This window comes from Rhodoferax saidenbachensis (assembly GCF_031457975.1).
GTDB classification, from domain to species: Bacteria; Pseudomonadota; Gammaproteobacteria; order Burkholderiales; family Burkholderiaceae_C; genus Allorhodoferax; species Allorhodoferax saidenbachensis_A.
Map to the genome: position 1 here is coordinate 1 of NZ_JAVDXO010000001.1, position 55,042 is coordinate 55,042.

A 55,042-nucleotide genomic window follows, 5' to 3' on the forward strand; every position below is an offset into this window, starting at 1 on the left:
CCGTCAACACGGTATTCGTCAAACAAACCTACTGGGTTGCCGCCAAGCTGCCGCTGGATGGAAACGGATGAGCGTTTCCACACAGCCTCGGCCCATAGCCGCCTTGTAGATATGCGTTCTGAATGTCTCCTACTCAATTTGCCATGAAAACAGAAGCTGCTCGCGCATATTCCTAATGGACTAGCGGCTATTAGGGGCCTACATTTCGATGGGTTGCCGGTTGCGACACAGTATGCCCAGCGACCAAGCAAGCAGCTCAAACCATCGAAGCCCGATGCGCCCCAAACCCCGCCATCGCCCCATCCGCCACAGCCAACGTCACATTCCCCGCCGCCCGCGCAGCATCCCCACACGCAAACACATTGGGCACGCTGGTCGCCTTGCCTTCGTCCACTTGGATGAACCTGCCCATCGGGCCGTCTTCCAGTGCGCAGCCCAGTTGTTCGGCCACGGGGCTGGCCAGCAGCGTGCGTGGCTGGGTGAACAGGCCGTTCAAGCTCACAGTGCGGCCGTCTTGCAGCACCACGTCGGCATGGCCTTCTATGCGCGCAACCGGCGTTGCCTCGATCTGCGTGCCGCGGCGGGCGATGGCGGCCAGGTCGTCGTCACTGGGCGTGTAGGCGCCGTTCAAAAATAGCGTGGGGCTGCCCCAGTCCGGCAACATCAGCGCGTGGTGCAGCGCCAAGGGCGATGCGGCAATGATGCCGAGGGGGCCTGCATTCATCTCGTAGCCATGGCAATACGGGCAGTGGAAGATGCTGCGGCCCCAGCGCTCGGTCAGGCCTTGCACAGGCGGCAGCTCGTCGCGCACGCCGGTGGCCAGGATGAGGCGGTGGGCGCTGATGGCCTCGCTGCCCACGCGGAACTCCAGCCGCCCGTCGCTGGCCACGCGGGCATCGTCCGCGGTGCCGTGCATCCATTCCACATTGGGGTAGTTCATGAGTTGCTCGCGGGCGTCGGCGGCTATCTCGGCCGGGGCGCGGCCGTCTTGCGTCAAAAAGCCGTGCGATGTTTCGCCTGCTGCGTCCACAAAGCGGTTGCGGCGCTGGCCAGCGTCCACCACCAGCACTTGGCGGCGCGCGCGGGCCAGTTGCAGGGCGGCAGACAAGCCGGCGTAGCTGCCGCCGATGACGGCAAAGTCGATGTGCTTCATGCGGTGTGTTCCTGCAGATGGTGGTGGCCTGCATGGCCCGCAGCGTGGTGCTGCGCCATGCGGCGGTGAAAGTCGGCGGACAGCGTGGTCAGAGTGACGGCGCCAAAGCGTTTGAGCAGCAGGGCCTGGGCTTCTTGCGCGGCGCCGGCCAGGGCGTCGTTCACCGCCTGGGCCACCAGGCAGGTGGGCCGGTCTTCCCTAAAGCCCAGCGACACCAGCGGCGGTGCGCCCAGCGCCTGGTACACGTCACCCAAGGTGATGCGGTCCATGTCGCACGACAGCACCCAGCCGCCGCCATGGCCCTTGGCCGACACCACAAACCCGGCATCGCGCAGGCCGCCCATGAGGCGGCGCAGCACCACGGGGTTGGTCTGCATGGCGGCGGCCAGTGCCTCGGAGGTGGCGGGGCCGTCGCCCTCGGCCATGTGCAGCAGCACGTGGAGGACGTCAGAGAGCTGGCTGTTTTGTTTCATGCAACAAATATAGTTGCATGATGTAAACCTTGTCCAAAAAAGGGTTTTGGCGGGGGCTGGCGCCATTCGATAATAGGCAGACGCCCAACAGCCCAACTCACTCCGGAGCCCGCCATGTCCCTAGCGATGCTGAAAACCCTGTTTGCCCAAAAAACCTGGGCCAATGCCGAGCTGTATGACTGCATGGCCACGGTGAACCCGGCCCAGCATGCCGAGCCGCTGCACACTGCCATTCGCACGCTGAACCACATCTACGTGGTGGACCGCATCTTCCGCGCCCACCTGTTGGGCGAACCGCACGGCTACACCCAAAGCAACACGGTGGAGACGCCTGCGCTGGGCGAGCTGCACTTTGCTGCGGCCGAGACGGACCTGTGGTTTGAGTCCTACCTGGCGGGGCTGGACGCTAGCACGCTGGCTGAAAGCCTGGCCTTTCAGTTCACCGATGGCGACGCGGGCCGCATGACGCGCGAGGAAATGCTGTTCCATGTGCTTACCCATGGCGCCTACCACCGTGGCAATGTGGGCCAGGTGCTCAAGGGCATTGCCGTCACGCCGCCGCGCGACCTGCTCACCAAATTTCTGCACCAACGTGAGCCTGCCAGGCGGCAGGGCTAGCGCGGTGCCAACCCCACTGAACCATCACATGCAAATCATCGTCGTCGGAACTGGCAAGCTGGCCACCGAACTGCTCCGTTCCCTCCAAGTAGACAGCGGGGACCAAGTCATTCCGTGGGAAGACCGAGCCCATGGTGCAGACAAGTCCGTGGTCATCCACGCGGGTTCCGGCCGGGAGCTCAGCGTCGTCACCACCTACTGCGCGGATACGCAGTCGCCCCTGATCGAACTGTCCACGGGGTCAGCGCTGGAGTCTGCGCAGCACAGTTTTCCGGTGGTGGTGTGTCCCAATACCAACATCCTGATGCTCAAGTTCATGGGCATGCTGGCCAAGAGCGGGCATCTCTTTCAGAACCACCACATCCAGCTCACCGAGTCGCACCAGGCCACCAAGACCTCGGTGCCTGGCACGGCCGTCAACATGGCACATTCGCTGGGGTTGGAGGACAGCGATATCCATTCGGTGCGGCAGGTAGCGGTGCAGCGGGATGAACTGCAGATTCCAGAAGCGCACCTGGCCCGCCACGCGTACCACCGCATCCTCATCCAGGACGGCGAGTGCAGCCTGCAGTTCGAAACACGGGTCTACGGTGACTCGGCCTACGCAGACGGCGTTGGCCGCATTGTTGCGGCGGTGCGGGCGCACGCGCTGGAAAACCGTAGCTACTCCGTCATGGAGTTTGTCGACAACGGCTGGCTCTAGGGGCTGGGCTCACACAGCAGCGGCTGTTTGCAAACTCTGCACCTGAGCTGCCAGCATCGCCATGCGGTGCAGCTTGCTGGCCGTGTGCGGCAACTGTGTGGGGTGTCGAACAGACCGGGTTCAATCCAAACCGCAAAGTTGCGCCATGACATACCAAGGCGCACGGGCTCGCCCCCTTGACGGCGAAGAGAAACGGTACTTTTCTGTCTCTAAGGTTCGCCTGAGTTCGGCTGGCTCGGTGACGCATGTTTTGTGGAGCGAGATCAACCCGGCATCAAACGGGGACGTGGGGCCGCCTGTGGTCGTGCCGGTTGCCGAGGTGGTGGAAGCCATCCATGGCGGAGCGCACGTTGCCGCCATCTTTCTCCCGCCCCATGCCCATTTGCCGGAATGCGCATTTGAAGTCATTGAGCGATGGGACGGTAGCCAGACGATTGACTTGGTCAAGCGCGCCGGAATAACCCCCAACGGCGTCGCAAACATCCAAAACCTGGCCACCTTGGCCCAGGATCCACCGCCAAGAGAGGTGCGGGCATACACCCCGCGTGCCCGTGTGAAGAAGACATATGCCGTATCGCAGGTGGCGCTGGATGAAGATGGGCGCGTGACAGACGTGCGCTGGGGCAGCGTGAACACGGTCAAGAACGTGTGGGCTGGGCCTGAAGTCATCGCACCCGTGGCAGACGTGGTGGCGGCATTGCAGGCGGGGGATCGAGTCTTTGCCTTGTTCCCCTCTGTTCACGGGCATTTGCCAGACCGCCAGTTTGCGCAGGCGGACTATGACGGTGGTCGGCAAACCATTGTCCTGGTGGGCCCCGCCGCCTATGAGCGGGAGATCCATGACATGGACCGCATCGGCTAGCCCTGTACCAGTCCAAAGATGGCGCCCCGCACCAGCCGGTGCGAAAAGTCGCTGGGTATCACCACCATGAACTGGACTTGGCCGGTCTCTACCAATGCTTCGGCTTCGTGCGCGCCGGTCAGTCCACCCCGTTTAGACTTGCGCAATCGCAAATTCATCAAGCATTTAACTATGTCTACTCCCTACGTTTCCACGCGTGAAGCCTCTGAAGCCCAAGCCTGGGAGGCGCTCAAGGCATTGGGCGACACCGCGCTGGCGCAGGGCGGCTTGCAGGCAGTGCTGCAGATGTTTGTGGGCACCCTGACCGGGGCCGAGGAAGTGGCGCGCGTCAGCGAGGAAGCGGGCCACCCCGAGAGCATGACGCCCGAGGTGATTGCGCAGTGGATTTCCGTCGAGTACGTGCCCAGCATGCAGAACCTAAAATTCACGGCATGACAGCTCCAGACATCCAGCGCATTGCCCCCCAACCCTCCTGGTCCGATGCCGTGGTGCACAACGGCACCGTGTACTTTGTGGAAGTGCCCGAAAGCGGCACCGACATCACCACCCAAGCCCAGGCCGTGTTTGCCCAAGCCGAGCGCACGCTGGCACTTGCGGGCAGCCACTCGGGCCGCTTGCTGATCGCCACGATTTACCTCAAGCACATGGCAGACCGCGCGGCATTCAACGCCGCGTGGCAGGCCTGGCTGCCCGCGGGCTGCGCACCGGCGCGTGTTTGCGTGAGCGCCGAAATGGCCAGCCCTGACTACCTGCTGGAGATCGCGTTCACGGCGGCTGTGGCCTGACGCGATGGCACAGCCCGCGACCACGCCTTTCCAGGCGGCGGCAGACAGCCTGGACCCTACCGATTGGAACGCGGTGCGCCAAATGGGCCACCGCATGCTCGACGACATGGTGGACATGCTGGCCGGACTGCGCGAAGCCCCGGTGTGGCAGCCCATGCCCGCAGACAAACGGCAAGCACTGCGCAGCGGCGATGTACCCACGGCGCCCGGCGATCTGGGCGCTGTGTACCAGGACTTTCAAACCCTGGTGCAGCCCTATGGCAGCGGCAACATCCACCCACGCTTTGTGGGCTGGGTGCAGGGCGGGGGCAACCCCGTGGGCATGCTGGCCGAGCTGCTGACCGCCGCAACCAACCCCAACCTGGGCGGCCGCGACCACGCGCCCATCGAGGTGGAGCGCCAGGTGATCCGCTGGGCCGCGCAGATGCTGGGTTTTCCGCAGGATGCCAGCGGCGTGCTGGTCACCGGTACCTCCATGGCCAACCTGATTGCGGTGCTGGTGGCGCGTACGCGGGCGCTGGGCACGGCCGTGCGCCAGGAGGGCCTGCAGGGCCAGCCGCTGGTGGCGTACACCTCTGTCGAGGCACACAACTGCGTGGCACGCGCCATGGACATGGCGGGCCTGGGCAGCCAGGCGCTGCGCCTGATTGGGCTGGACGCGCAGCACCGCATGGACATGGACGTGCTGCAAGCCACCATCGCGCGGGACCGCGCGGCGGGCCTGCAGCCGTTCATGGTCATTGGCAGCGCGGGCACGGTGGACACGGGCGCGGTGGATGACCTGGTGGCCATTTCTGCACTCACGCGGGCGCAGGGCCTGTGGTTCCATGTGGATGCCGCCTTTGGCGCGCTGGCCATGCTGTCGCCCGCGCAGCGGCATCTGGTCGCGGGGCTCAGCGAAGCGGATTCGGTAGCGTTTGATTTTCACAAATGGGCCCAGGTGCCGTACGACGCGGGTTGCATTCTGGTGCGCGACGCGGCGCTGCATGCGTCCACCTTTGCCACGCAGCCGGCCTACCTGCAGCGCAGTGCGCGTGGCCTGGCGGGCAACCACCCCTGGCCTACGGATTTCGGCCCCGACCTGTCGCGCGGCTTTCGCGCGCTCAAGGTGTGGATGACGCTCAAGACCTATGGCACCGACAAGCTGGGCCAGGTGGTGGCCGGCAACTGTGCGCTGGCACAGCAGCTGGCCCAGCGGGTGCGGGCGGATGCATCGCTGGAGCTGCTGGCGCCGGTGACGCTGAACGTGGTGTGCTTCCGCGTGTTGGCTGATGTGCCGGACCTGGACGCGTTCAACGCCGATGTGGTGGCCGACGTGCAGGAGTCTGGTGTAGCGGTGCCTTCCACCACGCGCGTGGACGGCAAGATGGCCATTCGGGTCGCCTTTGTGAATCACCGCACCCGGGAAGAAGACTTGGACCTGCTGCTGGGTGCGATCCGCCAGGCGGCAGACCATCGCACCTGAATGCCGAGCATGCGTGGCGCCTACACCCTGCCGCCTGCCACCGTGCAGGACTACGCGCATCAAGGCGCCGTGGTGTTGCGCGGTGTGCTCACATCCGCTGAAGTGGCCACGCTGGCGCGAGGTATCGAGCATAACCTGGCCCACCTGAGCCCACTGGCGCTGGTGGCCAGCCAGGCCGATGACCCGGGCAAGTTTGTCGAAGACTTTTGCACCTGGCAACACAACGCCAACTATGCCGACGTGATGCAGCACAGTGCCTTGCCCAGCGTGGCCGCGCAACTGATGCAGAGCGACACGGTGCGCATCTACCATGACCACCTGCTGGTGAAAGAGCCCGGCACGCGCCAACCCACGCCCTGGCACCAGGACCAGCCCTACTACAACGTGGCCGGCCGGCAAAACGTGAGCTTCTGGATACCCGTGGACCCGGTGCCGCTGGAGAGCACGCTGCGCTTTGTGGCCGGCTCACACGCCGGCACCTGGTACATGCCGCGCACCTTCCGCGACCAGCAAGCCAAATGGTTCCCCGAAGGCGCCCTGGCCGAGCTGCCGCAGATCGACGCGCACCCCGAGCAGTTTGAACAACTGGGCTGGGCTTTGGAGCCGGGCGATGCCGTGGCCTTCCACATGCTGACCCTGCACGCCAGCAACGGCGTGGGGCCGGGCACGCGGCGGCGCGTCTTCTCCGCCCGCTACCTGGGCGACGATGCGCGCCACGCGGTACGCAGCTGGCGCACCTCGCCTCCGTTCCCCGGCCTGGCGGACCGCCTGCCCAATGGCGCGGTGATGGATGACGTGCTGTTTCCCTTGCTGAACTGGCGCTAAACCGCATGGAGCTGCTGCCGCATTTGCGCTTGCTGCGCGCCCTGGCGGCCGTGGCGCAGGCGGGCAGCAGCCAGCGGGCGGCCACGCTGCTGCATGTGGCGCAGTCCTCCGTCGTCCGCGCGGTGCAGCAGTTCGAATCTCAACTCGCCAGCCCGCTGTTTGAGCGCGTGGGGCGCGGCATGCAGCCCACCACGCGTGGTCGCCAGCTGGCGCTGCGGGCCGCGCGGGCCTTGCAGTTGCTGGCCGATGCGGACCGGCACCGCACGCGCAGTGCAGGCACGGTGTGGACCGGAAGCCCGCTGGCGCTGGGTGTGGCCGCACGCCACCTGCAGGTGCTGCAGGCGCTGGTGGACACCGGCAGCGAAGGCCGCGCCGCCCAGCAGCTGGGCGTGAGCCAGCCCGCAGTGCACCAGAGCTTGCAGCAGCTGGAGCACATGGCGGCGGCGCCGCTGTTCATCCGTTCGCGCGGTGGCTTGCGGCTGGACGAAGCGGGCGAGGGCCTGCTGCTGGCCAGCCGCCTGGCCCAGGCCGAGCTGCGTCAGGCGGTGGACGAATGGCCGGAGCCCGGTGCGGCCCTGCAGGGGCGGCTTGTAATTGGCACGCTGCCGTTTTCCACCACCATGCTGCTGGCCCCGGCGGTGGAGCAACTGCTGGCGCAGCAACCCCATGTGCAGTTGGTGCTGATTGACGGCACCTTTGATGCGCTGGTGGCGCAGCTGCGCCATGCGGAGCTGGACTGCATCGTGGGTGCGCTGCGCAGTGCTCCGCCCGCTGCCGACCTGAGCCAGGAGGTGCTGTTTGAAGACCGCCTGGCGGTGGTGGCGCGCGCAGGCCACCCGCTGGCGCAGCGCCGCCGCTTGGGTTGGGCCGCCCTGCGCACGGCACAGTGGGTCATGCCCATGCCCAACACCCCGGCCGAAAAGGCATTTGCACAGATGCTGCAGGCTGCGGGCCTGCCCGCACCGGCCGGGCAGGTGCGGGCCAACAGCGCGCTGATGATGCAGGCCATGCTGCAAGACAGCGACCGCCTGGCCTTGATGTCGCCCCGCCAGGTAGCCCGCGAAATTGCGGCCGGCCTGCTGGTGGAGCTGCCTTTGCCAGTGCAGCACGCGCAGCGGCAGATTGGCGCCATGTGGCGCACTGGCTACCTGCCAACACCGGCGGCGGCACAGTGGCAGGGCATCTTGCGACAGGTGGGTGCGGCACTTGGGGCTGGTATCTAGGCATAAGCAGATTGCATAGGTCAACAGGTCTTTGCATTGGACGCTGCGGGCCTGCAATTGCACACTGGCGCCGGACACTAAAAAACCGGAGACAACCTTGTGCAAAAACGCAATTTCATTCGCACCGCCGCGGTCACCGCGCTGGCTGCCAGCTTAGGGCTGGCCTGGGCGCAAGACGCCACCTTCAAGATTGGCCTGCTGCTGCCACTGACCGGGCCGTTTGCCTCCACCGGCAAGCAGCTGGAGAGTGCGGCGCGCCTCTACATCGCCCAGAACGGCGACACCGTGGGCGGCAAAAAAGTGCAGCTGATTGTGAAAGACGACACCGGCGTGGCCGATGTGAGCAAGCGCCTGGCGCAGGAGCTGGTGGTGAACGACAAGGTGAATGTGCTGGCCGGTTTTGGCCTCACACCGCTGGCCATGGCCAGCGCCACGATTGCCACCCAGTCCAAAACGCCCATGGTGGTGATGGCGGCGGCTACCTCCAGCATTACCGAGGCCTCGCCCTACATCGTGCGCAGCAGCTTCACGGTGCCGCAGGTGGTGACCATCTTGGCGGACTGGGCCATCAAGAACGACATCCGCAAGGTGGTGACGCTGGTGACCGACTACGCGCCGGGCGTGGACTCCGAGACCTGGTTCAACCAGCGCTTTGTGGCGCAGGGCGGGGTGGTGATCGAATCGCTGCGGGTGCCGCTGCGCAGCCCGGACTTCGCGCCGTTTTTGCAGAAGGTGCGTGACGCCAAGCCCGATGCGCTGTTTACCTTTGTGCCGGCCGGTGTGGGCACGGCACTGATGAAGCAGTTTGCCGAGCGCGGCATGGACAAGGCCGGCATCCGCGTGATTGCCGAGGGCAGCGTGACGGACGATGACATTCTGGACGGCATGGGTGACGTAGCGCTGGGCGTGGTGACGGCGCACCACTACTCGGCCGCGCACAACTCGGCGCTCAACAAACGGTTTGTCGAAGCTTTTGGCAAGGCCAACAGCGGCTTGCGCCCCAACTTCATGGCGGTGGGCGCTTATGACGGCATGCGCGTGATCTACGAGGCGGCCAAGGCCACGCAGGGTGGCACGGGCGATGCGCTGCTGCAGGCCATGAAAGGCCAGAGCTTTGAGAGCCCGCGCGGCCCGGTCAGCATCGACCCGCAAACACGCGACGTGGTGCACAACATCTATGTGCGCAAAGTCGAGAAAGTGGGCGGCCAGTTGTGGAACACCGAGGTGCAGACCTTCACCGCCGTGAAAGACCCGGCCAAGGCGGGCAAATAAGCATGGGCGTGCAAACCCTGGTGTTGCTGCCCGGCCTGATGTGTGATGCCGGGGTGTGGGAGCCGCTCTACTCACACCTACCCGCAGGCGCTACGCCGTGGGTAGCCGACTACGGCATGGCCAACAGTCTGAGTGCCATGGCAGCGCGGGTGCTGCAGCAGGCACCGGCTGATCGCTTCGCGCTGGCCGGCCATTCCATGGGGGGGCGTGTGGCCATGGAGTTGCTGCGCCAGGCGCCGCAGCGCGTGACGCAGGTGGCGCTGCTAGACACGGGCTACCTGCCGTGCGCGACGGGCGAAGCCGGTAGCCAGGAGGCCGCCAAACGCCAAGCCCTGCTGGAGGTGGCGCGCACCCAGGGCGTGCGCGCCATGGCCCAGACCTGGGTGCAGGGCATGGTGCACCCGGACCGGCTGCAGGACGCAGCGCTGATGGAAGCCGTGGTAGCCATGTTTGCGCGCAAGAGCACTGAAGTGTTTGCCGCGCAGATTGAGGCCCTGCTGGCGCGGCCTGATGCGTCGGACGTGCTGCGTGCGCTGACGGTGCCCACGCTGCTGCAGTGTGGCGCGCAAGACAGCTGGTCGCCGCCGGCGCAGCATGCGGAGATGCAGGTGCTGGCACCACGGGCGGTGCTGGATGTGATTAGCCAAGCAGGCCATATGGCGCCCATGGAGCGGCCGCATGCCGTGGCTGCCAGCTTGGCCCGCTGGCTTGCGGATATGGCGGCATGAGCACGTTGGAGACTTTGGCCGCCGAGGCGGCGTGCCGCGCCCTGGTGTTGCAAGGTGCAGATGCCGTGGACGGTGGGGACGCGCAAGGCTTTGCCGCATTGTTTGCGCCCGATGGCACGCTGGTACGGCCGGACGGCCGCGTGCTGCAGGGGCGGGCGGCCATCGCCCACGCCTATGCCAGCCGTGACTCCGACCGCCTGACCCATCACCTAGTGTGCAACCAGCAGGTGACCGTGGACCTGCAGACCGGCACGGCGCAAGCCCGCAGCAAAGTGCTGCTATGGACTGGCCGACACAGCAGCCCGTCCACCCCGCAGGGCCGCCAGGCCGATGCGATCAGCCAGGTTGGCGAGTTTGTTGATGTGATGGAGCGCGGCTCCGAAGGCTGGCGCATCCGCAGCCGCCACGCGCAGTTCATTCTGTACCGCGATAGGGCATCGTAATTGCTATTAATTCAATAGCTGCCTGCGCATATTCCACGGTGGCTAGAGGCCAATTTGGCCTTAAAAATCCTACAACGCCGTGCGCAGCGACCAGATCTCGGGGAACAGCACCACGTCCAGCATCTTGCGCAGGTAGCTCACGCCGCCGGTGCCACCGGTGCCGCGCTTGAAGCCGATCACGCGCTCCACCGTGGTCACATGGCGGAAGCGCCAGAGGCGGAAGGCGTCCTCCAGGTCGGTCAACTCTTCGGCCAGTTGGTAGAGGTCCCAGTGCTCGCGCGGTGCGCGGTAGACCTGCAGCCAGGCGGCTTCTACACCCGCGTCGGCCACATAGGGCTGGGTCCAGTCGCGCTGCAGGTGGCTGGCGGGTACGGCAATGCCGCGGCGCGCCATGAGCTTCAAGGCCTCGTCGTACAGCGAGGGCGCTTCATACGCAGCCTGCACCAGCGCCAGGCGCTCGGGTGCATGGGCGTGGGGTTTGAGCATGGCGGCGTTCTTGTTGCCCAATGAGAACTCGATGCAGCGGTACTGAAAACTCTGGAAGCCGCTGCTGGCGCCCAGGTAGGGCCGCATGGCGCTGTACTCGGGCGGCGTCATGGTGGCCAGCACGTCCCAGGCGTGCACCAGCTGCTCCATGATTTTGGAGACGCGCGCCAGCATTTTGAAGGCGGGCGGCAGGTCGTCTTGCGCAATGTGCGCAATGGCCGCGGTCAGCTCGTGCAGCATGAGCTTCATCCACAGCTCGCTGGTCTGGTGCTGGATGATGAAGAGCAGCTCGTCGTGCGCGGGAGACAGCGGTTTTTGCGCCGACAGGATGCTGTCGATCTGCAGGTAGTCGCCATAGCTCATGCTTTGGCTGAAGTCGAGCTGGGCCTTTTCTTCGGCCACGATGGACTCGCCGGCGGACGGTGCCGAGCTGGGTGTCGCCCCGTGCATGGGGCAGCCAGAGGTGGGTTCGCTCATCTCAGGTCACCGCGTGTTTCTGGTTGAACTCGGGCTTCTGCCACTCGCCAGTCTCCAACACCTGGCGCAGGTGCTCCACCGCATTCCACACGTCTTCAAAGCCGATGTATAGCGGTGTGAAGCCAAAGCGCAGGATGTCTTTGTGAATGCCGCCGTCACCCGCGCGGTAGTCGCCAATCACGCCGCGCGCAATCAGCGCCTGCACGATGGCAAAGGCGCCGGAGCCGCCTACGGCATGTTCACGCGTCAGGCACACCTGCGAGCCGCGCTGGGCGTGGGCACGCGGGGTGGCCAGGCCCAGGCCGTAGCCCTGGCAGCGTTCTTCCACCAGCTGGATAAACAGGTCCGTCAGCGCCAGCGACTTGGTGCGCAGCGCCGCCATGCCACCCAGCTTGTCGGCCGCCTCAAAGCCTTCCAGACCGCAGCCCAAGAGCGACATGCTGACGATGGGCTGGGTACCGCAGAGGTAGCGCGTGATGCCGGGGGCGGGCTGGTAGTCGGGGGTGAAGGCGAAGGGTGCTGCGTGGCCCCACCAGCCGGACAGCGGCTGCCAGAAGCGGTCTGCATGCTTGGGGTGTACCCACACAAAGGCTGGCGCACCAGGGCCGCCGTTCAGGTATTTGTAGCCACAGCCAATGGAGAAGTCGGCGTTGGACGCCTTGAGCGTGACGGGTACGGCGCCCGCGCTGTGCGCCAGGTCCCACACCATGAGTGCCCCGGCCGCATGGGCGGCAGCGGTCACAGCCGTCATGTCGTGCATGGCGCCGGTGCGGTAGTTCACGTGGGTGAGCATCAGCACGGCGACATCGGCGGTGAGCGCGGCGGCAATCTCTTCAGGCTCCACCAGCTTGAGTGTGTAGCCGCGCTCCTTGCACAGGCCTTCGGCGATGTACAGGTCGGTGGGGAAGTTGCTGCGCTCACTCACGATCAGCTTGCGCTGGGGCGCGTCCTGTGCGGCGATGGACAGCGCGGCGGACAGCACCTTGAACAGGTTGATGGAGGTGGTGTCGGTGGCGACCACTTCGTCGGCACCGGCGCCAATCAGCGGGGCAATGCGGTTGCCCAGACGCTGCGGCAGGCTGAACCAACCGGCCGTGTTCCAAGAGCGGATCAGGCCCTGGCCCCATTCCTGGGTGACAACTTCGGCCGCGCGTGCGGCGGCGGTTTTGGGCATCACGCCCAGGGAGTTGCCGTCCAGGTAAATCACCCCTGCGGGGATGTCGAACAGATCGCGCAGTGGGTGCAGCGCATCAACGGTGTCCAGCGCCTGGCAGTGCTGGAGGGTGGTGGGAAAAGTGCTCATTTCAGTCCTCAAATTCGTGAAGCGGTGCAAAGGTAACACCGCGTTTTGGGGCGTGGTGTCGGTTATTTCCAACACGTGCACAATCGGGCTTCCGTCCCGAATTACAAGGAGCCCTTATGCACCGTCCCTTTCAATCCCTCACCTCTTTGGCTCGCGCTACCACGCTGTTGCTGGCGGGCGTCGTTCTGGCGTCAGCGGCCCAAGCAGGCAAGCCTGATTGGGCCGGCAAGGGCAAGAACAAACACGGTGAAGAAGAGCATCGGCAAGAGCAGGGCACCTCGGTAGAAATTCGCGTGGGTGGCTATTTTGGTGACGACCAGCGCCGCGCCGCGCAGGACTATTACGGCGGGCAAAAGGCCAAGGGCTTTTGCCCGCCCGGTCTCGCCAAAAAGAACAATGGCTGCATGCCCCCGGGCCAGGCCAAGAAGTGGGCCCGGGGCCAGCCGCTGCCGCGCGATGTGGTGTTTTACCCCGTGCCCAACCAGGTCATCGTGAAGATCGGCCTGCCGCCCGCAGGTTACAAGTATGTGCGCGTGGCGAGCGACATCTTGTTGATCGCCGTGGGCACCAACATGGTGGTGGACGCGATTGAAGATCTGATGCGCTAAAGCGCTTCAAGCGCGGGCAGTCCCAGCTTGGCACGTGCCCGCTTGCAGCCATCGCTGCCTTCCACCAGTGCGTGGCAGGGGGCTGGCCGCAGGGGGTAGATGTGGCAGCCCACCTGTTCACCCACCGTGCCGGTCAGTGCCGCGCAGCGGATGGGCACGGTGCCGGTGCCCTGCATGCGCCAGGTGTTGCCGTTGACCTCGTCGGCCAGTTCGGTGGGCACGGTGCCACCTGCGAAGTCCATCTCGTAGACCGAAAACTCCACCCGAAAACAGGCACAGCAAGCGCCGCAACTCGTACAGACCGATTCAGCCATGGGACGGAGCGGCGCGAAGGTCGCCCTGGTAGTTTTTGGGCGTGGTGGCGTGGCGTTGTTTGAACTGGCGTTGAAAGTGCGCCTGGTCGGAAAAGCCCAGTTGGTGGGCCACGTCGGCCAGGGTCGCCCCCTGTTTGAGCAGTTGCTTGGCCAGGTTGAGCCGCAGGTCGATCTGGTAGGCGTGTGGTGTCTGGCCATAGGCCTGCTTGAACTTGCGGATCAACGCGAAGCCGTCGAGCCCGCTGGCGCGTGCCAGTTCGGCCAGTGCCAGTGGCTGCTCCACGCGCGCATGCAGGAGGTCGCGCACGCGGGCCAGCCCCTGGTGGTTTGAAGAACTTTCTGGCTCTAGCCCCCGTGGAATAAGCACATACTGCTCTAGAAAAAGGAGCAATTGTTCATCCACCTGCAATGGATCGGGCGTGCCAATCAGGCTGTCCAGCAGTTCGGTCAGCGTCTGGAAGAGGGTGGCATCGTCGCTGTGGTGGCGCGCCAGCGCCAACTGCCGGGGCACGGCGAGCGCGTCAAACGGCAGAAAGCTCTGGTGCACCCATTGCGCGTCCACGTACAGCATGCGGTACGACCAGGGCTGCAGCGGGCTGGGGTTGCAGGCATGGGCCAGGCCGGGTTCCATCATCACTGTCATGCCCGCGCGCAGCGGGATCGCGTGGGTGCCATGGCTGTAGACCGCCTCGCCCGCATCAATACAGCCCAGTGAGTACTCGGCGTGCGTATGCGTCTGGTAGCTGTCGCTGGCCTGCGTGGTGGTGCGCAGTTCCAGGTGCGGCAGGCTGGCATGGCGCGTGAAGGCGTGGGGGCTGGCAGGCATGCCGGAATGGTAAATCCAAATGCTCAGAGCAGGTCCACCATGTCCAGCACCGTGAGCACCAGCAGCCCGGCCATCACGCGGTTGAACAGACGCTGGTGGCTGGCGGGCTGCAGCCACTGGCGGATCAGCGTGCCCAGCGCGGCCCAGCAGGCTACGGAGCCGAAACAGACGAATCCTGAGATGGCGCAGAACGACCAGAGCCGTAGGCCAGCATCTGCACCCGTGGGTACAAACAGGCTCACGCCCGACAGCGCCACCAGCCAGGCCTTGGGGTTGAGACCTTGGGTGAGCGCGCCATGTAGAGCGTTGTGTGCCCAGTGCGTGTGTTGGGTTGGGGGGGCCGAGGTGTTCAGGGCTTGCACGGGTGCCCGCGCAATTTTGAACGCCAAGTACAGCAGGTACAACGCGCCAGCGTACTGCGTGACCGTAGTCAATGCGGGCCAGGTTTGCAGCAGCCACTGCATGCCACCGCCCATGAGCAGGACCACGGCGCAGTAACTCAGGCTGGCGCCAGCCACATGGGGCAGGGCGCGCCAGAAGCCATGGCGTGCGCCCTGGCTGGACGCAATCACATTCACCGGCCCCGGTGAAATCGCCCCGGCCAGGGCAAACAGGGCCATCGATATCCACACTGCAGGCATTGCGCCCTCCGTCCTTGTTGGTCAAGGTTCGGAGTGTTCAGGCGCAGTGGGTTTTTGTATTGAACGAAATTGCGTCCGTGGCCTGCGTTAGCCGCCGACAACCACGAGGGCAGAGGTGTCTACGCTTTGAACACCCTTGACATTCACGGCGAGCGACTTGACCGTGTCCACGGCTTCTTGGGTAGGCAGCTTGCCTTTCAGTGCCACGACGCCACCCTTGGTGGTCACCTGGACTTTCAGGCCCTTGGTGGCGCTGTTGGCCACGATTTCGGACTTCACCTTCGTGGTGATCCAGCTGTCAGTGACGGGTTTTTCGCTGTTGCTGGCGCTCATGTCATTTTTTGCGTCGGCTGCTGCGTTGGCATTGGCGTTGCCATCGACATTGGCATCTGTAGCCACGTTGGCTTGGCCGTCAGCAGCCACCTTGCCACTGGCGATCGTTTTGGCGCCGGCCACGGCGTTAGTGGCAGGGGCCACCACGGCGGGGGCAAGTGGATCAGCAGCTTGCGCAGCCAAGGAGCAAGCCAGGAGCGCGGCAGCGGCCATTGCGGGACGCAGCAGGCCAAAGGAGGATGTAGAACCTGTAGATGTAGGCATAAATACTCTCTTTCGAAGGAAAGGTTGAAACCACACGCCAAGAGCTGAATAAACAGCCTTTGCGTGCAATGGACCTTCAGAATGCCGCGTTCGAAGAGATGCGTCCGTGCGACTGCATACAAACGGCGATTAAATTGGCCGTAGCAGCGCTGCAAGGGTCATTTTTTCGGCGTGAGAGCCGTTTTTGGGGCGGTTGTGGCCGGATTCTTTTGCAGGAACCTGGCGGCGGCTTCCTTCTTTGCGCGCTCGCGCTCGCCCATGACCCGGTCCAGCTCTTTGCGGCCGCCGGCCTTTTGCATATTGGGATCTTTGCCAAAAACGCCTGCCATAGTGATAGCTCCTCAATAATCGTTATGTGGCAAGGCCCATGTGGGCCTGCCGTGTGCTCAGGCCTGCTGACCCAGCAGCAGGTATTCCATGAGGGCTTTTTGCACGTGCATGCGGTTCTCGGCTTCGTCCCAGACCACGCTTTGCGGGCCGTCGATCACTTCGGCCTCCACCTCTTCGCCGCGGTGCGCGGGCAGGCAGTGCATGAAGAGGGCGTTGGGCGCGGCCACCGCCATCATCTTGCGGTCCACGCACCAGGCGGCAAAGGCCTTGCGGCGCACCTCGTTCTCGGCTTCAAAGCCCATGCTGGTCCACACATCGGTGGTGACCAGGTCGGCACCGGCGCAGGCCTCCATCGGATTGCTATAGGTTTTGTAGCTGCCTGCGCCCATTTGACGGGGGGCAGCGGCCGTTTTTTCATTCACTTCATAGCCGCTGGGGGTGCTCACGCGCAGGTGAAAGCCCAGTAGCGCCGCCGCCTGCAGCCAGGTGTTGGCCATGTTGTTGCCGTCGCCCACCCAGGCCACGGTCTTGCCTTCAATGGGGCCGCGGTGTTCGATGTAGGTGAAGATGTCCGCCAGGATCTGGCAGGGGTGAAATTCATTGGTTAGGCCGTTGATGACGGGCACGCGTGAGTTGGCGGCAAAGCTTTCCAGCTTGGCCTGCTCGTAGGTGCGGATCATCACGATGTCGGTCATGCGGCTGATGACCTTGGCGCTGTCTTCGATCGGCTCGGAGCGGCCCAGCTGGCTGTCGCCCGTCGTCAAGTGCACCACGCTGCCGCCCAGCTGGTACATACCGGCTTCAAAGCTCACGCGGGTGCGCGTGGATGCCTTCTCAAAGATCATCGCTAGCGTGCGGTCCACCAGCGAGTGGTGCTTCTCGAAGTTCTTGAACTTCTTCTTGATCAGCGCGGCGCGGGCCAGCAGGTAGTGGTATTCCTCGGTCTTGAAATCGGCAAACTGCAGGTAGTGCCGCACGGGCGGCGCGCCCTGCGGCAGGGTGCTGGGGACTACGGGGTTCATGCGGACTCCTTCAGCAGCGCAGAAATCAGCGGTGCCAGAATGGCCACGATCTGGTCGGCCTCGGCCGTGGTCAAGATCAGCGGGGGCACCAGGCGCACCACGGTGTCGGCCGTCACGCTGATCAGCAGGCCCGCATCCACCGCACGTTGGGTCAAGGCACCGCAGGGTTTGGCCAGATCGATGCCCAGCATCAGGCCCTGGCCGCGAATTTCTTTGACGCCGCCGTTGGCAATGTCGGCAGCCAGCGCGGTCTTCAGCGCGGCCTTCAGGTGTTCGCCCACCTTCTCGGCATTGGCCAGCAGGCCTTGCGCTTCCATGATGCGGATGGTTTCCACCCCGGCGCGCATGGACAGCGGGTTGCCGCCAAAGGTGGAGCCATGGTTGCCCGGTTGGAAGATGGCGGCGGCCTTAGGGCCCACCACCACCGCACCCACAGGTACGCCAGAGCCCAGGCCCTTGGCCAAAGGCATGACGTCGGGCTTGATGCCGGCCCACTGGTGGGCAAACCACTTGCCGGTGCGACCCATGCCGCATTGCACTTCGTCAATCATCAGCAGCCAGTCGCGCTGATCGCACAGCGCGCGCACCTCACGCAGGTAGTCCATGTGCATGGAATTGATGCCGCCTTCGCCCTGGATGGCTTCAAAGAACACGGCCACCACATTGGGGTTGCCTTCTGTGGCCGCCTTCAGTTGCTCGATGTTGTTGATACCCACGCGGATGAATCCTTCCACCAGGGGGCCAAAACCGGCTTGTACCTTGGGGTTAGCCGTGGCGCTCAGGGTGGCAATGCTGCGGCCGTGGAAGGCTTTTTCGTAAACCACGATCTCGGGACGTTCAATGCCCTTGTCGTGGCCAAACTTACGCGCCAGCTTCAGCGCGGCCTCGTTGGCCTCCAGCCCGGTGGAGCAGAAGAACACGTTGGTCATGCCCGAGCGCTCGACCAGCAGCTTGGCCAGTTCTTCCTGTAGCGGCACGTGGTAGTAGTTGGAGGTGTGGATCAGTTTGGTCAACTGGTCTTGCAGCGCGGGCACCAACTGGGGGTGGTTGTGCCCCAGGGTGTTGACGGCGATGCCGCCCAGCGCATCCAGGTACTCGCGGCCATTCGTGTCCCACACGCGGCAGCCTTGGCCATGGCTCAGGGCGATGGGCAGTCGGCCATAGGTGTTCATCACGTGGGGTGAGGACGGCGTGGTGGCTGGCGTGGCGGCGGTCATGCGATAACTCCGGGGTTGGCTACAAAACAAGGCGGCCCAACATGAACAAAGGCAGGTTGGGCCGTTGAAGCCTGATTTTAGGCGCAGGTCCACAGGCGATTTGGTGACAAATGCACATCACAGTGATGCGCAGTTTGGTAACCCGGATGTCATCTTCATGACAGGAGAGCGGGTAGAATTCTTGTGCGGCGCAGCACCGTCTATAGACACCGTGCGCACTCTGCCGCCATAACCCTGTACCCGATGGCTTCCACTCCTTCCAAAGAACTCTACATCCTGGGATTGACCTTGCAAGGCAAGACGTTTCGCCCCAGCGACTGGGCAGAGCGACTGGCCGGGGTGATGAGCCAGTTCCGCCCCGGTGGCCCGCAGCCGGGCAGCCATCTGGGCTATTCCCCGTGGTGCGTGCCCACCTCGTTTGGGCAGACCAAGTGCGTCATCGTGCACCGCGATCTGCGCGACTACGACGTGATGGCCTGGGACTTTTGCCTGAACTTTGCGCGTGACAACGAGCTGCAGGTCAGCGAAACCCGCCCCGAAATTCCCGCTCGCTGAGCGAACAACACCCAGAAACAAAAAAGCCGTTCTATTGAACGGCTTTTCTGCTTTGCTGACAGCGCACCCACTACAAACGGCGAATCCTGACCAGCAGGATTCGTGCGATTGCCTAACGAGTTAGGCTGCGAGGGCCAAGGCTTTCACCTTGGTAGCCAAACGGCTCTTGTCGCGGGCTGCTTTGTTTTTGTGGAAGATGCCCTTGTCGGCGACGGTGTCGACAACAGCTTGCATCTTGGCAAACAGTTCAGCGGCTTTGGTCTTGTCACCAGCCACGACTGCTTTTTCCACGTTCTTCACCGCAGTGCGGTATTTGGAACGCAGGGACGTGTTCGCTGCGTTGATTTTGACGTCCTGGCGGACGCGTTTACGGCCCGACGCCAGGCGCGGGTTCTTTTTCTTGGGTTTTCCAGATGCCATAGTAAATATTCCTTGTGTCTGAGGATGTTGTCAGCAAAGCCCACGATTGTACCAGCAAGGCCTTTCCCAGCCAAACCAGTCCCCGGGCGGCGGTTTTCGTAGCGGCTTGGGTGGGTACACTCCCCCCGTGAGCTTGATCAAATCTGTATCTACCGTGTCATTGTGGACACTGGCCTCCCGCATTACCGGATTGGTGCGCGAGTTGCTGGTAGCCGCCATGTTTGGCGCCAGCGCCATGACGGACGCCTTCAACGTGGCCTTCCGCATTCCCAATCTTTTCCGCCGCATCCTCGGGGAGGGTGCATTCAGCCAGGCCTTTGTCCCCGTGCTGGCGACCACCAAAGCCCAGCAGGGCGACGAAGCCACACATCTGCTGGTGGACCGGGTCGCCACCTTGCTGGCATGGGCGTTGGTGCTGCTGTGCACCGCCGGGGTCATTCTGGCGCCACTGCTGGTCTGGGGCATGGCCAGCGGCCTGCAAAAGGACCCCGAGGGCTACCACGCTACCGTGGTGATGACGCGCTTCATGTTCCCCTACATTGGCTTCATGTCCCTGGTGGCCATGGCCTCGGGCGTGCTCAACACCTGGAAGCGCTTTGCTGTGTCGGCTGCCACGCCCGTGCTACTCAATGTGGCCATGATCGCTGCTGCCTGGCTGCTGGCGCCCTGGTTGCAAACCCAAGGCTGGCCGCCAATTTATGCCATGGCCATGGGCGTGATGCTGGGCGGGGTGCTGCAGCTGGCGGTGCAAATTCCGGCACTCAAGTCCTTGGGCATGCTGCCGCGCATCGGGCTGACCTGGCAGGCCGTGCGCCTGGCGGCAGCCGACCCGGAAACCCGCCGCATCGGCAGCCTGATGCTGCCGGCCTTGCTGGGCGTGGGCGTGGCGCAAATTTCGTTGGTGATCAACACCCAGATCGCCTCGCACCTGCCCACGGGCAGCGTGAGCTGGCTCACCTATGCCGACCGGCTCATGGAATTTCCCACCGCCATGCTGGGCGTGGCCCTGGGTGTGGTGCTCATGCCGCAGCTGTCCGGGGCCAAGGCTGCCGGTGATGCGGACCAGTATTCATCGCTGCTGGACTGGGGCCTGCGCATCGTGGTGTTGCTGGCCGTGCCATGTTCGCTGGGCCTCTTGACCTTTGCCAAGCCCATCGTGGCGGTGTTGTACCACTATGGCGCGTTCTCCGAGCTGGATGTGCAGCAGACGACCAATGCCCTGATGGGCTGGGGTGCCGGGCTGGTGGGGATTGTGGCCATCAAGGTGCTGGCGCCCGGCTATTACGCCCGGCAGGACATCAAGACCCCGGTGCGCATTGCCGTGGTCGTGCTCATCATCACCCAGCTGTTGAACCTAGTGCTGGTGCCCGTGTTCAAACAAGCCGGTCTGTCCCTCTCCATCAGCCTGGGCGCCATGGTGAACGCCGGGTGGTTGCTGATCGGGCTGCTGCGAAGCAAGAGCTACCGTCCCGAGCCAGGCTGGGGCCGGTTTATGCTGCAGGTACTGGCCGGTGCCGCACTGCTGGTGATTTACCTGTTGTGGGCTGCGGGGCTGGTGGACTGGGTAGCGCTGCGCAGCCATACTTGGCTGCGCATGGGCTGGCTGGCGATGCTGCTGCTGGGCGCCATGGGGGTCTACCTGGGGGCCGTGTGGGCGGCGGGGCTGAACGTGCGGCAGTTTTTGCGCCGATAGGGAGCAACGGAGGGCAACCATGCAACTGGATTTGTCGGTACCTACGCCATTGGATTACTTCTCCGCGCTGGTGCACAGCGACGGCAACTTCGCGCTGTTTGAGGCTGCGGTAAGCCTGGCGCAGGACGAATACCCTGAGACCGATGTGCAAACCGTGCTGGGCGAAGTGGACCAGTTGCTGGCCCGCGTGCGCCGGCGCCTGGCGCCCGACGCCTCCGCTTTGCAGCGCCTGCGCATCCTCAACCATTTTTTCTACCAGGACATGGGGTTTGGCGGCAACGTCAACAACTTCTACGACCCCGACAACAGCTTTGCCAGCGTGATGCTGCGTACACGCCGCGGCATTCCCATATCGCTGGCCGTGGTGTGGATGGAGCTGGCGCAGGGGCTGGGCCTGTCAACCAATGGTGTGAGCTTTCCTGGGCACTTCATGGTGAAGGTCAGCCTGCCCATGGGCCAGGCGGTCATCGACCCGCTGAGTGGCAAGTCGCTGAGCCGTGAAGAGCTCTCCGAGATGCTGGAGCCGTATCGCCGACGCAGCGGCTTGGTGGACGACTTTGAGGCGCCGCTGGGCCTGTACCTGCAGGCCGCTACGCCACGCGAAATCGTGGCCCGCATGCTGCGCAACCTCAAGGAAATCTACAAGTCGCAGGAAGACTGGCAGCGCTTGCTGGCGGTGCAGGAGCGCCTGGTGGTGCTATTGCCCGAGTCGTGGTCTGAGTACCGCGATCGCGGCATGGCCCACGCCCAACTGGGCCACCAGGAAGAGGCGCTGGCCGATCTGGAGTGCTACCTGGTGCACGCCGAAGATGTGGTCGATGTGGATGCGATAGCCGAGCAGGTGGAGCTGCTGCGCCGGCAGATCCGGCACTGACCGCGCAGGCGCGCCAGACTAGTGGCGGCGCAAAAACTGCGGCACCGCGCTGGCGTACTGCGGCAGCGGGCTGACCAATTCCAAACCATCATCGCGCCCCGCTGTTTTCTGCGATGACGTGAACACCGACAGGCGGTTGCCATGCACCAGCGCTTCCTGCGCAGGCATCAGGCTGGCGGCGCGGGATGCCTGGATGTTCTTGTTGGCCGCGGGTTTTGGGGTTTGGGCCAGCTCCGGCGCGGGGGCTGGTGGCTGCAAGCGCATCACGGGTTGCAGCCATTCCAGAATCGGTGCCCACTGGGCCAGATCGGTTGCTTGGCCGGAGGCGGGCAGGTCGAACAGCGTCTGACCGTTTTCCAGGCTGCGCACATAGCCCTGGGTTTCCCGCAACACCCCCAAAAACGGTACCGACTGTGCCTCTGCCCAGGTGCGCAGCGTCTCGGCACCTTTGGTGCGGGCGTCCAGCCGCATGCCCACCACGCCCAGGGCGCAGCGGCCTGAGGCGACACGGGGCAGGGTGGCCAGCTCGGCCAAACAGGCAGCAGCTGATTCACGGTCAAACATGGAGTTGCACACGGGCATGACGATGGCATCGGCCGACATGACGATGCGTGCGAGCTCAAAGCCGTGCATGCCGCCGGGTGTGTCCAGCACCACATGGGTGACGCCCGGGGGCACCTTCAAGACATTTTTTTGGTCCAAGGCCCAGGGCGCGATGGCGGGCAGGGAGGGTGAGCGGCGTTTGAGCCAGGCCCGGGTGCTTTGCTGGCGGTCTACATCACCGAGCATGACCGCCACGCCCTGGTGCGCCAACCAGGCGGCCAAGTGCGTAGACAGGGTGCTTTTTCCACTTCCGCCCTTGCGGTTGACGACTGCAATGACCGGCATGCTGCTCCGTGTGGTAACCAACGAAGCACAAAGTTTGGGGCAAAAAGTGCCAAAAGTCCAGATGTAGCTTGCGCGGACAGCTATAAATTTACTAGCACGGGGTGGCGCCGGGGCAACAGGCCCCGGGCAAACGGTCAGGCGACGACGACTTGTGCGCCGCTGCCTTGGGGCGCGATCACGCCAATCGTGTACACCGCTTCGCCGCTGGCGCGCAGGGTGGCGGCCGTGGCTTCGGCGTTCGCCGCGTCCACCACCACGACCATGCCAATGCCGTTGTTGAAGGTGCGGTTCATCTCGATGTCATCAATGCCGGCCGTGGCCTGCAGCCAGGCAAACAGCTCGGTTTGCGGCCAGCTGCCCTTTTTCAGGTGGGCGGCCGTGCCTTCGGGCAGCACGCGGGGAATGTTCTCCAGCAGGCCACCGCCAGTGATATGGGCCAGGGCCTTGATGGGGTGGGCAGCCAACGCCGCGAGCACGTTCAGGACGTATAGGCGGGTGGGTTCCATCAGCGCTTGCTTGAAGGGCTTGCCGTCCAGGCTGGCGGGCACCGTGCCAGCTGCTTCGGAGCGTTCGATGCACTTGCGCACCAGGCTGAAGCCGTTGGAGTGCACACCGCTGGAGGCCAGGCCCAACACCACGTCGCCGGGCTTCACATCGGCGCCCGTCAAAATTTTCGATTTTTCGACCGCGCCGACGGCAAAGCCGGCCAGGTCGTATTCGCCGGCGGGGTACATGCCGGGCATTTCTGCGGTTTCGCCACCGATCAGCGCGCAGCCCGACAGCTCGCAGCCCTTGGCAATGCCGCCTACGACGGCCGCGGCAGTGTCAATGTCCAGCTTGCCGCAGGCAAAGTAGTCCAGAAAGAACAGGGGTTCTGCACCTTGCACAAGCACGTCGTTCACGCTCATGGCCACCAGGTCGATGCCCACGGTGTCGTGCATATTCCATTCAAAGGCCAGTTTGAGCTTGGTGCCCACACCGTCGGTGCCGCTCACCAGCACAGGTTCCTTGTAGCGCTTGGGCACCTCAAACAGGGCGCCAAAACCGCCGATTCCGGCCAACACACCCTCGCGCATGGTCTTCTTGGCCAGGGGCTTGATGCGCTCAACCAGCGCGTCGCCGGCAACGATATCGACACCGGCGTCTTTGTAGGAAAGGGGGGTAGGGGAGGCAGATTGGGTCATGGGAAGTGGCTTTGGGGCAGAACAGAGGCAGACCCCGATAGAATTTGCCCAGATTTTAGCTTCGACTGGACAACCCCTTCCGGGAATCGTCAGTGTTCGCTGAAACTGCGTTTTAAGGGTTCACCTCACTCCATGCAATTCACCCCCGCCCAAAAAAGATTCGTCGCCTGGTCCCTGATTGCGGGCCTGGCGGTGCTCGCACTGTGGTTGCTGGCCCCGGTGCTGGCGCCCTTTGTGGTGGCGGCGGTGTTGGCCTATGCGTTGACCCCGTTGGTGGATTGGCTGGACGATGTCGGGCGAGGCCGCGTCCCGCGGCTGGCCGCCGTGGTGGTGGTGGAACTGCTGTTTGTGGTGGTTTTGTTCAGTGTGTTGCTGCTCATCGTGCCGATCTTCGCCAAAGAACTGCCGCTGATGCGCGAGCAATTCCCCGTGCTGCTGGACAGCGTGAACACCACCGTCAAGCCCTGGCTGGCGCAGTGGGGCATCCGTGTCTCGCTGGACGTGGCCAGCATCAAGGGCTTTGTCATGAAGTACCTCAATGCCAATGTGGAGGACGCACTGGGGTCGGTATTAGCCTCCCTCAAACTGGGTGGTAGCGTGGCCTTTGCCATCATCGGCAATGCCATCTTGATTCCCGTGGCGCTGTTTTATCTGCTGATGGATTGGGACCGCTTTGTGAATCAGGTGCGCGATCTGGTGCCCCCACGCATGCGTGCCGGGGTGGACGGTTTCCTGGCCGAGGCGGATGCGGTCCTGGGCCAGTACCTGCGTGGCCAATTGCTGGTGATGGTGATTCTGGCCGTGGCCTACAGCGTGGGCCTGGCCCTGTTTGGGTTGGACCTGGCCTTGCCGATTGGCATCTTCACGGGGCTGGCGATTTCCGTCCCCTACCTCGGCTTTGGCGTGGGGCTGGTGCTGGCCACATTTGCCGGGTTGCTGGAGTTCTCCAGCGGCGGGCTGGTCTACCCCTTGGTCATGGTGGCCGTGGTCTACGGTGTGGGCCAACTGGTGGAGAGTCTGTATCTGACCCCACGCCTGGTGGGCGAGCGCATTGGGCTGCACCCGCTGGCTGTCATTTTTGCGCTGTTGGCGTTTGGGCAGTTGTTTGGCTTTGTGGGCGTGCTGATTGCACTGCCGGCCAGCGCCGTGCTGTTGGTGGCTGTGCGGCGCATGCGCACGGGCTACCTGGCCAGCCGCCTGTATCTGGGATAAAGCCTTGGTAATGCAACAGATTGCGTTGGATATTGGCTTGTCCGCCGGACCGACGGTCACGAATTTCTTCGCTGGCCCTAATGAGGCCGCGCTCAAGCACCTGGAACTGTGGATTGGCGCCAAGGGCAGTGCGCACAACCGCTCGCCCGTTCCCACCTATTTCTGGGGCCCCGAGGGCAGTGGCAAAAGCCATTTGCTCAAGGCTGCGCGCGAGGCGCTGCGCGAGCAGGGCGCCCGCGTGGGCTGGATGGACGCCACGGTGCTGGAGCCCGTCGAATTTGACGAGGGCTGGGCCGCGGTGCTGATGGACGATGTGCATCTGTACACCGCCGAACAGCAGCACATGGCCTTCAACTGGTTTGTGAACGCCCAGACCCACCAGCGCCCGGTGCTGGCAGCGGGTGAGTTGGCCCCGGTGGAACTGAAGCTGCGCGACGACCTGCGCACCCGCCTGGGTTGGGGCCACATCTTTGGCCTGCAATTACTGAGCGAACCCGAGCGCCGCTCGGTGCTGCGCCAGGCGGCGGACGCGCGCGGCGTGTTTTTGAGCGATGAGGTGATGGACTTCATGCTCAATCGCTTCAGCCGCGACCTGGGCAGCCTGATGGAACTGCTGGAACTGATGGACGGCTACGCGCTGCAAACCCAGCGCGCCATCACCATTCCCATGATCAAAGCCATGCTGGACAACCAATGACCCTGAAAAACATTGCCCTTTTTGATTTGGACCACACCCTGATCCCGCTGGATTCGGACTTCGCCTGGGGCGAATTCACGACCGCACTGGGGTGGACGGACGCTGCCAGCTTCCAGCAGCAAAACCACGCGTTCTACGAGCACTACAAGGCCGGTACGCTGGATATCCATGCCTACTGCCGCTTTGCCACAGCGGCCTTGGTGAAGCAGGGCGCTGCAAAATCGATAGCGGCTCACGCAGATTTCATGAGGGCTGTGATCCAAAAGGCCATCCAACCCCAGGCCCTGAAGCTGGTGCAGGACCACCAGGCGGCGGGCGACACGGTAATCATCGTGACCGCCACCAACGCCTTTGTGACCCGCCCCATTGCGACGGCGTTTGGTGTGGAAGACCTGATTGCGGTGGATCTGGTGAAGGACGATGCCCCTGGCGGCACTGGCTGGTACACCGGCGAGATTGCCGGCGTGCCGTCCTTCCGCGAAGGCAAGGTGGCGCGCGTGGACCAGTGGCTCAGCGACCGGGGTCTGGGCTGGGATGCCGTGCACACCACCTTTTATTCCGACTCCATCAACGACGTACCCTTGATGGACAAAGCCAATGTGGCGGTGGCCACCAACCCCGACGCGCGGCTGCGCGCCCTGGCCCAAGAGCGCGGATGGCGCATACTTGACCTCTTTCCCTGACCCGCGGCTCCGACCGCTTGGAACCTTCTCTTGATCAAGAAATTCATCGACAAATTGCTGGGCAAGAGCCCGTCTGCTGCCAGTAAAAAGCCCCAGTTCGGCAAACGCGTGGAAGTCCCCGCCACTGTCCACGGTATCGACCCCCATCTGGTGGACGAACGCGCCATCAACGTCGTGCGCACCCTGCAGCAAGCCGGTTTTGAAGCCTATGTGGTGGGTGGCGCGGTGCGCGACCTGCTGGTCGGCCTGCGCCCCAAGGACTTTGATGTGGCCACCAACGCCACGCCCGAGCAGGTCAAGGGCCTGTTTCGTCGCGCCTTCATCATTGGCCGGCGCTTTCGCATCGTGCACGTGGTCTATGGCCGCGGGCGCGAGCACGAAGTGATCGAAGTCTCCACCTTCCGCGCCTACCTGGACAACGCCGCCGCCGAGCAAGTGGCAGGCAACGAGCGCACCAGCAAGAGCGAGTTGGCCGGCATGAAGCACGCCGTGGACAGCACCGGCCGCGTGCTGCGCGACAACGTCTGGGGGCCGCAAGAAGAAGACGCAGTGCGCCGCGACTTCACCATCAACGCCATGTACTACGACCCCGAGACACAGATCGTGGTCGACTACCACAATGGCCTGAAAGACGCGAAAAGTCGCACGTTGCGCATGATTGGCGACGCCGCCACGCGCTACCGCGAAGACCCGGTGCGCATCATCCGCGCCGTGCGCTTTGCCGCCAAATTGAGCCCGCTGGGCTTCAAGCTGGAGGCCAAAACCTCCGGCCCGCTGATCAAGAGCCAAAGCCTGCTGAACGACGTGCCGCAAAGCCGCCTGTTCGACGAGATGCTCAAGCTGCTGCAAACCGGCCACGCGCTGGCCTCGGTAGAGCAGCTAAAGGCTTTGGGCATGGCCCGTGGCATTTACCCGCTGCTGGATGTGGTGGTGGAGCGTGCCGAGCAGCCCTTTGTGGCTGCCGCCTTGAAGGACACTGACCGCCGCGTGGGCGAGGGCAAGCCTGTGGCGCCCAGCTTCCTGCTGGCCTGCGTGCTCTGGGCCGACGTGCGCGACGGCTGGGCCCAGCGCATCCGCACCGGCCAGCACAGCCACCCTGCGCTGCAGGACGCCATTGAGGATGTGTTCAACGCCCGCATTGGTGATGTGTCGGGCCGCGGCAAGCTGGCTGGTGACATGCGCGAGATCTGGCTCATGCAGCCCCGTTTCGAGAAGCGCGTGGGCAGCACGCCCTTTGGCATGGTGGAACAGCCGCGCTTCCGCGCTGCGTTTGACTTCATGCGCCTGCGCGCCGATGCGGGTGAGATTGACGAGCTGCTGGCCGACTGGTGGCAAGAGTTCAGCATGGCCGACGACGACCTGCGCCAGGACATGGTGGACCAGGTACGCACCGAGCAACAGCAGCGCAAGCAAGCGCCCAAAGTGCACCGTGCACCGGCCAAAGACGCCACCGCGACGATCGCCAAACCCGCCGCTGAGCGGGATGACGCCCCCGAGGCTGAATTTGCGGCTGACACCAGCGATGCCCCCCGCAAACGCCGTCGCCGTCGCCGCTCTGGCGCAGCCAAGGGTGCGGGCGAAGGTTCTGGCGGCGCCGAGTAAACAGGCGACGGCCATGCGCGCTCCGGTGCTGGCTTACATCGGCCTGGGGGCCAACCTTGGGGACCCGGTGCTGGCCTTGCAACTGGCGCTGCGCGCCCTGGCGGCCGTGCCCCAGCTCATGCTGACCCAGCACTCCCGGCTCTACGGCAGCGCACCCATAGATTCCAGCGGCCCCAACTATGTGAACGCGGTGGCAGAGGTGTCCACCACCCTGACGGCTCCCGAGTTGCTGCATGCACTGCAGCAGTTGGAGTTGCAGGCCGGGCGCGAGCGCCCCTACCGCAACGCCCCCCGTACGCTGGACCTGGACCTGCTGCTGTACGGCAGCGCCTCCATCAGTAGCCCTGCGCTCACCGTGCCGCACCCGCGCATGCAGGAGCGGGCCTTTGTGCTGCGCCCGCTGGCCGACATTGCTCCGGCGCGGGTCGAAGCGACAGCCTTGGCCCGCGTCCAAGACCAAGCCCTGTGGCACCTGACCTAGGTGGCGTCAGGGTAAATCCCGTTGTTTCTCCTGTCTGTGGTCACGGTTGCCGTGATTTAATTACAGAATAATTAAAGGAGATTGGAATGCGTTTTGACCGACTGCGTTTGGCCACCAAGCTGTGGTCGGCCATGGGGGTGATGGTGCTGCTGTTGGCCGCCATCATCGCGTTCACCGCCCTGCAGTCCCGCAAATCCCGCGAAGCCTATGGCATGGTGAATGCCGCCATGGTCGCCCAGATCAAGGCGGCCAACCAATGGGCGGCGCTGGTGGACGTGAACGCCACGCGAGCCTATGCCGTGGTGGTGTCGGTGGACCCCGGTGTGGCGAAAGCCTTCCGCGAGGAAATCGCCCAAGGCAATACCAAAATTGACGAGCTGCAGAAGGCTATTGAGGCGGCCGACCCGACCGAGGCCGACAAGGCCCAACTCGCCAAGATTGTGGAGCTGCGCAAGCAACTGGCCGACCTGACCAACCAGACCGCGCTGCTGAAGGTGACCAAGCCCGCCGAAATGGGCGCCTTTGTGGAGACCCAATACCGCCCAGCGGTGCTGGCGCTGCAAAAGGCGCACCAGGACTTTGTGGCCATGCAGGACCGTGCCAACGATGCCCTGCGCGACAATTTTGAGTCCGAAGGGCGCAAGCTCATCGCGATGTCCAGCCTGGGGCTGGTAGTTCTGATCAGCGGCATATTGGTGGGCGCCGGGTTCCTGATCCGCTCGATCAAGAAGCCCCTGCTGCAGGCCAACGACCTGGCCGCCCGTATTGCCGAGGGCGACCTCAGCGGTCATGTGGACGAAACCCGGGCTGACGAGTTTGGTGATCTGATGCGTTCGCTGGCCGCCATGAACCGCTCGCTGGGACTGATGGTCTCGCAGGTCCGCCACAGCACCGACAGCATTGCCACCGCCAGCACCGAGATTGCCTCTGGCAACAACGACCTGGCCCAGCGCACCGAGCAAACCTCGAGCAACCTGGCGTCTACCGCATCGAGTATGGACAGCCTGACCCACGCCGTGCGAATGAGCTCAGACAACGCCCACCAGGCCGCCACGCTGGCTGCCAATGCCTCCAACGTAGCCCAGCGCGGGGGGGAGGTGGTGTCGCAGGTGGTCAGCACCATGCAGCAGATTGACGCTAGCAGCAAGAAGATCGCCGACATCATCAGCGTGATTGACGGAATCGCCTTTCAGACCAACATCCTGGCGCTGAATGCCGCTGTGGAAGCCGCGCGGGCCGGTGAGCAAGGCCGCGGTTTTGCGGTGGTCGCCTCGGAGGTGCGCTCATTAGCGGGCCGCAGTGCGGAAGCCGCCAAAGAGATTAAGGGCCTGATTGGTACATCGGTTGAGAAGGTTGAATCCGGCACCAAGCTGGTGACCGATGCGGGTGCCACCATGCAGGAAATTGTGCAAAGCGTGCGCCGCGTGGTGGATGTGATTGGCGAAATCACCGCGGCCTCCAGCGAGCAGAGCGCGGGCATTGCCGAGGTGAACCAGTCGATTGGGAATCTGGACCAGATGACGCAGCAGAACGCTGCGCTGGTGGAGGAGAGTGCTGCCGCGGCCGAAAGCCTGCGCGACCAAGCCGCCCAACTGGCCCAGGCGGTGGCCGTGTTCAAGGTGGCACCCAGCCTGGGCACTACCCACGGCTCGGCGCTACTGTTGAACTAATTCGCGGGTTGGCGGGCTGTTACGCCACTTCGGCGATCAGCTCGATTTCCACACACGCGCCCATGGGGATCTGCGCCACGCCAAAGGCGCTGCGCGCATGCGCACCCACCTGCGGGCCAAACACTTCGCCCAGCAGCTCGCTGCAGCCGTTGGTCACCAGGTGCTGCTCGGTGAAATCACCCGTGGAGTTGACCAGGGACATGACCTTGACGATGCGCTTGACGCGGTTCAGGTCGCCCACGGCGGCGTGCAGCGTGCCCATCAGGTCGATGGCGATGGCGCGCGCGGCGGCCTTGCCTTCTTCGGTCGTGGTGTTCTTGCCCAGTTGGCCCACCCAGGGCTTGCCGTCTTTTTTGGCGATGTGGCCGCTGATAAACACCAGGTTGCCGGTTTGCACAAAAGGCACATAGGCCGCAGCGGGCACAGCCACGGGTGGCAGGGTGATATTCAGGGCGGTGAGTTTGTCGTAAATGCTCATGGTGTTTCCTGTCGTTAGGTATAAAAAGTGCTTCTAGCCCCCGTGGGCATTGTGCAAGCAGCTACTTAATTAATAGCGCCCTGGCTTTGGTTCTGACCACCACCCTGGGACTGGCTTTGCCCCTGGCTTGGTGTCTGCGCAGCCATGGCCGCGGGCTCCGAGCGGCTATTGTCGCTGCGTATTTCTTCCACCGTCACACCCACAGTGAGCGTGTGGCTGGCGCCGCCGTGGATCACGCCGCGCAGCGGCGACACATCGCCAAAGTCCCGCCCGGTGGCCACGGTCACGTAGTCCACGCCCGGCGCATTCCAGCCCCAGCGGTTGTTGGTGGGGTCCAGGTCCACCCAGCGCTGGCCTTCAGGCAGGTCGCCCACATAAACGCTCACCCAGGCGTGCGAGGCATCACTGCCCACCAGCTTCACTTCGCCCGGTGCGGGCTGGGTCAGCAGGTAGCCGCTCACGTAGCGCGCAGGCAGGCCCATGCTGCGCAGGCAGGCCAGCATGATGTGGGCAAAGTCCTGGCACACGCCCTTGCGCTGTTCCAGCGCCTGCAGCGCGGGGGTGTTGATCTGGGTGCTCTCGCTTTCGTAAATGAAGTCGGCGTGGATGCGTTCCATCAGGTCCACCGCCACCGCCAGCACACTGGCGCCTGAGACAAAGCTGGGCCTTGCGTAGCCGGAAAACTCCTGGCGGCGCGGCACAAAGGGCGAGGCGAAGACGAATTCAGAGGCCGCCTCAAACGGTGTGTGGGCCTGGTAGCGCAGCCGGTCGCGCAGCTGCTCCCAGGGCTGCTCGCTTTCGGGCTGGTCGTGGGTGGCCGTGGTCACCAGGCTTTGGGCCTTCACCTCCAGCACGGTGTGCGGCACCTGCAGGGAGAAAAACACGCGTGCGTTGCCATACACGTCCACCGTGCTGCGCTGCTGCGCGGGCAGCGGGCTGATGGTCAGGCTGTGGCTCAGCAGATTCTGGCTGGCGTGGCGCAGCGGTTGCAGGTAGGCCACGTGCTGCGCCGTTTCGACGGCCGGCTGGTAGTCGTAGCGGGTGTTGTGGGTGACTTGCAGCAGCATCAGGTGCCCACGCTGTGTTTGGTTTGGCCCGAGTGGGTGAAGTAGGTGGTGCTGATGTCTTCGGACACGTCAAAAGCACAGTCACTCAAATCTTCCAGCAGCTCGCGCAGTGCCGGTGCGCTGGGCTCGCCCTCGGGCGTCTCGCATAGGTAGGCCAGGTCCCAGGTGTCGGGGTTGGGCACCTGCAGCGACATGGTGCTGAGCTCACCGGCCGGACTCTGGGCCAGCTTGGCCAGGCGCCCGCGCAGCGTGTGGGCCACCCAGGCCAGCGATCGGGGGTTGTCGCGGTCCAGCACCAGCAGGTCGGTCAACGCGGCAATGTCGCGGCTTTGCTGGTACTGGGCGTGGAAGGTGATGGTGCTGTCAAACAGCGTGAGCAGGGCCTCAAAGCCGCCGTCGGTGTCCACTGCGCCGGTCTCAAAACTGCGCGCCAGTGCGCTGGCCAGAAAGTGCAGCCGTTCCACATGGCGGCCAATGCTGAGCAGGCGCCAGCCGTCGTCACGCGTCATGCGGTCGGTCTGCGCGCCCGTGATGGCGGCCAGCTGGTCGCTCACTTCGCCCAGCACGCGCAGGGCCTGTGCGGGCGAGTAGTCGCCCTGGGCGGCCAGGCGCGCGCATTGGGAAAACAGCTCTTCCTCGGTGCGCACGATGGTATGCCAGTGTTCTTGCGAGAGTCGCTCGCGCACCGTGGCGGCGGCCATCTTCAGGGCGCGCACATTGAACCCCACGCTGGTGGCGCCTTCGGCCGAGGCCAGGCTGGCGATCAGCGTGCGCTCGAACACGCGGCGCGCCTGCACAGCCGACGGCGTGCCGGGCAGCACCAGGGTGTTGGCCACCGCCTGTTGCGACAGCCATTGCAGCAAGGGCGCCGAGGTCTGGTTCTCGCCACCCAGGCATTCCAGCGTCAGGCGGGCCAGGCGCAGGGTGTTCTCGGAACGTTCGGTGTAGCGGCCCAGCCAGTACAGGTTTTCGGCCGCGCGACTGGTCACCAGGCGCTTGCGTTGGGCCAGCACGGCGGGGGTCAGCGCCGTGGGCAGCAGGGTGGTGGTGTCTACCTCGCCATTGGTCAGGGCCCAGACATCGGCACTGCTGCCGCCGCGCTGCATGCTGGCAATGTCAGCCGTGGTACCGGCCACGCGGGCCAGGCCTCCGGGCAATACGCGCCAGTGGGGTCGGCCGACAGCGTCCAGCCCGTCGGACACGGCAAACACCCGTAACAACACCGAGCGTGCCACCATGGCGCCGCGCTGGCCAGAGCCTGCGCTGTGCCAGGTGGGCATTTGTGAGAGCGGCATGTAGGCCTGCACCGTGTGGTCCTCGCTCTGGCGCATGATGCGGCCGGCCCAGGCGTCCAGCGCGGTCTGGCCCAGGCTGTGGCCGATGACGGACTCAAAACTGGTGTGGATGGCCGAGCCCGGGTAGGTGGGCTTGATGGTGTGCTCGCGCAGGCGGGCCAGGGCGTCTTCCATGGCGCTGCGCTCGCCGCACCACCAGGTGGACAGGGCGGGCAGGCTCAGCTCTTCGCCCAGTGCGTGGCGGGCCAGCGCCGGCAAAAAGCCCAGCAGCGCGGGGGATTCGAGGAACGCTGAGCCCGGTGCATTGGCCACCAGCACATTGCCTGCGCGTATGGCCTGCAACAGGCCAGGCACGCCCAGCGTGGAGTCGGGGCGCAGCTCCAGCGGGTCCAGGTACTGGTCGTCGACACGCTTGAGCAGGCCGTGCACCGGCACCAGGCCGCGCAGCGTGCGCAGGAACAGGCGTTCGTCGCGCACGATGAGGTCGCTGCCTTCCACCAGGCTCAGGCCCAGGTAGCGGGCCAGGTAGGCGTGCTCGAAATAGGTTTCGTTGTAGGGGCCGGGTGTCAGCAGGGCGATGTGGGCATCGGCGCCGGCCGGGCAGTGGGCCTTGAGGCTGTCCATCAGTGCGCGGTAGGTGCCGGCCAGGCGTTGCACCTTTAGCGCGTGGAAGGCCTGCGGAAACTGGCGCGACACGGCCAGCCGGTTCTCCAGCAGGTAGCCCAGACCGCTGGGGGCCTGGCTGCGCTGGCCCACCACCCACCAGTTGCCGTCGGGGCCATGGGCCAAGTCAAACGCGGCCACATGCAGGTGGCGCCCACCTACCGGGCGCACTCCGGCCATGGGGCGCAGGTAGCCCGGGTGGCCATGCACCAAAGCGGGGGGCAGCAGGCCCCGGGCGAGGTAGGTTTGGGGGCCGTACACATCGGCCATCACGGCCTCCAGCAGGCGCATGCGTTGTTGCACTCCGGCTTCGATGTGCTGCCAGCTGGGGGCGTCCACCACCAGGGGGAAGAGGTCCAGCGACCAGGGGCGTTGTGGGCCTTCGGCATCGGCGTAGACGTTGTAGGTCACGCCGTTGTCGCGGATCTGGCGTTGCAGACTGGCGGCGCGGGCGTCCATGTCGGTGCCACTCTGGGTTTCCAGATTTTCAAAGAATTGGCTCCAAGCCCCCGTGAATTCTGCGCCAGCAGCTATTGAATTCGTAGCGCTTTCAGGCGGGGCAGAGGCCGGGTTGCTGGCTTTGGGCGTGGTGCTGCCGCGCAGTTCGTCGTAGTGCGTGGCCGCAGCCGTGCTACCGCGGGCGCTGGACAGCACGTCGTTGGGGTGGGACACAGGGTCCACAGGGCGGGAATCAGAAGAGGAAATCACTGGCCAGAGTATGCCAGCGCAAGGGGCTTGGCACCGCCCGGGGGAACGCAAGCCCCGTGCCTAGCCGATTCCCCCAAAAGGGCGCTACCATGGTGTCAAAAGCCGGGTATTTAACGTTGGAGACCATATGGCACGTATGTGGCGAACCTTGGTCGCATGGGGGCTTGTGCTGAGCCTGTGGGGCAGTCTGGCACCGCAGGCGCTGGCCGCCGATTACAAAATGTCCACCTTGGAGTGGGCCCCCTACACAGGCGCCGCGCTGCCCGGCCAGGGCTTTGTGTCGGCCACCATTGCCGATGCCTTGAAGGTCACCGGAACCTCGGTGGAAATCCAGTTCTTCCCTTGGTCGCGTGCCGTTCGCTTGGTGGAGACCCATTCACGCTATATCGGCTTTTTTCCGGCCTACTACTCGCGTGAGCGCGCTAGCCAATACCTGTTTTCCGAGCCCATAGGGCGCAGCACCATGGTGTTTCTGGAGCGGGTCGACAACCCGGTGAAATGGACCAGTTACGACGACCTGCAGGGCCGTCACATTGGCGTGGTGCGTGGCTTTGTGAACACTGAAGAGCTGGACTCCCGTATTGCCCAAAAAAAGGTGCTGGCCGAAGAGGTGCCTGATGACCGCAGCAACATCCTGAAGCTGGCGGCGGGCCGGCTGGAGTTGGTGGTGATTGACAGCCACGTGTACCAACATCTGGTGCGCACCGACCCCGAGATTGGCCGTGCAGCCCTGCAGTTGCAAACCAATGCCAAGGTGTTGGACGTCAAGAATCTGTATGTGTGCTTTCAGCGCACCCCGGAGGGCGAGAAGGCCCTGCGCGCGCTGAACACTGGTCTGCGCAAGGTGCGCCCGACTATGTAGGCGTGCCAGCGCCCAGCAGGTCTTGCAGGGGCAGGGGCCGGGCGTAGTGGTAGCCCTGGCCATAATTGCAGCCCATGCTGGCCAGCATGGCGCCAGTCTTGGCGTCTTCAATGCCCTCGGCCACGGTGGCAATGCCTAGCAAGCGCGACAGCTCCAGTGCCGATTTGATGATCTGGAAGCTGCGCTCCGAATCGTGCATTTGTGCCACAAAGGCCCGGTCGATCTTGATGGCGGTGAAGGGCAGGGTCTGCAGGTAGTCCAGCCCGGCGTAACCGGTGCCAAAGTCGTCTAGCGCAATACCCACGCCCATGGTGCGCAGCTGCGCAATAGCGCTGGAGACTAGCTCCACACTGCTGATGATCACAGTCTCGGTCAGCTCGATGCGCAGCTCCGACGCCGCGATGTGCGAGCTGGCAATGCAGTCGCGAATGCTCTCCACGATGCCGGGGTTGCACAGCTCGGGTGCGGACAGGTTGACACTGATGAACGGCGCGCCCTGTGAAGTCGCCGCACAGCGCTGGCGTAGCAGCGGCCAGTCGGTGGTGGCCCGTTTGAGTACCCACTGGCCGATGCGGTGCACCAGACCGGTTTTTTCGGCCAGCGGAATGAATTCGTCGGGCCGCACTACACCCAGCTGCGGGTGGCGCCAGCGCACCAGGGCCTCAAACCCCGCCAGCGACCCATCGACCAGCCGCACGATGGGTTGGTAGTACAGATCCAGCTGGCCGCGGTCTATGGCGTCTGACAGGTCGTGCGCCAGCGAGAGCGTGCGCACTGCTGCGGCATGCAGGTCGGTGGGAGGTGACGGTTCAGCCAGCGCGGGTATTTGCGCGGCGGACGCAGCGGCATCGCCCTGGGTTTTGTTGCGAAAGCGCTCCAGCAGCAGGCGCAGCAGGTACTGGATCACCGGATCGGCCCGGCCCAGCAGCTCTTCCACATGGGTGCGGTCTATGCGAATCAGGGTGGTGGGAATGAGTGCGCGCACCGTGGCGGTACGGGCCTGGCGGTCCAGCAGGGCCACCTCGCCAAACATGGCGCCTTGGGCCAGTACGGCCACGCGCTGCTGGTTCGGCTGGTGGCCGACCAGCACTTCCACACAGCCCGACTCGATCACATAGGCAGATTCACCAGCGTCCCCCACGCTGAACACGGTGACACCGGCATCAAACACTTCCCGGCCGAATTCGCTGATCGAAGTTTCCATGGGGGCGCCTGTTCAGAGAGGGGACTTATTTAGCAAACAACTGGCCAATGTCCTTGAAGGCCTTGAATTCCAGCGCGTTGCCGCAGGGGTCCAATAAAAACATAGTGGCCTGTTCACCCACTTGGCCCTGGAAGCGGATGCCGGGCTCCAGCACAAAGGCCGTGTGGCGGCTTTTCAGCCGTTCGGCCAGGGCGTGCCAGGTGTCCCAGGCCAGCACCACGCCAAAGTGCGGCACCGGCACATGGTGGCTGTCCACCTCGTTGGTGTGGGCGTGGGTTTGCGAGTCGTTCTTGGGCGCCAGGTGGATCACCAACTGGTGGCCGAAGAAATTGAAGTCCACCCACTGGGCGCTGCTGCGGCCTTCTGCACAACCAAACACCTCGCCATAAAACTGGCGGGCGATAGCCAGGTCATACACGGGAATGGCCAGGTGAAAAGGCTGCAACGACATCGGCGGGCTCCCTGAAAACAATGCTTGCCCGAATGCTAACCCAGCGGCAGCGCGTCCAGTGTGGCATAGGTGGTTTTGAGCCAGGTTTTGACACGCTGGCGCTCCAGCATTCCCAGGCCGTCTTCGCCGCCCTTGTGGGTGATGGCGGCCCAGAAGCTGGCGTTCTGCCGGTCGATCTTGCGCATGCTGGCCTCGTGCAGCTGGCCCAGCGAGACCACATGCCCGCCCAGTGCCACGGCCTTCTTGAGGGCGGCGGAGTCTTGCAGCTGCGAGAAATCTGTGCCACGGCCCAGGTTCTTCACCACGATGTAGTTGGGCCCGGGGCCATAGGTGGCGACCAGCCGGTCCAGCAGGTCTACCGAGTCTTTGCCCGCGTCAGCCACGTGCCAGAAATTGACCGTGACGCCCAGGCTGGCCATTAGCGAGACCAGGTCCGAGTCTTTCACCCAGCGTGCCAGCGGCAGCGCGGTTTGCGCGGCTAGGTCCACGATCACGTTGGGGTAGGTGCCTTCGATGGGCTCGTCCTCAAACACGCCGGCTACCAGGTCCAGGCCTTCGTAGGTGTCCACCACCACGGGGGCGGCGTAGTCGGCATAAAAACGGGTGAACGAGTTGTGCGAGCGGTCGGTGTCAAAGCCCGTGAAAGCGCGACCCTGGTCGATGAAGTACTGCGCCAGCACGCGGGCTACCACCGATTTACCCACCCCGCCTTTTTCGCCGCCGATGAAGTTGATTGAGGGCATGTGTGTTTTCCTTGCAAAGCCCTGAGTATGCAAGTTGCGTGCAAAGGCGGCGTGACAGTCCCGTCGACAAGGGGCCCCAGCTATCTGCCTAGGCGCAAACGACGCGGTTGCGACCCAGGTTTTTCGCCTGGTACAGGCAGGCGTCTGCCGCGCCGATCAGCTGCTGCGCGGTCATATCCGCTTGCGGCATCAGCATGGCCACGCCACAGCTGGTGCTTACATGCGACCCGATGGAGGAGCGTTCGTGCGGAATGTGCTGGTGGCTCACCGCCTCGCGCACGGCTTCTGCGATGCGGGCGCCGCCGGCCAGGTCGGTGTCGGGAAGGATGAGTGCAAACTCTTCACCGCCGTAGCGCACCGCCTTGTCGGCAGGGCGTTTGCAGCACGACTGGATAGCCGCCGCGACTTGCCGCAGGCAGGCATCGCCAATCTGGTGGCCGTAATGGTCGTTGTAGGCCTTGAATTGGTCCACATCGCACATGATCAGTGCCAGCGTGCGGTTGTAGCGTTTTGCCACGGCGATTTGTTCGGACAGGTACTCATCGAAGAAACGCCGGTTGGCCAGTTCGGTCAGCCCGTCGTGCCGGGACAGATGCGTCAATTGCTTGTTGGCAGCGCTCAGGGCCGCAGATAGCTGAACCAGCTGGGCGTAGTGCTTGCCATCTTCGATGAGCAACACGATGAGCAAAAAGCTGGCGGCCAGCAGGCCGTAAATACGGCCCACATACCAGCCCAGGTCGTAGCGGCCCGTGTTGAGCAGTGCGGCCAGGGCGATGTCGAATAGCCATACGCACATCACCACCATCAGCCAAACATCGAGCACGGTATGGGGCTTGCGCCGCCACAGCATGAACAGGGCCAGCCAGCTGAACGCCCAGACCCCCAACAGGGCGAGGTGGCCCAGATCGGTGGTCCGGTTGCCGTTGAGAAACTCGGGGAGATAGGCCTGTCCCCCGACGGCAAACACGGTATAGGCCAGCACCAGGGCCAGCACCCCGCCGGCAGTCCGCAGAATCGCGGCACGCGTCTTTTGGCGTGCCGCAGGGCTGGGCAGCGGGAGGACGGGGGTTGCACGCTTGGCCTGGAAGCGGGTGTAGGCCATGATGAACAAGGGAAAGCCCACGTGCCAGAACATGTACATGGCCGAGGTGGTTTGCGGGCCAGCCCCCATCAGACCGGGCGGCGCAAACAGGCCGGGAAAAATCACGGCATAGGCAGCGGTAATGCTCGCCGTGAACAGGTACCCGCCGGCCATGATCAGCAAGGCCTTGGACCGCAACACGCTGAACTGCCCGAACAACAGGGCCGCAGTGATCAGGTCGCAGATCACCAGCCAGGACACATAAATGGGGATGAAGGCCGGAAACTGGGCCAAGGGTGTGCGGGCGAACGGTACTGCACAGAAGAAAAAGAGAGCCGACACCAGTACGGCAATCAGTGCATACCGGTTTTCGCGGCGCCCAGCGGGTTTGGTCGAGAGGAACGCCCAGCTCTCGGTGGTCAGGTCAACTTGCATGCTTCTATCTCTAATTCTCAGCTTTTGTAGCTGTTCCAACGGGTGACGCATGTTAAACCGTCTGGTTACCCGCGTCGATAGGGACATGTGGTTGGCTGGCGCCCATGCTGCTGCTGCCATCTTTCACCACTTGGTGCGCAAGGACGGCGTGCTTCTGGCGATGAAGCCCAAAATGGGCCGTCGCTGAGCGGTTACCGGAAAAGCATCAACAGTGCGGTCACGCATGCGCTCGCGGACAGCGACGCAAAGAACCAGACGGCTGTATATGCCAATACCGTGCATGCCGTGTCAGCCGCCGAATGGGGAACGCGAATGCCGATATTCATGGTTACACCCTTGCAAGAAAGATATTAATTTCCTGCTGACGGTACGTCAGACCGGCGCTGGGCTCTGTGCGCTAAGCCACATTGCCCGCCTTTTGCCTTGTTTTATCTGCCAGAAGCCATGGGGCAGTTGCGAGAGGCCTGTTGCTTCGTAGGTGTCTCGCTGCCAGGCGCGACGGGCTTCTTTTTAGTGAACTTCAGCGCCGCTTCCGCCAACTTCTGCTTGCGCTCCTGGTTCAGCCGCCCCATCTCTTGGTGCGGTTAGTTGCGGAAGGCGGTGTTACCCAGTGGTAGGTGCGCCGGTCGGTCGCCGAAATTAGCTGGCAGGCAACTCTTGACCCATGGCGGACGGAGCAAGCACTTAAATGATTGCCGAACAGCCGACATTCACCCATTAACCGTGAATCTAAGAAGGTTAGGCTGTGTCACCGGCCGCGGTGGCGGCACATTAATGTTCCCATGCAGCTACGATCTTTGCGATGCCGCCATCCGCACGCATCGCCGCGATGGCGGCATTAAGCCTTGACATCACTTCCGCCTGATCGGGTCTAGTCTTTGCAATTCCAATGTAATTTAGATCAACGACCAACGGTGGCGTTTGCACGGTGAGTAGGGACATGTCAACTCCGGCAAGTTTGGAATAGTATTTCACCGCAGTGTTACCACCTGACAGTACTGCCGCGTCGATTCGTTCAGCAACAAGTTTATTTAAACGGGAATCGCCACTATTGTCTCGATCTTCGTGAAACAGCGGGAGTGCCGCTTCGAACTGCTCGCCATAAGACGAGCCACGTTGAATGCCGACGCGCTTACCTTTGAGGTCAGAAAATTGAGATATCTTGAGATCGGCTTTCTTCAAGGTTATGACTTGAACGCGGTCCTCAAGCACAACGTCGGTAAAGCTAAATATTTTTCCGCGCTCAATCGTTTTGGAAAGGCCGGCCAATACGCCTTCCCCTTCCTGGGCCAACTTGTAAGCCCTCGCCCACGGTACTGCTTCAACCACAGGCGTGTAGCCCGCACGACGAATAATGGCAGCGGCAACCTGAGTGACGTAGCCTGTTGGCTTCCCGTCATCGTCCAAAAACATCTTGGGGGCGACTTGAGACGCTACAAGCAGCTTCAGTTCTGATTCCGCCGCCTGGACGCACTGGGCCATGGCGCAATTCATCAAAATCACAGCCAACCCACCCATCCGCCAGGCCCAGCGTTTGGGTCCCCCGAGGCGAATGAATTCAGTAGTCACCATGTTTTGCCCCATTCTTCTAGGTTTCCTGCAAGGCTTTCACGACATTACGCGAGCTAACGTGGAGACACAGTAGTTGCTGCTCTTTGCTCGGTTCCCAGCAGTATTGAGGCCTCTGCAAGACATGTCAATCATGAAATTTTCGTGATGGGGTTCATCCCAGGTACCGCATTCAAAAATGCGGTACCACTGGTGATAGAGAAAGAAATGTCACTGTTGCTTGTATCCACCTAATTCTTGCATGTCGTCGCGAGCGGATTCATCAAGTCGCGTCTACTTGTTGAAAATCCGCTGTTGGTACGAACCATTGTCTGGTTTTGGTCACCATTGCAGTCCGACAGTTGCGCCTGCACACCCTCGTCGGTGCGGTGTTGGGGATGTCCAGACGGCGCCTAGCCGCTGGCGATGCCGAAGGTCAATGTATTGGCCTCCTTGGCCAGTGACTGCATCAACGAAACGGTGCCAGGTGTGGTCCATGACCCGGTGGGTGGAAAAGACACCATGGTGGGCTGCTGTCCGTCGGTCAGCGCTGGTGAGCCGCCATTGCGAGCCGTTCGTTTTTTTATGGGGCGACGTGCGTGTGGTAGATCTTGCTGACCACGGTCCAATGGCCATCGACCTTCAACAGATGGAAGAAGTCGGTGAAGCAGAAACCGGAGACATCGTTGGTGTCGATGCGGGCGCTGGCGGCGGTTCCAACGATGTCGATTTTGACGATCGCGTTTTGCGCTTCGGGTGACGGGCGAAAGCCGCTGTCGATGCCATCGAACAGATTCTGGATCGCGCCACCTGTGAGCTTGCCGTCGGCACCGACGCCAAAGATGGTCGCCTGTTCGTTGAAGGCCGGCTTCATGATGCTGCTTTGGGCCTGCTTGCAGCCATCGTTGTATTTGTTCAGCACCTCGGTAATGGCTTTGTATTCTTGGACGTAAGTAGGTTTGTTCATGGTTTCTTTCCTGGTTGAGTTGGGGGAATCAGTGGGTTCCAGATGCGGCATCGGAACGCAGATTAGGCGTCGCTCATTTGGATAGTCGAAGACACCGAAGCCGCCCAACGCAAAGCGTCCGTAGTGAACGATGTGGTACTCGTTCACGAAGCCATTGCTGGCTGTGTACTGGCACATGGGGCCAGACGGTTGCGCAACGTCACTCCAGGCAACGCCAAAGGTTCAAACAACGTGTTCATGTGTCGGGTCTCTTCTAAATTTCTGCGCTTGGACTAACGTGCACCGTACTCTTCGGCCGGGCGATCGTTAGGGTTGGCCCAGGCTGCCAGCGTGGCCTGCGATGCCGGCAGGCTGAGGCTTGTCCCAGTTGGCGGAATGGGCTTGGTGAACCACTTGTCATAAAGCTGGGCCATTTCGCCGCTCTTCATCATGGCGCGCAAGCTGCCATCGACGGCCTTTTTGAAAGCCGCATCGTCTTTGCGCAGCATGATGGCAATGGGTTCGACGCCAAGTACCTCGCCAACAATTCGGTAGTCGGAGGGATTGCGGCTTTGGGCGATATTGCCCGCGAGGACTTGCGCATCCATCACGAACGCATCAGCACGACCCGAAGACAGGATCAACATGCTATCGGTGTGGTCCTTGCCAAAGATTTCTTGAAAGTCAACACCGTGCGCCCGCTCATGCTTTCGCAGCAGTTGCACGCTGGTGGTGCCCGACGTAGTCGCTACCTTGCGGCCACTCAGCTGCGCAATGGACTGGATGCCGGAATTCGTTTTCACTGCCATCCGGATTTCTTCGACATAGGTGGTCACCGCAAATGCAACTTGCTGTTGGCGCACGGCGTTGTTGGTGGTCGAACCGCATTCGATATCTATGGTGCCGTTCTGCAGCAGCGGAATCCTGTTGCTGGAGGTGACCGTCTGGTATTTGATCTCAAGCCGGGGGAGGCCGAGCTGCTTCTGGATGTCGGCCAGGGCGCGCTGGCACAGCTCGACATGGAAGCCCACGTACTTGTCGCCCAACGAATAGGAGAGCGCCCCGGATGCTTCGCGCACACCCATGGTGACAGCCCCGTTCGACTTGATTTGCTGGAGCGTATCGGCGTGGACGGTGAAAGCGCAGCCAGCGGCCACCAATGCGAGTGTGATTTTGGCAAGCATCAGAGTGGTCCTGATCATTTGGCGAAGAGCTTGGTGATGTCGCCAAACGCCTTGATCTCAACTGCGTTGCCAGAGGGGTCCAGGAAGAACATGGTGGCCTGCTCACCTGGCTCACCTTTGAATCGGACGTAGGGTTCGATGATGAATTCGATGCCATCAGCCCTCAGCCGCTCGGCCATCGCTTCCCAATCCTGCATCGGCAGCACGATGCCGAAGTGGCGGCAGGGCACACCATGGCCATCAACCGCGTTGCGTTGGGCCAGGCCGGTTTCGCTGGGTGCCAGATGCGCGACGATCTGGTGCCCGTAGAAGTTGAAGTCAATCCAATCTTCCGAGCTGCGGCCCTCGGGGCAGCCAAGTGTCTGCCCATAGAACTGGCGTGCCAGCGCCAGATCGTGAACGGGGAAGGCCAAGTGGAAAGGAGACATCGGAGCGGGGTTTGTTGCCGGAGCTTGCATAGCGAAATGGATAAATGGTGAAGGGATGTGGCAATCCTAGGCGCCCTCATTCAAAATTAAAATCAATGTATATTGATGCTGAGCATCAATATTGTTTTTATGATTCGCGAACTCAAAACCCTCATTGCAGTGGCACGTGAAGGCACCTTTGCCGCAGCAGGCGACAAGATCGGCCTGACCCAGGCCGCCGTCAGCGCCCAGATGCAGCGCCTGGAAGCCGAACTCGGCTTTGCCGTTTTCGACCGCAGCGCCCGCGCCGCACGGCTGAATCCGCGCGGCCACCAGGTCGTCGAACAAGCGCAGGAGCTGATCCTGCAATACAACCATCTTGGCTCGCGCACGTTGGGGGCGCCCGCGTCGTCCGTCGTCAATGTGGGTGCGATCGCGTCGGTACAGCGTTCATGGCTGCCGGACGTTTTGGCGGGCTTCTACAAGCAAGTCAAGGACTGCCGTGTTCGCATCGTTCCCGGGCTGTCGATGCATTTGTTGAACATGGTTGACGCCGGGAAAATCGACTTGGGCGTGGTGATTCGGCCTCCGTTCTCGTTGCAAAGCGACTTGCGCTGGACAACATTGGTGCGCGAACCGTACCGACTACTTGTACCGCGAAACGTGATTGGAAGTGATTGGTCCGAGTTGCTGACGAGTCAGCCTTTCGTTCGGTACGACCGAGAGTCGTTCGGCGGCCGTCAAGTGGACCGGTTCCTGCGCGCTTCGCACCTGCAGGTGCGAGAGGTCTGTGAACTCGATGAGTTGGAGGCCATTGTCCAACTGGTGGCGAAAGGGGTTGGCGTTGCGCTATTGCCTCAAACCGAAAGCTTCAAGCGATGGCCTGCCACGGTGCGTGCGATCGATCTCGGAGAGCGCACGTTTTACCGTGACATCGGGCTTGTACATCGATCGAATCACAGCATGGGTGACGCTGCGCAACGACTGGCCGGTATGGTGTGCACCAAGTACGGCAGCACAGGAACTGGTCCGACCTCAAAGCCTTCCAAGACATCGCTCTTGCTGTCGTGACTGCGGAGCCCGTGGGATTCAACGTTTCTGCAATGTTGCTATTAATTCAATAGCTACCAGCGCACATTCCACGTGGGCTGGAGCTCCCTTTTCCTTAAAAAACACTCAGTCCCTACGCAAATCCCGCGTGAATGGAAACTCCTTGCTGCCTGCCACATTGATCATGGCCGGTGGCACCACCAGCTTGCCGGGCGTGTGGCCCATGGCGGCGAAGCGGGATAGGCGGCGGCTTTCGGCTTCGTAGCCGTTGACCGGGAAGGTTTCGTAGTTAAGCCCACCGGGGTGGGTGACAAAGTACTGGCAGCCGCCCAGGGAGCGCTTCATCCAGGTGTCCACAATGTCAAAGGTCAGCGGGGCGTGCATGCCGATGGTGGGGTGCAGGCTGCTGGGTGGGTTCCAGGCCTTGTAGCGCACCGCGGCAACAAACTCGCCCACCGTGCCGGTGCTCTGCATGGGCAGCGCCTGGCCGTTGCAGGTGACTACATAGCGGCTTTCGTTGAGGCCGGTCACACTCACCTCGATGCGCTCCAGGCTCGAATCCACATAGCGTGCGGTGCCGCCGGCCGAGCTTTCTTCGCCCATCACATGCCAGGGTTCCAGCGCGTTGCGCAGCGTCAGTTCCACACCGGCCGACTTGACCGCGCCGATGAGCGGGAAGCGGAACTCGTAGTGCGGTGCAAACCAGCTGCTATCAAATGCATAGCCCGCCATGTTCATGTCGGCCATCACGTCGTCAAAGTCCATCTTGATGAAGGTGGGCAGCATGTAGCGGTCGTGCAGCTCGGTGCCCCAGCGGGTTACCGGCGCCTTGTAGGGCGTCTTCCAGAAACGGGCCACCAGCGCACGCAGCAGCAGCTGCTGCACGCTGCTCATGTGCGGGTGGGGCGGCATTTCGAACGCGCGCAGCTCCAGCAGGCCCAGGCGGCCGGTGGCCGAGTCGGGCGAGTACATCTTGTCGATGGAGAACTCGCTGCGGTGGGTGTTGCCGGTCACGTCGATCAAGATGTTGCGCAGCGTGCGGTCTACCAACCAGGGCGGCATGGTCTGGCCGTACAGCTCGCGGTTTTTGTAGATCTGCTCGATGGCGATTTCCAGCTCATACAACTGGTCGTTGCGCGCCTCGTCCACACGCGGGGCCTGGCTGGTGGGGCCGACAAACATGCCGCTGAACAGGTAGCTCAGGCTCGGGTGGTTGTGCCAGTACAGCAGCAGGCTGGCCAGCAGTTCCGGCTTGCGCAAGAACGGGCTGTCCGCCGGAGTGGCGCCGCCCATCACAAAGTGGTTGCCGCCACCCGTACCGGTGTGGCGGCCATCGGTCATGAACTTCTCGGCCGACAGGCGCGATTCAAACGCCGCGTTGTACAAAAACTCGGTGTTGTAAACCAGCTCTTTCCAGTTGGTGACGGGGTGGATGTTGACCTCGATGACGCCGGGGTCGGGTGTGACCTGCAGCAGCTTGAGGCGCGGGTCGCGCGGCGGCGGGTAGCCTTCCAGCACGATCTGCATGCCCAGCTCGGTGGCGGTGGCTTCGATGGCGGCCAGCAGGTCCAGGTAGTCTTCCAGGCGCTCCAGCGGCGGCATGAAGATGTACAACACGCCGGATTTTTCGCCCACGGCCTCGGCCTTGGGGCCGCTGGCGCGGCGCGGGTCGCGCACTTCCACGCAGAGTGCGGTGCGCGTGATCCAGTGGGCCGACTCAAAGCGGTTGGGCACCTGAGCGTAGCGGGCGGGTTCGGGCTGCAGGGCGGTTTGGGCGTTGGTCGCAATGCTGCTGTCACCGGTGGCGCCTGCGCTGCCTGGGGTTTGCAGCTTGCGGCTGGCCTCGGGCGTGGCCAAGTTGCCGGCCAGGTAAGGTAGGCCGGTGGGCGATACGCTGCCCGCGCCGCTGGCGGGGACTGATACCTTGACGGCGGGCGCATAGCGCGCAGCGAATGCGGAGTGCTGAGGTAGCGCACCGCGCTCCACGGTCGGATCGCGCTCCACCATGTAGGGGTAGTCGCCCTGGCTGACCCAGGGCAGCGAGTCCAGCGGCAGGCGCAGGCCCATGGGCGAGTCGCCGGGCATGAGGTACATGCGCTCGTCGCGGAAGAACCAGGGACCGGTGGTCCACATGGGGCCAGCCAAAGATGGGTTCAGGCCCGCGGAATCTGCCACCTTCAGCGGCAGCACATAGCCCACGGCGGAGTCGAGTTTTTGCTCGAACACGCGGCGCAGGCGGGCACGTTCCATCTCGTCGTCCAGCTTGGCGTTGAAGGGGTCCACGTTCACCGGCAGGCGGCGTTCGCGCCACAGGTAGTACCAGGTGTCTTCATAGCCGGCCTGCACGTACTTGTCGGTCAGGCCCAGCTTGCCGGCCAGGGTGCGGATGAAGTAGCCCGCGTCTTCGGCGGTGTAGTGGGTGGGCTTGCGTTCGTCGGTGAACAGGGCAGGGTTGTTCCACACGCGCTGTTTGTCGGCGCGCCAGTAGATGTTGAGTGCCCAGCGCGGCAGCTGTTCGCCGGGGTACCACTTGCCCTGGCCAAAGTGCAGAAAGCCGCCCTTGCCGTATTCGTCGCGCAGCTTGTGCACCAGCTCAGTGGCGAAGCCACGCTTGGTGGGGCCCAGGGCGTCGGTGTTCCACTCGGCGGCGTCGCGGTCGTTCACTGCCACAAAGGTAGGTTCGCCGCCCATGGTCAGGCGTACATCGCCCGCCACCAGTTCGGCGTCCACCTTGTCGCCCAGCTTCATCACCGAGGCCCATTGCTCGGGCGTGTAAGGCTTGGTGACACGGGGAGATTCGTAAATGCGGGTGACCTGCATGTGGTGGCTGAATTCCACCTCGCTTTCGTCCACGCCACCTTCGATGGGGGCCGCGCCGCTGGGCTGCGGTGTGCAGGCCAGGGGAATGTGGCCCTCACCGGCCAGCAGGCCGCTGGTGGCGTCCAGGCCGATCCAACCCGCGCCGGGCAGGTACACCTCGCACCAGGCGTGCAGGTCGGTGAAGTCGACCTCGGTGCCGCTGGGGCCATCGAGCGATTTCACATCGGGGGCAAGCTGTATCAGGTAGCCCGACACAAAGCGTGCGGCCAGCCCGCAGTTGCGCAGCAGTTGCACCAGCAGCCAGGCCGAATCGCGGCAGGAGCCGGAGCCCAGCGCCAGCGTTTCCTCGGGCGTTTGCACGCCTGGTTCCATGCGGATGGTGTAGTCGACCGACTTGTGCACCATGGTGTTGAGGTCGACCAGGAAGATCACGCTGCGACGCTTGGTGCGGTCGATCTTGTCCAGGTAGGCCTGTACCAGCGGCGTGACCGGGTCCGCAGCCAGGTAGGGAAGCAGCTCCTGCTTGAGCTCGGGGGTGTACTTGAAGGGGAATTCTTCCGCCTCGGGCTCGAGGAAGAAGTCAAACGGGTTGTAGACCGCCATTTCCACCACCAGGTCCACGGTGACCTTGAACTCTTTGGTCTTCTCGGGGAACACCAAGCGGCCCTGGTAGTTGGCAAACGGGTCTTGCTGCCAGTTGATGAAGTGGGTGGCCGGTTCGACCTTGAGGGAGTAAGACACCACCTTGCTGCGGCAGTGGGGGGCGGGGCGCAGGCGGATGACCTGGGGACCGAGATTGACCAAGCGGTCGTAGGTGTAGTGGGTGACGTGGTTCAGCGCTGCGTGAATGGACATGGGCCGGTCTCTCGGTAATCTCACTGGGAAGCCTGTGCAGCGAGCGCTGCACCGGCACCATACTAACAATCGATGTTGACAGGCTCTCCAAAGCAAGTCCTGCGCCATGCCCCCGGAGGCCTCTGGGTGGGCCCCAAAATCAGGTAAGGGCCGGGTTAGCATGGGGCCATGTTCTCTGCTGCCACCCTTACCAGCGCCTGGCCTCGCACGGTGTTTGCAGCGCTGCTGGGTGTGGTGTTGGGCACGGCGGTGCAGTTGCAGCAGCCTGTACTCTGGCCCGCCTGGGTTTATATAGGTTTTGGGCTGCTAGCCCCCGTCGCCTATGCGCTGGCAGCTCCTAAAAGAATAGCGATGGCGGTTACCACGGCCGTGGTGGTGCTGGCTGGCATGGCGCTGGGGGTTGGCTCCACCGGCCTGCGCGCCGTGGTGTTTGCCAGCCAAAGCTTAGCCCCCACCTTGGAGGGGCGTGACCTGCGCATCACTGGCGTGGTGACCGACATGCCTCAGCGCTCCGAAGCCGGCCTGCGCTTTCGCGTGGCGGTGGAGCAGGCGCTGCTGGACGGGCAGGCCGTGGAGGTGCCCGCGCGCATGGACGTGGGCTGGTACGCCGGTGGCTATGCGCTGGCGGGCGAACAGATCGGGCTGCAGCGCGTGCCCGCCGAGGTGCAAGCGGGCGAACGCTGGCAGCTGACGCTGCGCCCCAAGGCGCCGCACGGTGGCATCAACCCCCATGGGTTTGACTTTGAACTGTGGCTGTGGGAGCAGGGCGTGCAGGCCACGGCCTATGTGCGCGCTGGTGACAAAGATGTGCCGCCCCAACGCCTGGGCCAGACCTGGCGCGCGCCCGTGGCGCTGGCGCGGCAGGCGCTGCGCGACCGCATTCTGGCGTCCGTGCCCGACAAGCGTGCCGCCGGACTCATGGCCGCGCTGGTGGTGGGGGATCAGGCGGCGGTGGACCGCAGCGACTGGGATGTGTTCCGCGCCACTGGCGTCAGTCACCTGGTCTCGATCTCCGGGCTCCACATCACGATGTTCGCCTGGGGTGCGGCCTGGCTCACCGGTTGGCTGTGGCGGCGCTCACGACGCCTGTGTCTGGCGCTGCCCGCGCCATCTGCCGCACTGCTGGGTGGTGTGTTGCTGGCCTGTGCGTACGCGGTGTTTGCCGGCTGGGGCGTGCCCGCGCAGCGCACCTGCCTGATGCTGGCCACGGTGGCCTTGCTGCGCCTCTCGGGTGCGCGCTGGCCCTGGCCCCTGGTGTGGATGCTGGCCTGCGCCGCCGTGGTGGCGCTGGACCCGTGGGCGCTGTTGCAGCCCGGGTTCTGGCTTAGCTTTGTCGCGGTGGGTGTGCTGTTTGCTACAGATTCAGGAGCTGCTCGCGCAGAAGATACGGGGGCTGGAGGCTCAAAGCACGGCCAATCTTCCGCCGGGCTGCCCCAAGGAAGATTCGCCCCCTTGGGGGGCAGCGCACTACGCGCAGCGAGAAGCGTGGGGGCCATGTTCCGGGAACAGTGGGTCATCACGCTGGCGCTGGCGCCGCTCACGCTGCTGTTGTTCGGCCAACTGTCGGTGGTGGGGCTGGTGGCCAATTTGCTGGCGATTCCCTGGGTGACGCTGGTGGTCACGCCGCTGGCGTTGCTGGGGGCGCTGCTGCCTGGCGTGTGGGATGTAGCCTCCTGGGCTGTCGCACTGCTGTGGCAGTGGCTGGCTTGGTTGGCGGTGTTGCCGGGTGCGGCCTTGGTGTTGCCCTTGCCGCCGCTGGGCTTGGGGCTGGGTGCCGTGGTGGGCGGGCTGCTGCTGGTGTTGCCTGCGCCCTGGCATGTGCGGGCGCTGGGCGTGCCCTTGGTCTTGCTCACGCTGCTGTGGCGCCCGGCCTTGCCAGCAGCGGGGCAGTTCGAGCTGCTGGTGGCGGACATCGGCCAGGGCAATGCCGTGCTGGTGCGCACCGCCCGCCACGCGTTGCTGTTTGACGCCGGGCCGCGTTACAGCCTGGAGAGCGACGCGGGCCACCGCGTGCTGGTGCCGCTACTCAAGGCGCTGGATGTAACGCTGGACACCGTGGTGCTGAGCCACCGCGACATCGACCATGTGGGCGGCGCGGCCGCCGTGCTGGCCATGCAGCCGCAAGCCGCTTTGTTGAGTTCCATCGAATCGGAACACCCGCTGCAGCAGCTGCGCAGGGCGCAGCGCTGCGAGGTCGGCCAAATCTGGGAATGGGACGGTGTGCAATTCGAGGTGCTGCACCCGCAGCCAGCCGATTACGCAGCCAACCCGCTGCCTAAGCCCAATGCGCTGTCCTGCGTGGTGCGCATCGGCACGGGCCAGCGCACTGCGCTGCTGGTGGGCGATATTGAGGCGGCGCAAGAGGCGCGCCTGGTGCAAACCTGGCAGGGCACCGACCGCTTGCATGCCGACGTGCTGCTGGTGCCGCACCATGGCAGCAAGACGTCGAGCACACCCGAATTTTTGGCGGCCGTAGCGCCCCAATGGGCGCTGGTGCAGGCCGGCTACCGCAACCGCTTTGGCCACCCGGCCACGCCGGTGGTGGAGCGGTATGCCGAGGCGCGCATCAATTTGGTGAGTTCGCCCCGCTGTGGTGCAATGACTTGGCGCTCGGAGCAGCCCCAAAATGTGGCGTGCTCTCGGGAAGAAGATCGCCATTACTGGCATCATCATGTGCCATAGTGGTGCAGGAGCGAGATGGGTGGGGAGTGGCCCAAAGCTTGCATACTGCATGTTCAGAGAGGTCTTTTATGCGGAAATTCGACGAGATGTACACCCAGCTTCCCTACGAGTTTTTCACTCAGGGCAAGCAGATACGAGACCACTACAAAATTTACGACGAATGGCTGGCCCGCCAGCCCAGCGACATGATGGCCAAGCGCCGCGAAGAAGCAGAAATGATCTTCCGCCGTGTAGGCATCACTTTCGCCGTCTACGGCGAGAAAGACGAGGACGGCTCGGGCACTGAACGCCTGATCCCGTTTGACCTGATCCCCCGCATCATCCCCGCGCACGAGTGGTCCAGCATGGAGAAGGGCCTGACGCAGCGCGTCACGGCGCTCAACCGCTTCATCCACGACATCTACCACGACCAGGAAATTCTGAAGGCCGGCATCGTGCCGCGCGAGCAGATCGAGGGCAACGCCCAGTACCGCCCCGAGATGGTCGGTGTGGATGTGCCCAACGGCATCTACTCGCAAATCAGTGGCATCGACATCGTGCGGGCACCGGATGCCAACGGCAAGGGCGAGTACTACGTGCTCGAAGACAACCTGCGTGTGCCTAGCGGCGTGAGCTACATGCTGGAAGACCGCAAGATGATGATGCGGCTGTTCCCCGATCTGTTCAGCGCGCACCGCGTCGCCCCCATCGCCCACTACCCCGATCTGCTGCTGGAAACCTTGCGCGCCAGCAGCCCGGCCACTACGGCCGAGCCCACGGTGGTGGTGCTCACGCCCGGCATGTATAACAGCGCCTATTTCGAACACGCCTTCCTCGCGCAGCAAATGGGGATTGAGCTGGTTGAAGGGCAAGACCTGTTCGTCAAAGACAACTTTGTCTACATGCGCACCACACGCGGCCCGCGCCGGGTTGATGTGATCTACCGCCGAGTGGACGATGACTTTTTGGACCCCACCGTGTTCCGCCCTACGTCCACGCTGGGTTGTGCGGGTCTGCTCAATGCCTACAAGGCGGGCAATGTGACCATTTGCAACGCCGTGGGCACCGGCATTGCAGACGACAAGTCCATCTACCCCTATGTGCCGAAGATGATCGAGTTCTACCTGGGCGAGAAACCCATCCTGAACAATGTGCCCACCTACATGTGCCGCAACAAGGATGATCTGGCCTACACACTGGCCAACCTGAAAGACTTGGTAGTGAAAGAGGTGCACGGCGCCGGCGGCTACGGCATGCTGGTGGGGCCCGCAGCCACCAAAGCCGAAATTGAGGACTTCCGCAAGGCGCTGCTGGCCAACCCCAGCGGCTACATTGCGCAGCCCACGCTCAGCCTGTCCAGCTGCCCCACGTTTGTGGAGAGCGGCATTGCGCCGCGCCACATCGACCTGCGGCCCTATGTGCTGAGCGGCAAGACGGTGGAGATGGTGGCCGGCGGCCTCACACGTGTTGCGTTGAAAGATGGTTCACTGGTGGTCAATTCCTCGCAAGGCGGGGGCACCAAGGACACCTGGATTCTGGAAGACGATGTGCCGCCTGCTGTGGCCACCGCTGCACAAACCCAAAAACAATAAGCGAATTGCGGAGGAACCACCTTATGTTGTCAAGAACCGCTGATCACCTGTTCTGGATGTCCCGCTACACCGAGCGGGCCGAAAACACGGCGCGCATGCTGGACGTGAACTACCAGACATCGCTGCTGCCCCAATCACAAGCCGTGGCGCAGCTGGGCTGGCAGGGCCTGCTGTCCATCAGCGAACTGCTCTACAGCTACCAAGAACGCCATGGCGAGATCCAGGCACGCGAGGTGATGGACTTCATGGTCAAGGACGAGGACAACCCGTCTTCCATCATGTCTTGCCTGAGCGCGGCGCGTGAAAACGCCCGCGCCGTGCGTGGCACGCTGACCACCGAGGTGTGGGAAACACAAAACACCACCTGGCTCGAAGTCAAGCGCATGATCAAGACCGGTGAGTTTGAGAAAGACCCGGCCCAGTTTTTTGAATGGGTGAAGTTCCGCTCGCACCTGTCGCGCGGTGTGACCGTCGGCACCATGCTGATGGACGAGGCCCTGTTCTTTATGCGCATGGGTACGTTTCTGGAGCGGGCCGACAACACGGCGCGTCTGGTGGATGTGAAATTTCACGCCGTGCAGAGCGACTTTTTCGGCGCCGCCAGCGAGAAGGACCAAGAGTACGACTTCTACCACTGGAGCGCGATTTTGCGCAGTGTCTCGGGCTTCGAGGTGTACCGCAAGGTCTACCGCGACGTCATCAAGCCCGAGCGTGTGGCCGAGCTGTTGATCCTCAAGCCTGACATGCCGCGCTCGCTGCACGCCTGCCTGAACGAAGTGGTGAACAACCTGAGCCTGGTGGCCAGCGACCCGAATAGCGAAACCCTGCGCCGTGCCGGCAAGCTGCGTGCGGAGCTGCAGTTTGGCCGCATCGACGAAATCCTGGCCACGGGCCTGCACGCCTACCTGACCCAGTTTTTGGACCGCGTCAACGACCTGGGTGCCCACATCAGCCGCGAATTTTTGGTTCCCGTGACCTGATCTTCTCCGCATAATGCGTGCAACAAGGAGCACGCATGCGAGTTGCCGATGTGGACCGGGAGATTGACGCTGCCAAAACCGACGGCCCGCTGCGCGACATCGTCATCCAGCCCTGCCCGGCGCTGCTGATCGACCTGCGCGCCGAGTTCAGCCGGCCCGACCCGGAGCCTGCCACCATCGTGGCCATTGCCTCGCGCGATGTGGCCATGGCCGCCGCCCTGATCAAGGTGGCCAACAGTGCGGTCTATGCGCGTTCTCGCGCGGCCACCACGGTGGCCGATGCGGTGGCCCTGTTGGGCATTGCGCACACCGTGTCCATCCTCACCGGGTTTTTGTTGCGTGACGCCATTCGCGTGTCATCGCCGCAGCTGGAGCACTTCTGGGAAAACTCCACGCGCCGCGCCTATGCCATGGGCTATATCGCGGGCCAAATGTACGGCATGAACGCTGATGTGGCCCACACCTGCGGTCTGTTTTGCCACGTCGGCCTGCCCATATTGCTGCAGAGCCTGCCAGGCTACGACGCCACGCTGACCGAGGCCACCGACCACATGGAGCACACCTTCACCGACGTGGAGAATGCGGCCCACCGCACGGACCATGCGGTGGTGGGCGCCATCGTGGCCAAGACCTGGCGGTTGCCGCCCATTGTGGCGATTGCTGTGCGGCTGCACCACGACTTCAGTGTGCTGGACGATGCGCGTTTTCCGGACGAAGTGCGCGCGCTGGTGGCCATGTCGCTGTTGGCCGAGCGGCTGGTGGTATTGCACGAGGGGGTGCAGGCGCACAAGGAGTGGGAGCAGCATGGTGCTGCGTGCCTGGCCCACCTGCGCGTGAGCGAAGCGGAGATGGAGCAGTGGCAGGATGCGCTGCAGCCCCAGTTTGAAGGGCCTGCTGGCTTCTAGCCTGCCCCGGTACGTGGTCCCGATTTACTCGGGCGCGACCAGCGCGTCCAGACCAAATGTGCGGATTTTCTCGGCCGCGATGTCGGCTTCGGTTTGGGTTTCAAACGGGCCTACCCACACGCGGGTGCGCGGCCCGCGCAGTGCCCGAAACGCCTTGGAGTTGGCGGGCAGGTCGGCATCCATGAGGCGCGTGAACGCATTGCGCGCATTGTTCTCGTCGGCAAAGATGCCCACGTTGACGATAAAGCGGCCGGAGGGCGCGGCGCGGGGGCTGGGCGTCAGGGCCTCGGTGGCCGCGGGTGGGGGGGCTGCGGGCTTGGCCTTGGCGCGCACGGGGCGTGACGCTGCGGGTTTGGGCGCTGCGGCGGGCTTCACCTCTGCAGGTTTCACTTCTGCGGGTTTGGTTGCGACAGCTTTGGTGGGGGCAGGCGTTGGCATCGGCGCGGCAACCGGGGCGGAAGCCACTGGCTTGGGCGCGGAAGCAGCGATTGCAGGCGTTGCCACTGCGGCAGAAGCAGGGGCTGATGCTGGCAGTGCGGCCGGTGGGGCTACCGAGGATGCCGGTGCTGATGCGGCCGGTGCCGTAGCATCGGTCGCGCGGCCCACGGCGAGGTTGCGGGCGTCGGCCAGTTTGTCCGTAGCCTTGTCGGCGTAGCCGGGCAGGGGCTCAAAGCCGCTGAAGTGGGTCCACGAATAGGCCGCTGTCCCTGCGATGAGCAGGTTCAGCACGGCCAGCACGATCAGGCGCCGGCGTGTGCTGGCTTGGCGCGCCAGCAG

The 55,042-nt window shown here is 63.6% G+C and carries 57 protein-coding genes (1 of these 57 cut by a window edge); 28 read left to right on the forward strand and 29 right to left on the reverse strand.

The window, feature by feature from the left end; genetic code table 11:
- Positions 1-256: 256 nt before the first annotated feature.
- Both J2X15_RS00005 and J2X15_RS00010 read right to left on the reverse strand, forming a co-directional pair.
- Positions 257-1,153 carry an NAD(P)/FAD-dependent oxidoreductase gene (locus J2X15_RS00005; protein ID WP_310338120.1) on the reverse strand — a complete coding sequence of 299 codons (897 nt, stop codon included), beginning with the start codon at positions 1,151-1,153 and terminating at the stop codon, positions 257-259.
- Positions 1,150-1,626 (reverse strand): Rrf2 family transcriptional regulator, encoded by a 477-nt coding sequence (locus tag J2X15_RS00010; protein WP_310338121.1) that lies wholly within the window; start codon positions 1,624-1,626, stop codon positions 1,150-1,152. The genes J2X15_RS00005 and J2X15_RS00010 overlap by 4 nt, the downstream gene beginning before the upstream one ends.
- Positions 1,627-1,740: 114 nt before the next feature.
- On the opposite strand from J2X15_RS00010, the gene J2X15_RS00015 reads away from it, so the two are divergent.
- The 3 genes from J2X15_RS00015 to J2X15_RS00025 all read left to right on the forward strand — a co-directional run bounded on the left by J2X15_RS00015 (position 1,741) and on the right by J2X15_RS00025 (position 3,809).
- Positions 1,741-2,244 carry a DinB family protein gene (locus J2X15_RS00015; RefSeq protein WP_310338124.1) on the forward strand — a complete coding sequence of 168 codons (504 nt, stop codon included), beginning with the start codon at positions 1,741-1,743 and terminating at the stop codon, positions 2,242-2,244.
- 28 nt (positions 2,245-2,272) lie between these two features.
- A complete protein-coding gene (locus tag J2X15_RS00020) occupies positions 2,273-2,947 on the forward strand; it encodes a dihydrodipicolinate reductase C-terminal domain-containing protein (RefSeq protein WP_310338127.1) in 675 nt (224 codons plus the stop codon).
- Positions 2,948-3,092: 145 nt separating this feature from the next.
- Positions 3,093-3,809, forward strand: coding sequence for a hypothetical protein (locus tag J2X15_RS00025; protein WP_310338130.1), 717 nt, complete (start codon positions 3,093-3,095; stop codon positions 3,807-3,809).
- Here J2X15_RS00025 and J2X15_RS00030 read toward each other — a convergent pair.
- Entirely contained in the window at positions 3,806-3,967 is a 162-nt protein-coding gene (locus J2X15_RS00030) for a hypothetical protein (protein ID WP_310338132.1), read from the reverse strand. The genes J2X15_RS00025 and J2X15_RS00030 overlap by 4 nt on opposite strands.
- 13 nt (positions 3,968-3,980) lie before the next feature.
- Between J2X15_RS00030 and J2X15_RS00035 the strand changes: the two genes are divergently transcribed.
- The 8 genes from J2X15_RS00035 (at position 3,981) to J2X15_RS00070 (ending at position 10,550) form a co-directional block, all read left to right on the forward strand.
- Positions 3,981-4,244, forward strand: coding sequence for a hypothetical protein (locus J2X15_RS00035; protein ID WP_310338135.1), 264 nt, complete (start codon positions 3,981-3,983; stop codon positions 4,242-4,244).
- A complete protein-coding gene (locus J2X15_RS00040; protein ID WP_310338137.1) occupies positions 4,241-4,594 on the forward strand; it encodes a RidA family protein in 354 nt (117 codons plus the stop codon). Before J2X15_RS00035 ends, J2X15_RS00040 begins: the two co-directional genes overlap by 4 nt.
- Before the next feature lie 4 nt (positions 4,595-4,598).
- Entirely contained in the window at positions 4,599-6,059 is a 1,461-nt protein-coding gene (locus J2X15_RS00045) for a pyridoxal phosphate-dependent decarboxylase family protein (protein WP_310338138.1), read from the forward strand.
- The gene (locus J2X15_RS00050; RefSeq protein ID WP_409034226.1) at positions 6,060-6,884 is read left to right on the forward strand and encodes a phytanoyl-CoA dioxygenase family protein; all 825 of its coding nucleotides are present in this window, start codon (positions 6,060-6,062) and stop codon (positions 6,882-6,884) included.
- A 5-nt stretch (positions 6,885-6,889) separates the two neighbouring features.
- Positions 6,890-8,107, forward strand: coding sequence for a LysR family transcriptional regulator (locus J2X15_RS00055; RefSeq protein WP_310338142.1), 1,218 nt, complete (start codon positions 6,890-6,892; stop codon positions 8,105-8,107).
- 99 nt (positions 8,108-8,206) lie between these two features.
- Complete coding sequence (locus tag J2X15_RS00060; RefSeq protein WP_310338144.1) at positions 8,207-9,379, forward strand: ABC transporter substrate-binding protein; 1,173 nt, start codon at positions 8,207-8,209, stop codon at positions 9,377-9,379.
- A gap of 2 nt (positions 9,380-9,381) precedes the next feature.
- The gene (locus J2X15_RS00065) at positions 9,382-10,107 is read left to right on the forward strand and encodes an alpha/beta fold hydrolase (RefSeq protein ID WP_310338147.1); all 726 of its coding nucleotides are present in this window, start codon (positions 9,382-9,384) and stop codon (positions 10,105-10,107) included.
- Positions 10,104-10,550: a nuclear transport factor 2 family protein gene (locus J2X15_RS00070; RefSeq protein WP_310338150.1), complete on the forward strand. Its 447-nt coding sequence runs from the start codon at positions 10,104-10,106 to the stop codon at positions 10,548-10,550. The genes J2X15_RS00065 and J2X15_RS00070 overlap by 4 nt, the downstream gene beginning before the upstream one ends.
- A 69-nt stretch (positions 10,551-10,619) precedes the next feature.
- Here the strand turns inward: J2X15_RS00070 and kynA are convergent, their stop codons facing one another.
- On the reverse strand, positions 10,620-11,486 hold the full coding sequence (kynA, locus tag J2X15_RS00075) for a tryptophan 2,3-dioxygenase (protein WP_310339665.1): 867 nt from the start codon (positions 11,484-11,486) through the stop codon (positions 10,620-10,622).
- Between the two features lie 28 nt (positions 11,487-11,514).
- Complete coding sequence (gene kynU / locus J2X15_RS00080) at positions 11,515-12,816, reverse strand: kynureninase (RefSeq protein WP_310338152.1); 1,302 nt, start codon at positions 12,814-12,816, stop codon at positions 11,515-11,517.
- Between the two features lie 116 nt (positions 12,817-12,932).
- Here kynU and J2X15_RS00085 point away from each other — a divergent pair, with 116 nt between their 5' ends.
- Positions 12,933-13,424 (forward strand): hypothetical protein, encoded by a 492-nt coding sequence (locus J2X15_RS00085; protein ID WP_310338154.1) that lies wholly within the window; start codon positions 12,933-12,935, stop codon positions 13,422-13,424.
- On the opposite strand, the gene J2X15_RS00090 is transcribed toward J2X15_RS00085, so the two are convergent.
- The 7 genes from J2X15_RS00090 to J2X15_RS00120 all read right to left on the reverse strand — a co-directional run bounded on the left by J2X15_RS00090 (position 13,421) and on the right by J2X15_RS00120 (position 18,371).
- A complete protein-coding gene (locus J2X15_RS00090) occupies positions 13,421-13,738 on the reverse strand; it encodes a YkgJ family cysteine cluster protein (RefSeq protein WP_310338157.1) in 318 nt (105 codons plus the stop codon). The two genes, J2X15_RS00085 and J2X15_RS00090, sit on opposite strands and share 4 nt — an antisense overlap.
- A complete protein-coding gene (locus J2X15_RS00095) occupies positions 13,731-14,564 on the reverse strand; it encodes a helix-turn-helix transcriptional regulator (RefSeq protein WP_310338158.1) in 834 nt (277 codons plus the stop codon). The genes J2X15_RS00090 and J2X15_RS00095 overlap by 8 nt, the downstream gene beginning before the upstream one ends.
- A gap of 23 nt (positions 14,565-14,587) precedes the next feature.
- The gene (locus J2X15_RS00100; protein WP_310338160.1) at positions 14,588-15,205 is read right to left on the reverse strand and encodes a LysE family translocator; all 618 of its coding nucleotides are present in this window, start codon (positions 15,203-15,205) and stop codon (positions 14,588-14,590) included.
- 87 nt (positions 15,206-15,292) lie between these two features.
- Complete coding sequence (locus J2X15_RS00105) at positions 15,293-15,802, reverse strand: BON domain-containing protein (protein ID WP_310338162.1); 510 nt, start codon at positions 15,800-15,802, stop codon at positions 15,293-15,295.
- 158 nt (positions 15,803-15,960) lie between these two features.
- Positions 15,961-16,101 (reverse strand): hypothetical protein, encoded by a 141-nt coding sequence (locus tag J2X15_RS00110; RefSeq protein ID WP_310338164.1) that lies wholly within the window; start codon positions 16,099-16,101, stop codon positions 15,961-15,963.
- Between the two features lie 87 nt (positions 16,102-16,188).
- Positions 16,189-17,154, reverse strand: a complete 966-nt coding sequence (argF, locus tag J2X15_RS00115) for an ornithine carbamoyltransferase (protein ID WP_310338165.1) — start codon at positions 17,152-17,154, stop codon at positions 16,189-16,191.
- Entirely contained in the window at positions 17,151-18,371 is a 1,221-nt protein-coding gene (locus J2X15_RS00120; RefSeq protein WP_310338167.1) for an aspartate aminotransferase family protein, read from the reverse strand. The genes argF and J2X15_RS00120 overlap by 4 nt, the downstream gene beginning before the upstream one ends.
- Positions 18,372-18,614: 243 nt before the next feature.
- On the opposite strand from J2X15_RS00120, the gene J2X15_RS00125 reads away from it, so the two are divergent.
- The gene (locus J2X15_RS00125) at positions 18,615-18,926 is read left to right on the forward strand and encodes a DUF3579 domain-containing protein (RefSeq protein WP_310338169.1); all 312 of its coding nucleotides are present in this window, start codon (positions 18,615-18,617) and stop codon (positions 18,924-18,926) included.
- Positions 18,927-19,046: 120 nt separating this feature from the next.
- Here J2X15_RS00125 and rpsT read toward each other — a convergent pair whose 3' ends face one another.
- On the reverse strand, positions 19,047-19,346 hold the full coding sequence (gene rpsT / locus J2X15_RS00130) for a 30S ribosomal protein S20 (protein ID WP_305644320.1): 300 nt from the start codon (positions 19,344-19,346) through the stop codon (positions 19,047-19,049).
- Between the two features lie 127 nt (positions 19,347-19,473).
- Here rpsT and murJ point away from each other — a divergent pair, with 127 nt between their 5' ends.
- Together murJ and J2X15_RS00140 are read left to right on the forward strand one after the other, a co-directional pair.
- Complete coding sequence (murJ, locus tag J2X15_RS00135; RefSeq protein WP_310338173.1) at positions 19,474-21,039, forward strand: murein biosynthesis integral membrane protein MurJ; 1,566 nt, start codon at positions 19,474-19,476, stop codon at positions 21,037-21,039.
- A gap of 19 nt (positions 21,040-21,058) precedes the next feature.
- On the forward strand, positions 21,059-21,913 hold the full coding sequence (locus J2X15_RS00140) for a SirB1 family protein (RefSeq protein ID WP_310338176.1): 855 nt from the start codon (positions 21,059-21,061) through the stop codon (positions 21,911-21,913).
- 18 nt (positions 21,914-21,931) lie between these two features.
- Here J2X15_RS00140 and J2X15_RS00145 read toward each other — a convergent pair whose 3' ends face one another.
- Positions 21,932-22,801 (reverse strand): ParA family protein, encoded by an 870-nt coding sequence (locus J2X15_RS00145; protein WP_310338179.1) that lies wholly within the window; start codon positions 22,799-22,801, stop codon positions 21,932-21,934.
- A gap of 134 nt (positions 22,802-22,935) precedes the next feature.
- Positions 22,936-23,985, reverse strand: coding sequence for a phosphoribosylformylglycinamidine cyclo-ligase (gene purM / locus J2X15_RS00150; RefSeq protein ID WP_310338182.1), 1,050 nt, complete (start codon positions 23,983-23,985; stop codon positions 22,936-22,938).
- 132 nt (positions 23,986-24,117) lie between these two features.
- Between purM and J2X15_RS00155 the strand changes: the two genes are divergently transcribed.
- The 6 genes from J2X15_RS00155 (at position 24,118) to J2X15_RS00180 (ending at position 30,330) form a co-directional block, all read left to right on the forward strand.
- The gene (locus tag J2X15_RS00155) at positions 24,118-25,197 is read left to right on the forward strand and encodes an AI-2E family transporter (protein ID WP_310338184.1); all 1,080 of its coding nucleotides are present in this window, start codon (positions 24,118-24,120) and stop codon (positions 25,195-25,197) included.
- A 10-nt stretch (positions 25,198-25,207) separates the two neighbouring features.
- Complete coding sequence (hda, locus tag J2X15_RS00160) at positions 25,208-25,894, forward strand: DnaA regulatory inactivator Hda (protein ID WP_310338187.1); 687 nt, start codon at positions 25,208-25,210, stop codon at positions 25,892-25,894.
- The gene (locus tag J2X15_RS00165) at positions 25,891-26,577 is read left to right on the forward strand and encodes an HAD family hydrolase (protein ID WP_310338190.1); all 687 of its coding nucleotides are present in this window, start codon (positions 25,891-25,893) and stop codon (positions 26,575-26,577) included. The genes hda and J2X15_RS00165 overlap by 4 nt, the downstream gene beginning before the upstream one ends.
- A 30-nt stretch (positions 26,578-26,607) precedes the next feature.
- On the forward strand, positions 26,608-28,179 hold the full coding sequence (pcnB, locus tag J2X15_RS00170) for a polynucleotide adenylyltransferase PcnB (RefSeq protein ID WP_310338192.1): 1,572 nt from the start codon (positions 26,608-26,610) through the stop codon (positions 28,177-28,179).
- 13 nt (positions 28,180-28,192) lie between these two features.
- A complete protein-coding gene (gene folK, locus J2X15_RS00175) occupies positions 28,193-28,660 on the forward strand; it encodes a 2-amino-4-hydroxy-6-hydroxymethyldihydropteridine diphosphokinase (RefSeq protein ID WP_310338194.1) in 468 nt (155 codons plus the stop codon).
- 86 nt (positions 28,661-28,746) lie between these two features.
- On the forward strand, positions 28,747-30,330 hold the full coding sequence (locus tag J2X15_RS00180; RefSeq protein WP_310338196.1) for a methyl-accepting chemotaxis protein: 1,584 nt from the start codon (positions 28,747-28,749) through the stop codon (positions 30,328-30,330).
- Between the two features lie 19 nt (positions 30,331-30,349).
- Here the strand turns inward: J2X15_RS00180 and J2X15_RS00185 are convergent, their stop codons facing one another.
- The 3 genes from J2X15_RS00185 to J2X15_RS00195 form a co-directional block, all read right to left on the reverse strand.
- Positions 30,350-30,808: a RidA family protein gene (locus J2X15_RS00185; RefSeq protein ID WP_310338198.1), complete on the reverse strand. Its 459-nt coding sequence runs from the start codon at positions 30,806-30,808 to the stop codon at positions 30,350-30,352.
- A 65-nt stretch (positions 30,809-30,873) separates the two neighbouring features.
- Complete coding sequence (locus tag J2X15_RS00190; RefSeq protein ID WP_310338200.1) at positions 30,874-31,875, reverse strand: transglutaminase family protein; 1,002 nt, start codon at positions 31,873-31,875, stop codon at positions 30,874-30,876.
- The gene (locus tag J2X15_RS00195) at positions 31,875-34,514 is read right to left on the reverse strand and encodes a circularly permuted type 2 ATP-grasp protein (RefSeq protein WP_409034227.1); all 2,640 of its coding nucleotides are present in this window, start codon (positions 34,512-34,514) and stop codon (positions 31,875-31,877) included. The genes J2X15_RS00190 and J2X15_RS00195 overlap by 1 nt, the downstream gene beginning before the upstream one ends.
- 154 nt (positions 34,515-34,668) lie before the next feature.
- Between J2X15_RS00195 and J2X15_RS00200 the strand changes: the two genes are divergently transcribed.
- A complete protein-coding gene (locus J2X15_RS00200; protein WP_310338202.1) occupies positions 34,669-35,403 on the forward strand; it encodes a substrate-binding periplasmic protein in 735 nt (244 codons plus the stop codon).
- Here the strand turns inward: J2X15_RS00200 and J2X15_RS00205 are convergent.
- From J2X15_RS00205 to J2X15_RS00220, 4 genes are all read right to left on the reverse strand, one after another.
- Entirely contained in the window at positions 35,396-36,607 is a 1,212-nt protein-coding gene (locus J2X15_RS00205) for an EAL domain-containing protein (protein WP_310338205.1), read from the reverse strand. The genes J2X15_RS00200 and J2X15_RS00205 overlap by 8 nt on opposite strands.
- Before the next feature lie 25 nt (positions 36,608-36,632).
- Positions 36,633-37,058, reverse strand: a complete 426-nt coding sequence (locus J2X15_RS00210) for a VOC family protein (RefSeq protein WP_310338206.1) — start codon at positions 37,056-37,058, stop codon at positions 36,633-36,635.
- 35 nt (positions 37,059-37,093) lie between these two features.
- On the reverse strand, positions 37,094-37,801 hold the full coding sequence (locus J2X15_RS00215) for a P-loop NTPase family protein (RefSeq protein WP_310338209.1): 708 nt from the start codon (positions 37,799-37,801) through the stop codon (positions 37,094-37,096).
- 88 nt (positions 37,802-37,889) lie between these two features.
- Positions 37,890-39,317: a sensor domain-containing diguanylate cyclase gene (locus J2X15_RS00220; RefSeq protein WP_310338212.1), complete on the reverse strand. Its 1,428-nt coding sequence runs from the start codon at positions 39,315-39,317 to the stop codon at positions 37,890-37,892.
- Positions 39,318-39,366: 49 nt separating this feature from the next.
- On the opposite strand from J2X15_RS00220, the gene J2X15_RS00225 reads away from it, so the two are divergent.
- Positions 39,367-39,504 carry a hypothetical protein gene (locus J2X15_RS00225; protein WP_310338215.1) on the forward strand — a complete coding sequence of 46 codons (138 nt, stop codon included), beginning with the start codon at positions 39,367-39,369 and terminating at the stop codon, positions 39,502-39,504.
- Positions 39,505-40,088: 584 nt separating this feature from the next.
- On the opposite strand, the gene J2X15_RS00230 is transcribed toward J2X15_RS00225, so the two are convergent.
- The 5 genes from J2X15_RS00230 to J2X15_RS00245 form a co-directional block, all read right to left on the reverse strand.
- Entirely contained in the window at positions 40,089-40,889 is an 801-nt protein-coding gene (locus J2X15_RS00230; RefSeq protein WP_310338218.1) for a substrate-binding periplasmic protein, read from the reverse strand.
- A 389-nt stretch (positions 40,890-41,278) separates the two neighbouring features.
- A complete protein-coding gene (locus J2X15_RS21210; RefSeq protein WP_409034228.1) occupies positions 41,279-41,494 on the reverse strand; it encodes a carbohydrate-binding protein in 216 nt (71 codons plus the stop codon).
- Complete coding sequence (locus tag J2X15_RS00235; RefSeq protein ID WP_310338221.1) at positions 41,449-41,832, reverse strand: nuclear transport factor 2 family protein; 384 nt, start codon at positions 41,830-41,832, stop codon at positions 41,449-41,451. Before J2X15_RS00235 ends, J2X15_RS21210 begins: the two co-directional genes overlap by 46 nt.
- A gap of 272 nt (positions 41,833-42,104) precedes the next feature.
- Complete coding sequence (locus J2X15_RS00240) at positions 42,105-42,995, reverse strand: amino acid ABC transporter substrate-binding protein (RefSeq protein WP_310338224.1); 891 nt, start codon at positions 42,993-42,995, stop codon at positions 42,105-42,107.
- A gap of 14 nt (positions 42,996-43,009) precedes the next feature.
- Positions 43,010-43,453 carry a VOC family protein gene (locus J2X15_RS00245; RefSeq protein ID WP_310338226.1) on the reverse strand — a complete coding sequence of 148 codons (444 nt, stop codon included), beginning with the start codon at positions 43,451-43,453 and terminating at the stop codon, positions 43,010-43,012.
- Positions 43,454-43,552: 99 nt separating this feature from the next.
- Here J2X15_RS00245 and J2X15_RS00250 point away from each other — a divergent pair, with 99 nt between their 5' ends.
- On the forward strand, positions 43,553-44,473 hold the full coding sequence (locus tag J2X15_RS00250) for a LysR family transcriptional regulator (RefSeq protein ID WP_310339669.1): 921 nt from the start codon (positions 43,553-43,555) through the stop codon (positions 44,471-44,473).
- Positions 44,474-44,578: 105 nt separating this feature from the next.
- Here the strand turns inward: J2X15_RS00250 and J2X15_RS00255 are convergent, their stop codons facing one another.
- On the reverse strand, positions 44,579-48,127 hold the full coding sequence (locus J2X15_RS00255) for a transglutaminase family protein (RefSeq protein ID WP_310338228.1): 3,549 nt from the start codon (positions 48,125-48,127) through the stop codon (positions 44,579-44,581).
- A gap of 168 nt (positions 48,128-48,295) precedes the next feature.
- Between J2X15_RS00255 and J2X15_RS00260 the strand changes: the two genes are divergently transcribed.
- The 4 genes from J2X15_RS00260 (at position 48,296) to J2X15_RS00275 (ending at position 54,265) form a co-directional block, all read left to right on the forward strand.
- A complete protein-coding gene (locus tag J2X15_RS00260; protein ID WP_310338231.1) occupies positions 48,296-50,809 on the forward strand; it encodes a ComEC/Rec2 family competence protein in 2,514 nt (837 codons plus the stop codon).
- A 68-nt stretch (positions 50,810-50,877) separates the two neighbouring features.
- Complete coding sequence (locus J2X15_RS00265; protein WP_310338234.1) at positions 50,878-52,380, forward strand: circularly permuted type 2 ATP-grasp protein; 1,503 nt, start codon at positions 50,878-50,880, stop codon at positions 52,378-52,380.
- 23 nt (positions 52,381-52,403) lie between these two features.
- Positions 52,404-53,360: an alpha-E domain-containing protein gene (locus J2X15_RS00270; RefSeq protein ID WP_310338237.1), complete on the forward strand. Its 957-nt coding sequence runs from the start codon at positions 52,404-52,406 to the stop codon at positions 53,358-53,360.
- A 35-nt stretch (positions 53,361-53,395) separates the two neighbouring features.
- Entirely contained in the window at positions 53,396-54,265 is an 870-nt protein-coding gene (locus J2X15_RS00275; protein WP_310338240.1) for an HDOD domain-containing protein, read from the forward strand.
- Between the two features lie 24 nt (positions 54,266-54,289).
- On the opposite strand, the gene J2X15_RS00280 is transcribed toward J2X15_RS00275, so the two are convergent.
- Positions 54,290-55,042: the 3' portion of an SPOR domain-containing protein gene (locus J2X15_RS00280; protein WP_310338242.1), read on the reverse strand. Its footprint extends 438 nt past the window's final position; only the last 753 of its 1,191 coding nucleotides appear in the window; the start codon falls outside the window, past its right edge; the stop codon is at positions 54,290-54,292.

Bases quoted from the DNA above. Each gene is read 5' to 3' on its own strand.
- J2X15_RS00005 (WP_310338120.1), bottom strand. From the start codon at position 1,153: ATGAAGCACATCGACTTTGCCGTCATCGGCGGCAGCTACGCCGGCTTG.
- J2X15_RS00010 (WP_310338121.1), bottom strand. From the start codon at position 1,626: ATGAAACAAAACAGCCAGCTCTCTGACGTCCTCCACGTGCTGCTGCAC.
- J2X15_RS00015 (WP_310338124.1), top strand. From the start codon at position 1,741: ATGTCCCTAGCGATGCTGAAAACCCTGTTTGCCCAAAAAACCTGGGCC.
- J2X15_RS00020 (WP_310338127.1), top strand. From the start codon at position 2,273: ATGCAAATCATCGTCGTCGGAACTGGCAAGCTGGCCACCGAACTGCTC.
- J2X15_RS00025 (WP_310338130.1), top strand. From the start codon at position 3,093: ATGACATACCAAGGCGCACGGGCTCGCCCCCTTGACGGCGAAGAGAAA.
- J2X15_RS00030 (WP_310338132.1), bottom strand. From the start codon at position 3,967: ATGAATTTGCGATTGCGCAAGTCTAAACGGGGTGGACTGACCGGCGCG.
- J2X15_RS00035 (WP_310338135.1), top strand. From the start codon at position 3,981: ATGTCTACTCCCTACGTTTCCACGCGTGAAGCCTCTGAAGCCCAAGCC.
- J2X15_RS00040 (WP_310338137.1), top strand. From the start codon at position 4,241: ATGACAGCTCCAGACATCCAGCGCATTGCCCCCCAACCCTCCTGGTCC.
- J2X15_RS00045 (WP_310338138.1), top strand. From the start codon at position 4,599: ATGGCACAGCCCGCGACCACGCCTTTCCAGGCGGCGGCAGACAGCCTG.
- J2X15_RS00050 (WP_409034226.1), top strand. From the start codon at position 6,060: ATGCCGAGCATGCGTGGCGCCTACACCCTGCCGCCTGCCACCGTGCAG.
- J2X15_RS00055 (WP_310338142.1), top strand. From the start codon at position 6,890: ATGGAGCTGCTGCCGCATTTGCGCTTGCTGCGCGCCCTGGCGGCCGTG.
- J2X15_RS00065 (WP_310338147.1), top strand. From the start codon at position 9,382: ATGGGCGTGCAAACCCTGGTGTTGCTGCCCGGCCTGATGTGTGATGCC.
- J2X15_RS00070 (WP_310338150.1), top strand. From the start codon at position 10,104: ATGAGCACGTTGGAGACTTTGGCCGCCGAGGCGGCGTGCCGCGCCCTG.
- kynA (WP_310339665.1), bottom strand. From the start codon at position 11,486: ATGCACGGGGCGACACCCAGCTCGGCACCGTCCGCCGGCGAGTCCATC.
- kynU (WP_310338152.1), bottom strand. From the start codon at position 12,816: ATGAGCACTTTTCCCACCACCCTCCAGCACTGCCAGGCGCTGGACACC.
- J2X15_RS00085 (WP_310338154.1), top strand. From the start codon at position 12,933: ATGCACCGTCCCTTTCAATCCCTCACCTCTTTGGCTCGCGCTACCACG.
- J2X15_RS00090 (WP_310338157.1), bottom strand. From the start codon at position 13,738: ATGGCTGAATCGGTCTGTACGAGTTGCGGCGCTTGCTGTGCCTGTTTT.
- J2X15_RS00095 (WP_310338158.1), bottom strand. From the start codon at position 14,564: ATGCCTGCCAGCCCCCACGCCTTCACGCGCCATGCCAGCCTGCCGCAC.
- J2X15_RS00100 (WP_310338160.1), bottom strand. From the start codon at position 15,205: ATGCCTGCAGTGTGGATATCGATGGCCCTGTTTGCCCTGGCCGGGGCG.
- J2X15_RS00105 (WP_310338162.1), bottom strand. From the start codon at position 15,802: ATGCCTACATCTACAGGTTCTACATCCTCCTTTGGCCTGCTGCGTCCC.
- J2X15_RS00110 (WP_310338164.1), bottom strand. From the start codon at position 16,101: ATGCAAAAGGCCGGCGGCCGCAAAGAGCTGGACCGGGTCATGGGCGAG.
- argF (WP_310338165.1), bottom strand. From the start codon at position 17,154: ATGAACCCCGTAGTCCCCAGCACCCTGCCGCAGGGCGCGCCGCCCGTG.
- J2X15_RS00120 (WP_310338167.1), bottom strand. From the start codon at position 18,371: ATGACCGCCGCCACGCCAGCCACCACGCCGTCCTCACCCCACGTGATG.
- J2X15_RS00125 (WP_310338169.1), top strand. From the start codon at position 18,615: ATGGCTTCCACTCCTTCCAAAGAACTCTACATCCTGGGATTGACCTTG.
- rpsT (WP_305644320.1), bottom strand. From the start codon at position 19,346: ATGGCATCTGGAAAACCCAAGAAAAAGAACCCGCGCCTGGCGTCGGGC.
- J2X15_RS00140 (WP_310338176.1), top strand. From the start codon at position 21,059: ATGCAACTGGATTTGTCGGTACCTACGCCATTGGATTACTTCTCCGCG.
- J2X15_RS00145 (WP_310338179.1), bottom strand. From the start codon at position 22,801: ATGCCGGTCATTGCAGTCGTCAACCGCAAGGGCGGAAGTGGAAAAAGC.
- purM (WP_310338182.1), bottom strand. From the start codon at position 23,985: ATGACCCAATCTGCCTCCCCTACCCCCCTTTCCTACAAAGACGCCGGT.
- J2X15_RS00155 (WP_310338184.1), top strand. From the start codon at position 24,118: ATGCAATTCACCCCCGCCCAAAAAAGATTCGTCGCCTGGTCCCTGATT.
- hda (WP_310338187.1), top strand. From the start codon at position 25,208: ATGCAACAGATTGCGTTGGATATTGGCTTGTCCGCCGGACCGACGGTC.
- J2X15_RS00165 (WP_310338190.1), top strand. From the start codon at position 25,891: ATGACCCTGAAAAACATTGCCCTTTTTGATTTGGACCACACCCTGATC.
- folK (WP_310338194.1), top strand. From the start codon at position 28,193: ATGCGCGCTCCGGTGCTGGCTTACATCGGCCTGGGGGCCAACCTTGGG.
- J2X15_RS00180 (WP_310338196.1), top strand. From the start codon at position 28,747: ATGCGTTTTGACCGACTGCGTTTGGCCACCAAGCTGTGGTCGGCCATG.
- J2X15_RS00185 (WP_310338198.1), bottom strand. From the start codon at position 30,808: ATGAGCATTTACGACAAACTCACCGCCCTGAATATCACCCTGCCACCC.
- J2X15_RS00190 (WP_310338200.1), bottom strand. From the start codon at position 31,875: ATGCTGCTGCAAGTCACCCACAACACCCGCTACGACTACCAGCCGGCC.
- J2X15_RS00200 (WP_310338202.1), top strand. From the start codon at position 34,669: ATGGCACGTATGTGGCGAACCTTGGTCGCATGGGGGCTTGTGCTGAGC.
- J2X15_RS00205 (WP_310338205.1), bottom strand. From the start codon at position 36,607: ATGGAAACTTCGATCAGCGAATTCGGCCGGGAAGTGTTTGATGCCGGT.
- J2X15_RS00210 (WP_310338206.1), bottom strand. From the start codon at position 37,058: ATGTCGTTGCAGCCTTTTCACCTGGCCATTCCCGTGTATGACCTGGCT.
- J2X15_RS00215 (WP_310338209.1), bottom strand. From the start codon at position 37,801: ATGCCCTCAATCAACTTCATCGGCGGCGAAAAAGGCGGGGTGGGTAAA.
- J2X15_RS00220 (WP_310338212.1), bottom strand. From the start codon at position 39,317: ATGCAAGTTGACCTGACCACCGAGAGCTGGGCGTTCCTCTCGACCAAA.
- J2X15_RS00225 (WP_310338215.1), top strand. From the start codon at position 39,367: ATGTTAAACCGTCTGGTTACCCGCGTCGATAGGGACATGTGGTTGGCT.
- J2X15_RS00230 (WP_310338218.1), bottom strand. From the start codon at position 40,889: ATGGTGACTACTGAATTCATTCGCCTCGGGGGACCCAAACGCTGGGCC.
- J2X15_RS00235 (WP_310338221.1), bottom strand. From the start codon at position 41,832: ATGAACAAACCTACTTACGTCCAAGAATACAAAGCCATTACCGAGGTG.
- J2X15_RS00240 (WP_310338224.1), bottom strand. From the start codon at position 42,995: ATGCTTGCCAAAATCACACTCGCATTGGTGGCCGCTGGCTGCGCTTTC.
- J2X15_RS00245 (WP_310338226.1), bottom strand. From the start codon at position 43,453: ATGCAAGCTCCGGCAACAAACCCCGCTCCGATGTCTCCTTTCCACTTG.
- J2X15_RS00250 (WP_310339669.1), top strand. From the start codon at position 43,553: ATGATTCGCGAACTCAAAACCCTCATTGCAGTGGCACGTGAAGGCACC.
- J2X15_RS00255 (WP_310338228.1), bottom strand. From the start codon at position 48,127: ATGTCCATTCACGCAGCGCTGAACCACGTCACCCACTACACCTACGAC.
- J2X15_RS00260 (WP_310338231.1), top strand. From the start codon at position 48,296: ATGTTCTCTGCTGCCACCCTTACCAGCGCCTGGCCTCGCACGGTGTTT.
- J2X15_RS00265 (WP_310338234.1), top strand. From the start codon at position 50,878: ATGCGGAAATTCGACGAGATGTACACCCAGCTTCCCTACGAGTTTTTC.
- J2X15_RS00270 (WP_310338237.1), top strand. From the start codon at position 52,404: ATGTTGTCAAGAACCGCTGATCACCTGTTCTGGATGTCCCGCTACACC.
- J2X15_RS00275 (WP_310338240.1), top strand. From the start codon at position 53,396: ATGCGAGTTGCCGATGTGGACCGGGAGATTGACGCTGCCAAAACCGAC.